Origin of the sequence: Actinoplanes sp. NPDC051343, from assembly GCF_044455125.1 — a bacterium.
Lineage (GTDB): Bacteria > Actinomycetota > Actinomycetes > Mycobacteriales > Micromonosporaceae > Actinoplanes.
The window spans coordinates 230202-285306 of record NZ_JBITEL010000003.1; the positions used below are offsets into that span (position 1 = coordinate 230202).

The following is a 55105-nucleotide window of genomic DNA, read 5'->3' on the forward strand; positions in this document are numbered from 1 at the left end:
CGCCGGCTGATCGCCTGCGGATCGAGGCCGTGCGCCGCGCGCAGATAGTCCTGGTCCCCGACGAGCGAGAAGGTCCGGTTCGGCAGACCGATGCGCACCAGCGGCACCCGCTCCGGCCACTCGGCCAGGGTCTCGGCGATGGTGCTGCCCAGACCACCGACGATCGAGTGTTCCTCGATCGTCACGATCGCCTCGTAGCGCTGGGCGGCGTCCTTCACCGCGCACACGTCGAGCGGGTTGAGCCAGGGGAACGACCGCACGTCGACCGGCAGTCCCTCGGCCTCGAGCAGGTCGGCGGCCTGGACGGCGACGTCGAGGATGCCGCCGGTCGAGAACAGCACGACCGGCCCGCCGCGGTCGCGGACGAGCACCGACTCACCGCGTACGAGGGAAAGCGGTGCCGGATGCACCTGCCGTTCGCCCGCCTTGCCCAGGCGAAGGTAGGCCGGGCCTCCGTTGTTCAGCAGGTCGGCCATGACCGCGCCGGTCTCGACCGGGTCGCCGGGCGCGGCGACCGCGATGTTCGGCACCGCGCGCATGATCGCCAGGTCCTCGGTCGCGTGATGCGACATGCCCAGAGCCCCGTACGCCATTCCGCCCCCGACCGCCACCACGGTCACGTCGGCGTGGTGGTACGCGATGTCGTTGCGGATCTGCTCCAGGCACCGCAGCGTCGGGAAGTTCGCGATCGAGTAGGTGAACACCCGCGCCCCGCCGAGCGCGATCCCGGCCGCGATCCCGGCCATGTTCTGCTCGGCCACCCCGACGTTGAGGAACTGTTTCGGGCAGGCCTCGATGAACGGCTCGACCGCCCGGAAGCCGATGTCCGCCGTGATCAGCACGATGTCCGGGTCGCGCCGGGCCGCCGCGGTGAGGTCCTCGAAGAACCGGTTCCTCATCGCGCCGCCACCTCCTCGAGAGCGCTCCGCAGCTCGTCGGGCGACGCGTGCTGGTAGTGCCAGGCGATGTCGTTCTCCATGAACGAGACGCCCTTGCCCTTGACCGTGTGGGCGAGCACGCAGCGGGGGTTGGTCGGCGACAGGATCGCCAGGGCGGCCGTGAGCTGGTCGTGGTCGTGCCCGTCGACCTCGATGGTGTCCCAGCCGAAGGCCCGCCACTTGTCGGCGAACGGCTCCAGCTTGGCCGTGTCCTCGGTCGGGCCCATCGCCTGCAGCTTGTTGTAGTCGACGACCGCGACCAGGTTGTGCAGGTCGTGGGTGTGCGCGAACATCGCCGCCTCCCAGACGCTGCCCTCGTCGCACTCGCCGTCGCCGAGCAGGACGTACGTACGCCACTGCTCGCCGTGCTGCCTCGCCCGCCAGGCCAGGCCGGCCCCGACCGACAGCCCGTGCCCGAGCGACCCGGTCGACAACTCGACCCCGGGAACCCCGACGTGGCTGACGTGCCCGGAGAAGAACGACCCGTTCTGGTAGTGCTGGTCGAGCAACTCGGTCGGGAAGAAGCCGCGCTGGGCCAGGGTCGCGTAGAGGGCCGCGCCGGCATGGCCCTTGCTCATGATGAAGCGATCGCGTTCGGACCAGTCCGGGTTCTTCTCATCGATCCGGAGAACCAGGTCGTAGAGGACGGTGAGGATGTCGGCGCACGAGAGGGCGGACCCGACGTGCGAGCTGCGGCCGCCGCTGGTCATGCGGAGCACGTGTTCTCGCACCGCGCGGGCAGTCTCGGTCGACGTCATCTCAGATCACCGCGTAACCGATGTAGGGATCGAACTCGAACCGCCGCAGCTCCAGCCGGTTGAGACCCAGTTCGTCGAGCGCCGCGCTGGTCTCGCCCGGCCAGAGCGGGTTGTCCAGCTCGTCGAAGGCCAGCACCGCACCCTTCGGCATGCGGGGAACCAGGTTCTTTATCGCGACCCGGGTCGGCTCGTACAGGTCGAGATCGAGGAACAGCAGGCTGACCACCAGATGCGGGTTATCGGCGACGAAGGCCGGGATCGTCTCGGTGACGTCGCCCCGGATCAGCCGGGCCTTGGGCAGGTGCCCGATGAACCGGTCGTCGTCATAGATCTCGAGCAGCCGGTTCAGCTCGTCGTAGCTGTCGGCGGCCAGGTCGCCGGCCGTCGCACCGGTGCTGCCGGGCCGGTCGGCCGCCGACACCGACGGGAAGCCGCCGAACGAGTCGAAGCCGTACAACCGGCGGGTCAGGTTGGTCGGCTCCAGGGCGGCGCTGAGCTGCGCGAACGTCATGAAGCTGGCACCCCGGTAGACGCCGCACTCGACGATCGAACCCTTCACCGGCAGCACCAGCTTGAACAGCTCGTAGAGGGCGGCGAACCGGGTCACCTGGGCCCGCCGGGCGTAGCGGGCCATGCTGGCCAGCCGGGTCGGCAGGTCGTCCGGGCTGCTCTCGAACACCTCGGCGATCCGGCCCGGTACCTGCCGCTCGGCCTCGGTCTGCCGGCCGCCCGGGGCGCTGGTCGGGGTGGGCGTCACGGGGTCCTCCTTCAGTGGGATCGGGCGCTGGGGATCTTCGGGTTTTCCTCGGCGGCCGTCGCGGTTTCATAGGCGGGGAACGTCTCGTGGCCCTTGGCCGGCACCATGTTGAGGACGCCGCCGAGGATCCGGGCGTTGACCGCGTGCAGGGCCCGCACGGCCCCGGTCACCTGGGCACTCTTGGTGCGCCGGGCCCGGGCCACGAACAGGGCGCCGTCCGACCGGGCGGCGATCACGGCCGCATCGGTCACCGGCAGCAGCGGCGGACAGTCGAAGATCACGACGTCGAACCGGCCGCGCAACTCCTCGACCAGGTCGGTCATCCGGCTCGAGCTGAGCAGCTCGCTCGGGTTGGGCGGGGTCTGCCCGCTCGACAGCAGCCACAGCCCGGCCCCCCACGGCTGGAGCACCTCGTCGAGCGCGACCGCCCCGGTGAGCACCGTGCTGAGGCCGGCCGCGTTCTCCCGGCCGAGGAACGCCGCCAGCCGCGGATGGCGCAGTTCGGCGTCGACGATCAGCACCCGGCCGCCCGACTCGGCGAACAGCAGCGCCAGGCTGCACGCCGTGGCCGAACGCCCCTCGGCGGGAACCGCGCTGGTCACGGCCACGACCTGCACCGGTCGGTCGGCATCGGCGTACTGGAGGTTGGTGCGCAACCGGCGTAGCGCCTCGGCCCGGGGCGACTGGGGATCGGAGACGAACGGACCCGACCGGCTCGGTGCGCTGGTGTCGATCGGCACCTGGGCCAGCACCGGCGCGCCGATCAGCGTCTGCAGCGCCTCGGCCGTCCGCAGGCTCGAATCGGAGACCTCGCGGGCCACGGCCAGGGCGGCGCCGACCATCAGGCCGGCCAGGCCGGCCAGCGAGAGGTTGTTCAAGATCTTGGGGGAGACCGGGTCCGGTTCCAGCTCCGGACCGGCGACGACCTCGACCCGGATGGTCGGCTTGCTCGCGTCGCCGGTGTTCTCCAGCGTGCCCACGACCTTCTCGAACAGCGGGGTGAGGGCCGTGACGGTTTGCAGCGCCTTTTGACGTGACCGGTCCTGCACACTGACCACGAGCATGACCGTGTCGGCGACGGTCTGCGAGGTGATCTGCTGGACGAGGTCGTCGCGGGAGACGCCGAGCCCGGGGGTGGCCGCCAGCGGCACGATGATGCGGTCGCTGGTGAGCAGCGCCGCATACGATTTCAGCCGCGCCTGCGAAAACATCGAGGCCGGATAAAGATCGGCCGCCTGCGCATTCGGCGTGGTGAAGAAAAAGGTGACGTCGGCGGCGTACGTCTTGGGCATCCGGAAAGTCACCACCAATGCGACGGTCAGGGCGAGGACAATGGAGGCCGCCACTATCCACCAGTGCCTCCTGGCGACACGGATGTAATCGCGTAGGCCCACGCCAGACCTCCCGGTGCCGTGGTTACGGCCAACATATGCCCAGGTCGCGTGGGGGATACCGGATTCGGGAAATTCGGTTTGCTATCGGCCCGACTGATAAAATACAAATGCCGCGATTGGTGCCCCTTGGGTCGGGAGTTGCTGATGTTTCTCAGGCGGTGGATTCCACTTGTCGCCGACGCCTCGGCCTGGATCGCCGGATTAGTTGCCGCCCGGCATTTTTCTCCCGCCGCGGCGGTCCTCGCCGTCGTTCTGCACGCCGGAATCGGGCACGCACACCACCTCTACCGGCGCCGGCACCCGATCGGCAGCTTCGAGGAGGTACGCGCGGTCACCAGTACCGTCGTCACCACCGCGGCGTTGCTGGTCGTGCTCTCGGTCTTCTCACACCGGACTCTGCCCCCGGACGAGCCCGCGCTGGGCGCCGCGGTGGCACTGGTGCTGATGCTGGCCGCGCGCTACGTGTGGCGGCTGAGAGTGGCCCGTTTCCAGCGGCCCGACGCGCGGGTCGCCGCCCCGGTCCTGCTCTTCGGGGCCGGGCGGGCGGCGACCGTGCTGGTCCGGTCGATGCTGCACGACCCGGACGGGCGTTACCTGCCGGTCGGGCTGCTCGACGACGACCCGGCCAAGCGCAACCTGCACGTGCACGGCGTGCCCGTGCTCGGCGGGCGCGACGACCTGGCCCGGGCCCTCGGCCGCACCCGGGCCGGCACGGTGATCCTCGCGGTGGCCAACGCCGAGGCCGACCTGGTGCGCGACATCCGCGACCGGGCCCTGGCGGCGGGCGTCCAGTTCAAGGTCGTACCGTCCGTGCCCGAGCTGATGGACCACCCGGTCGGCGTGCGCGACATCCGCGACGTGCAGATCGCCGACCTGCTCGGCCGGCACCAGATCGACACCGACCTCGACGCGATCGCCGGCTATCTGACCGGCAAACGGGTGCTGGTCACCGGGGCCGGCGGCTCGATCGGCTCCGAGCTGTGCCGGCAGATCCACCGGTTCGCCCCGGCCGAGCTGATGATGCTCGACCGCGACGAGTCGTCGCTGCTCGCGGTGCAGCTCTCGATCGACCCGGCGGCCCGCCTCGACGACCCGGCGGTCATCCTGGCCGACCTCCGCGACGCCGGGCGGATCCGAACCATCTTCCGCGAGCGCCGGCCGCAGGTGGTCTTCCATGCTGCCGCTCTCAAACACTTATCGTTGCTGCAGCGCTTCCCGGGTGAGGCAGTATTGACCAACATCCAGGGCACACTGAACGTGTTGTCGGCGGCCACGTCGGTCGAACGCTTTGTCAACATTTCTACGGATAAAGCGGCCAATCCGGTCAGCGTGCTCGGGGCGTCGAAAAGGATCACCGAGAGGCTGACCGCCGAGATGGCCCGCCGCCGGGCGGGCACGTTTCTGAGCGTACGGTTCGGCAACGTCCTCGGAAGCCGCGGCTCGGTGTTCACGACGTTCAGCGCGCAGATCGCCGCCGGAGGGCCGATCACCGTCACCGACCCCGAGGTCACCCGATACTTCATGACCATCCAGGAAGCCGTGCACCTGGTCATCCAGGCGGCGGCCATCGGGCGGGGCGGCGAGGCGCTGGTGCTCGAGATGGGCAAACCCGTGCGCATCGCCGAGGTCGCCGCCCAGATGGCGGCGATGGCACCGTCGCCGGTCGAGATCCGCTACATCGGGCTGCGGCCGGGCGAGAAGCTGGCCGAGGAACTGTTCGGCGAGGGCGAGGTGGACCGGCGCCCGATCCACCCGCTGATCTCGCACGTCTCGGTGCCGCCGCTGCCGATCGCCAGCCTCCGCACCCTCGACCCCACCGGCCCGGCGCCCGACCTGGCGGCCCGCCTCGACGCGCTCTGCCACGACGTCCCCGCCTTAGCGGCTTAGCCTTCCCCGCGCTCGCGCTCGCGCTCGCGCCCGCTCGCGGCAGCGTGAGCGCCGGTTCAGCTTCGCCTGCGCTGCCCGCGCCTGCGCTGCCCGCGCCCGGCGGCGGGCCGGGCCGGTCGTCGGTCAGCCGGGCCGGTAGACGGCGTCGCGGACCGGTGGGACGGGGTCGCGGCCCGGCACCGGTAGGGCCACCGCCTGTTCGACCGCTCGGCGGAGGCGTTCCTGTTCGGCCGTGCGCTCGGTGTGCCAGGCGGTCGACCAGACGCGGTGCAGATGCCAGCCCAGCCCCCGCAGCACCTGGTCGCGCAGGCGGTCGCGGTCGCGGGCCGCCGGGTGCGCCACGTAGCCTGCGCCGTCGCACTGGATGCCGATCGCGTAGCCGCCGCCCGGGTGGGGCACCGCCAGGTCGACGCCGACGCCGAGCCGCACCGGGAAGCCCCACGACTCCAGCGCCTCGCGTACCGACTCCTCGAACGGGCGCTCGGCGGCCGGCCGCACCGGGTGCGGCACGGGTGCGCCCCGCTCGGCGTAGTCCAGGTAGCCGGCGAGCATGCGTACGCCCTCGTTGTCGCTGTCCGGGATGTCGCGGGCCCGGATCGACGTGACGATCTCGATGCGGGAGCGGGCCCGGGTGATCGCCACGTTGAGCCGGCGCCGGCCGTTCGGTTTGTTGATCGGCCCGAAGTTGGCGCTGATCTTCCCGGCGTCGTCGAAGCCGTAGCCGATCGAGAAGATCATGACGTCGCGTTCGTCGCCCTGGACCGATTCGAGGCTCTTCACGAAGAAGCCGCGCAGCCGGTCGCCGCCGTGCAGGTCGCCGAGGCCGGCCACGTCGACCGCCCGTTCGATCGCCTCGGCCTGGGCGACCGAGAACGTCACCACGCCCAGCGACTGGTCGGGCCGGGTCGCGAAGTGGTGCGCGACCCGCTCGGCGACCTTCTCCGCCTCGACCGGGTTGTCGCGGCCGTTGCTGCGCCGATAGGTGCCGTTGACGCCGAAGACCTCGATGCCGTCGGTGCCGGTCGCGCTCGGGAACGTGATGAGGCGGCCGCGGTAGAACTCACGGTTCGAGTAGCCGATCAAAGACTCGTGCCGGCTGCGGTAGTGCCAGGTCAACGGCAGCCCGCGGAACGATCCGCACGCCTTGGCGAGCTCCAGGATCGACGGGAAGTCGGTCACGTCGGTACCGGCCGGCTCGTCGTCGACGGCCAGGGCGTGGTCGAAGAACGACGTCGGCGGCAGCTGCTTGTCGTCGCCGGCCACGATCAGCGCGTCGGCCCGGTAGATCGCGGCGATCGCGTCGGCCGGCGTCACCTGGGACGCCTCGTCGATGATGACGACGTCGAAACGGAGATCGGGCGGCAGGTACTGGCTGACCGAGAGCGGCGAGACCAGGAAACACGGTTTGAGGGCGAGCACCGTGGCCCGGGTTCGCGCGAGCAGTTCGCGTACGCCCACATGGCCGGTCGTCTTCATGGCCTCGCGCCGGATCAGCGAGGCCGATTCGGCCGGCACGGCCGTGAGGCCGGCGTCGAGCCGTTCGATGATCTCGGCCGGCGCCGTCGCCACCCGGCGGCTGTCGAGGCGGCGGAACTCGGCCACCAGCTGGTCGCGCTCGGCCGCGTGGAGCGGGCGCAGGCGGTCGTCGGAGCGGATGACCGTGTCGGCCCAGGCCTTGCGCAGCACGCCCGGGATGGCCGCGGGGTCGAGGTCCTGGTCGACGAAGAGGCCCAGCTGTTCGAGTTCCGCGCGGGCGGCGAGGTGTGCGAACCAGTCCTCGGGGCCGGTCGGGTCGGCTCGCAGGTCGCGCAGCGCCCGCCCGGCCCGGTCGTAGTCGTCCCAGTCAGCGTTCCGCTCCGCGCCGAACGCTTCCCGCAGCCGCGCCCGGGCCTCCTCCCACGACTTGGCCGCCCGGGGCAGGGCGTCGTCGGGGCGGGCCGCGGCGAGGGCGGCGGCCTGCTCCCCGCTCAGCGCCCCGCCGTTGAGTTTGCGCACCGCATCCGCCCAGGCCAGGGCGTCGTCGAGGGAATCGGCCCGGCCGAGGAGCGGCATCAACCGGGCGGTGTCGTCGGTCAGCGCGTCGCGGGCCTCGACGACCTGCCGGCGCAGCGCGGCCAGCCGGTCCACCTCGGCCAGATCCAGGTCGCGGCCCAGCGCGGCGCCGAAGGCCCGGATCGTGCGGGCGGCCTCGCGGAGCGGCTCCACCTGGGCGCGCAGCCGGGAAATCGACTCCGCGATGCCGTCGGCCGGGGGCCGCGTGGCCTTCAGCTCCTCGCGCGCCTTCGCGGCCAGCCGCTGCAGTTCGGGATCGGGGTCGGCGGTGCAGACGTACCGCGCGATTGCGGGGCGGATCGACGGCGGGGAGAGGCGCAACGCCTCGGCGGCGGTCCGGGTGGCCTCGTCGAGCGCCCGGAAGTCGGTCGCCACGCCGTGCCAGAAGTGGCCCAGCACCATGGCGTAGGCCTGCTCGGCGGCGGTCAGGTCGCGGCGGGCGCGCTGCCAGGCGACCGCGGCGCCCAGGCGGGCCACTGCCTCCTTGGGGTCGGCGGCCGGGAGGACGAAGGCGGTGATGGCCTTCCTGTCACGCCGATAGGCGCTTCCCCATTTGCTGAGGCGTTTGCGGTGCTGGGCGAAACGGGCCGCGAGTTGTTCCAACGGCTGGCCGAGGATCGACTCCGCGAAGAAGGGGCGGGCGCGCATCTCCACCGCCACCAAGGCTTCCAGGCAGCGCCGCAGGGCGACAGTTCCGGTCTGTACACCCGCGAGTACGCCGTCGGTGAACCAGAATTGCTCGGGCCGGTTCTTCTTCCCGCCGAGCGCGGCCAACTGGGCTATGCGGTCGAGGTCGGCGAAGGTTTCCACCGGCGGGATGCCGATCGCCGCGGTGATGCGGTCGAATTCGGCCTTGTGGCGTTCCCAGCGGTCGGCGTCCTCCGCGCAGCGGCGGGCCAGATTGTCGGCGGCGTCGGCGGTCAGGGTGTCGTCCACCGCCGGTAGGTCGTCGGTCTCGGGCAGATCGGTCCACGCCACTCCGGTCCGGGTGCGGAGGGAATCGCGGGCCCTTTCGAAGGCGGCCTGGGCGCGCGCCATTTCCTGGGCCGCTTCCTGGACCGGCTGCAGGCTCGGCGCGGTGAGCCATTCGTCGCGGACGCCGGGCGGGCGGCGCGCGGCGTGGGCAATCAATGCGGCCAGGGACGCGGCTTTGTCGGTCGTGTCGGCCCGGAAAGCGGCGGCCAGCGCGGCGTTTCGTTTGATCGCGACGGTCAGGAGGCCCAGGGCGTGCTGGGCGCCGGCGAGCGTCTCGTGGATTTTCCCGGTCCGGACTCCACGCCAGGCGAAGCCGGGGCTCGTGACCCGCCACGTCTCCTGCAGTCGTTCGGCGGCAGATGCTGCTTTCTGCAGTTGCTCGGCGGTCAGCCCGCTCGGATCGGTTATCGGCACCGGGATATCGGTGGTGCAACCGAGAACGTCGTGCAGCCGCTCCCCGAGCGGCCGGCGGATTTCGTTGACTGCTACGGCGTACGCGGAAAGCTGTTGGCGCCGCCGGCGCAGGCGGTCGTCGGGCCGGCTGATTTCCGGTGCGCTGGGAATGCGGTCGCAGGCGGCGGCGAGTGCCGCCGCGACCTCCTTGCGCCCGGCCTGATGGCTGTGGAGTTCGAGCAGGTAAGGATCGAGTCCGGCGTCGGCGAGCCGATTACGGACGACATCGAGCGCGGCCGCTTTCTCGGAGACGAAGAGAACCTTCTTCCCGGCGTGCAGGAGGCAGGCGATCATGTTGGTGATGGTCTGCGATTTGCCGGTGCCGGGCGGCCCGTCCATGACGAAGCTGTGGCCGTCGGTGGCGGCCGCGATGCAGGCTCGCTGAGTGGCGTCGGCGTCGAGCACCAACGGTGTCGTCTCGGGAGGTGCCTTCTCGTCGATGTCGGCCGGAGAAATCGGCGTGAAGTCGAAAGTCGTCTCGGGCTCGGTGGTCGCCAGGGCGCGAATGATCGGATGGGTGAGGATCTCGTCCTCGTTGTCCGTCAGGTCGCGATAGAGCGCCTCTTTGTGAAAGGTGAAGCACGACAGGACAGACACGTTCTCGGCCTCGGACAGGCCCGGCATCGGCCGATGAAGCTCCCGCAGCCGCAACGCGAGCGCCGGATTCTCCACCGCCTCGTCGACCGCCGTGATCAGCCCGTTCTCCACCGCCACCGGAATGAGAACCAGAGGGCTGACATGCTCCGCGTTCTCCTCGTCCTGCCAATGCAGCAGCCCCGCCGCCAGATGCAGAACCTGCACCCCCCGATCGAGGTAGTCCTGCTTCGCCCTTTTGACCAGCTGCCGCAGAGCCGGGCTGTCCTCCACCGGCCGGCTCTCGCCGTTCTTGAGCCGCTCGACCAGTTCGGCGGCCGGCGGATCGGCAATTTCCACCGACCCGGCCCGGGCCGGCTGAAAATGCAGGAGACGGCTGGTGCAGCTGAGGTCAACGAGGCATTCCCGCCACGCCTGCAACGCCGCTCGCACCTGCGCGTCGTCCCCCATAACCCGATTGCAGCACGCTAGCTGCCGCATTGGCCGCTTAATCCGGTACGGCGTTCCCAGCACCCAGACGAAGCGGCGCCCGCGCCGCTTCGTCTGTCCGGCCGCTCCCGGCAACTCAAGGCCGCAGCCGACCCGCCGGCTCATGCGCCGGGTCGTTGTTGTGCCGCGGGCTCATGCGCCGGGTCGCTGCTGTGCCCCGGCTCGTGCGTCGGGTCGCTGCTGTGCCGCCGGCTCGTGTGCCGATTCAGGAGCGCACGCGACTCGCCCATTCGACCAGCGCGGGATCCGCCAGCGAGCCGAACACCGCGTCGACGTCGAGCGCAATTCCGGCCAGCGACGGCACCCCGACCACGAACATCCCGGCCGCCCGCGCCGACGCGACTCCGGTGCGGGAGTCCTCGAACGCCACGCATCTCTCCGGCGGGACGCCGAGCCGCGCGGACGCTGCCCGGTAAAGGTCGGGTGCCGGCTTGGGCCGCGCAACGTCCTCGGCGGCGAGCACCTCACCGAACTCCAGCCCCGCCGAGGCCAGCGCCGCATCCACGAACTCGCGCGGGCTGTTGCTGGCCACCGCGACCGGCACCCTTTCCCGCACCGCCGCGACCAGTTCGCGGGCGCCCGGCAGGGCATCCGCGCCCGCGGCCAACTCCCGCGCCACCAGCTCGTGCAGCCGGCCCGCGATCGCCGCCGCGTCGTCCGGCCGCCCGAAATAGGCGGCCATGGCGGCCGCCCCGTCCTCGAGCGTCTTCCCGATCAGCAGCGCCTTCTGCTCGGCCCCGAAACCGAACCCATGCTCGGCGAAGATCGCCGACTCGGCCCGGCTCCACCCGCTCTCGGTGTCGACGAGCAGCCCGTCGCAGTCGAAAACAACCGCCCCAGCAACCTCCGGCAACCCCATCGCCCGCCCGCTCATCGGTCGTCGCCGCTGCCGCCGAGCACGCCGCGACTCTGGCGGGCGGCCAGTTTGGCCAGGTTGGTGGCCGCGATGTCGTCAAGCGACAGGTCGAGATAGTCGGCGAGCACCGCCACGTACCAGAGCACGTCGCCGAGTTCCTTCGCGATGTCGCCCCGGTCGATCAGTGCCTCGTCGCTGCCGAGGTCCCGCACCCACTTCTTGAACTTCTCGGCGATCTCGCCGGACTCGCCGACCAGCCCGAGCACAAGGTGCAGCAGCTCGTTCTTGGTTTCCCGCGATGCCGCAGTCCGGAGGGCACCCCGCTGATATGCGTCCAGTTCCACAGCGGACCATTATGGCCGCTGGGCTAGGGTCTCGCCCATGACGAGCCGCATCGGCGACATGGTTATCGACTGCCGGGATCCGGAGGTGATGGCCGCCTTCTGGAGCAGCGTCCTCGGTTACCGCATTTTCGCCCGCGACCAGACCGGGGTGGCGATCCGCGGGGCGACGGTCAGCCCGGACATCCTGTTTATCCGGGTGCCCGAGCCGAAGGCGGGCAAGAACCGGCTGCATTTCGACGTGTGCCCGACCGACCGCAGCCAGGAAGAGGAGCTGGAACGACTGTTCAGCCTCGGCGCCACCCGGTCGAGCATCGTCGGCAGCGGTTCGTGGGTGGTGCTGGAAGACCCGGAGGGCCACGAGTTCTGCCTGATGTCCAAGCGGATCGCGCCCGAGCCCGCGGCGTATCACGACGCGTAGGACCGGCCCGAGCCGATCAGGTCGGAAGCCCATCGCCGCCAGGCGGGTCAGAAGGAGCGCCGCCTGGAAGGCCGCTTGACTTCGGCCTCGCCCGCCCGCCACTCGATGACCGCCGGCGCGGTCCGCTCGTCGGCCGCCGCCAGATCCACACCAAGTGTCAGCACCGGCTCATGAGATCAGGTCAGGGTTCCCGGTGGCGACTTCAGCAGGGTGGCCGCCTCGTCCAGGTAGCCGCCGCGACCGTTCCGCAGGGCGTCGGCGGCGAACCGGACCAGGTCGATGTTGACGCCCGCGGCCCCGCTCGGATCGTGGACCTTGAGGTGCACGTCGAGGCTCACCGCGGTGCCGCCCCAACCTTGGGCCTCGATGTTGAGGTGGGCGACCTTCTCCGATTTCAGCTGGGGCAGGAAGCCGAGCGGCGCCATCTGCACCTTGTCGGAACCGACCGCGTTCAGCTTGGATCGGTGCTTGGTGTTCGGGTTCTCGACCAGGTTGCGGAAGTCCTCGGTGCCACCCAGGTTCACCTGGTAGGAGCTGACGAGTGTGAGGCCGCGCTCCTCGACCAGCCGCAGCAGCGCCCTGTGCACCACCGAACTGCCGAACTGGCTGGCCAGGTCGTCCCCGATCAGCGGCAGTCCGGCCTCCTCGAACCGGGCCCGCAAGGTTTCGTCCCGTGCGACCGGATCGGATGTGGTGTTGACGAAGGCGGCCCCCGCCCGCAGGGCCACCTCGGCGTAGGCACGGGCCGTGTCCGGCCGCCCGCTGGGCGCCGAATAGAGCACCACTTCGGCCTCGTTGAGCGCTTGCGCGACCCGTTCGACGTCTGCCGCATCGACCAGGCCGCGCTCGACGGTCACCCCCGACGGGGGCAGCTCCCGGCCGATCCGCGGAAAGTTGTTGGGCGCCACGAAGATCGCCTCGTGCAGGTCACGGCCCACCTTGTCGCCGGAGATCGCGAACGCGGCCACCACCGTGACGTCGGTGACGCCGATCCCGCCGACCTCGGGCCGCCGGACGCCGACGAGGCTGTTGCCGTCGGAATAGAACGCTATCCCTTGAACGAGCGCCGACGTGTTGTTCCCGACCCCGACCACCGCCACCTTGATCACGTCCGAGACGGTACAAACCGCGGGCCACAGAACCCACGGTAGGGTCGCCCGGTGGACGCTGAGGATGTGACGAGGGCCGTGATGCTGGCCCGGGACGCGCTGGCCGGCGCGGCCGGGCTCGACTGGAGCGTGTCCGCCGGGTCGCTGCAGTGGACCTGCTGGGAAACGGTCGAGCACATGAGCGACGACCTCCTCTCGTACGCCGCTCAGCTGAGCGCCGCACCGGCGGCCCGCACCACCTATGTGCCGTTCGGCTGGAAATATCACCGTGCGGGCGGGCCGCCGCTGGCGATCTACGGCGACCCGTCCGAGGGGCCGTCCGGGCTGCTCACCGTTTTCGAGTCGTCCGGGTCGTTGCTGGCGGCGATGGTCGCGACCACCCCGGCCGACCGGATGTCATTCCACAATTACGGCCCGTCCGATCCGAGCGGCTTCGCGGCGATGGGCGTGGTCGAGGTGTTGGCCCACATGCATGACGTCGCGGGCGGCCTCGGCTTCGCCTGGGAGCCGCCGGCCGACCTGTGCGCGGGCGCACTGCGCCGGCTCTTCCCGGCGGCATCGGCGGACGGCGACGCGTGGCAGACGTTGCTCGATGTCACCGGCCGCGGCCCCGTACCGCGGGAAAGCTGGAGGTGGGACGGGGCGCCCCGATGATTCCGTCCCCGGAGCAGATCCGGTCGCTGCACAAGGAAATCGCGCCGAGCGCGGAGGCCTTCGACCTCGTGTACACGCATTGCGAGATCGTGTGGGCTATCGCCGCGCAGCTGATCGAGGCGCGAAATCTGAGCGTGGACGCCGAACTCGTGCGCGCCGGCTGCCTGCTGCACGACATCGGGGTGCACCTGCTCGACGGCTCCGAGTACATCCGTCACGGCATCCTCGGCGAGGACCTGTTGCTTCGGCGCGGCTTCCCGCCGGTGCTGGCCCGCTTCTGCGCCCACCACACGGGCGCCGGCATCACCCGCGACGACGTGCTGCGCCAGCACCTGCCGCTTCCGGTCACCGATTATCTCGCCGATTCCGGCGAGGAACGTCTGCTGATGTACGCCGACAAGTTCCACACCAAGAGCACCCCGCCGGTCTTCGTGACCGCCACGACGTACGCCGGCCGGGTGAGCCGTTTCGGCGCCGCGCACGCCGCCCGGTTCTCGGCCCTCGTCACCGAGTACAGCGAGCCGGACCTGGCCCCGCTGGCCCGCGAGTTCGGTCACGCGGTGGAGTAGCCGGGCCCGGGCTCGACGCGTACGGTAACCGCGCCCAACCGGGCCGCCAGCGCGTCCCGGACGATCGGCTCGGGTGGCAGTTCGCCGCCCGTGTTTTCCGCCAGGCGGCGGAGGGATGTCATCTCGACGCCGTCGAGGCGGCAGGCGGTGAAGCGGTCGTAGACCGTGAGGTCGGGGTCGATGTTGAGGGCGAAGCCGTGGCTGGTGATGCCGCCGCGGATGCGCATGCCGATCGAGACGAGTTTGGCGTGGGCCGGGGTCCAGACGCCGACCAGACTGTTTCCTCCTTTCGGGGTGTCGCGGCGGACGGCGGGGAAGCCGAGGTCGGCCAGCCCGGCGATCAGGGAGTTCTCGAGCCAGCGGACCACGTCGGCCGGGCCCCGGTCCCGCAAGTTCATGATCAGGTAGCCGACGAGCTGGCCCGGGCCGTGATAGGTGGCATGGCCGCCGCGGTCGACGGGCACCACGGGGAGCCAGTCGCTGTCCGCGGGGAGGTCGGTCGGGGGAGTGTGCTTGCCGTAGGTGATGACCGGCGGGTGGTTGAGGAGGAACAGGCGGTCGGGGGCGCGGCCCTCGCGGCGTTCGTCCACCCACTGCGACATGGAGGCCAGGGCCTCGGAATAGGGGACCTCGCCCAGGTCGACCCGATGCATCGGCATGATTCGAGCCTAGGCTGTCGAAATTCGCGGACGCCCGTTCGTCGGGTGGGTGTGCGGATCCTCACCGACGGATCCGAATAGCCGGAAGGTCGGGAAAATGGCCAAGTATCTGCTGCTCATTCACGGGGTCGACGAAGAGTGGGAGGCGATGACGGAAGAGCAGTTGAGGGAGCACGACGCCGCCCACGTGCGGTTCCGGGAGGCGGCCGGCAAGCGGGTGGTGGGCGGGGAAGAGCTCGCGGCGGCGTCCACCGCGACGACCCTGCGCACCGACGGCGCCGGCGGACTGATCACGACCGACGGGCCGTTCCTCGAGACCAAGGAGGTGCTCGGCGGCTTCTACGTGCTCGAGGCGGCCGACCTCGACGAGGTCACCGGGCTCGTGGCGCTGCTGCCCGAGGTGCGGGCCGGGCACAGCGGTGTCGAGATCCGACCGGTCGTCGACCACGGATGACGTCGTCCGACGTGGTCGCGGCGGTGGCGCAGGCCCACCGCCGCGACTGGGCGCAGGTACTCGCGACCACCGCGCGCCTGACGCGGAACCTCGACCTGGCCGAGGAATGCGCTCAGGAGGCGTTCGCCCAGGCACTTGCGACGTGGCCGGGCACCGGGATCCCCGGCAACCCGGGCGGATGGCTGACCCACGTCGCGCGCAACAAGGCCCACGACGCGTTGCGCCGGGAGGCGGCGCTGAAACAGAGACTCCCGCTCCTGGTGACCGGGGAGGAGGACGATCCGGGCGACGAGCGGCTCATGCTGATCTTCACCTGCTGCCACCCGGCGCTCGCCCGCGAGACCCAGGTCGCACTCACCCTCAAGCTGGTCTGCGGGCTTTCCACGGTCGAGGTCGCGCGGGCCTTCCTGGTCTCCGAACCCACGATGGCCGCCCGTCTCACCCGGGCCAAGAAAAAGATCGCCGCGGCCCGCATCCCCTACCGCGTGCCCACCCCGGAACAGTTGGGCGAGCGCCTCGGTGCCGTCCTCGACGTCGTCCACCTGATCTTCACCACGGGCCACGCCCCGCCGGCCGGCGATCAGGTCGTCCGTCGCGATCTGGTCGACGGCGCCATCGCCCTCGCCCGGCTCCTGCACCTGCTCATGCCGGCCGAGGCCGAGGTCACGGCGTTGCTCGCGCTCCTGCTCTTCCATCACGCACGCTCGGCGTCGCGGCACTCCGGCGACGGCGCCTTGCGTCTCCTTCAAGACCAGGACCGTACGGCGTGGGACCGCACCCTGATCGACGAGGCTGCCAGTCTCCTGGCCGAGGCCCTGCGTCGGCGACCGCCCAGCCGATTTGCCGTGCAAGCCGCCCTCAGCGCGGTCCACGCGGAAGCGCCGTCCTTCTCCGACACCGACTGGTCGGAGATCGTGGCCCTCTACGACGTGTTGCGCCGCCTCTGGCCCGGCTCGAGCGTCGTCGACCTCAATCGCGCCGTCGCCGTCGGCATGCGCGACGGCCCGCAGGCCGGGCTGGACGCGCTCGACCCGCTGCTCGCCGAGCCGTCGCTGGCGACGTACGGCTACCTGAGCGCGGCCCGCGCCGACTTCCTGCGCCGTCTCGGCCGAACGACCGAGGCGGCCGACGCCTACCGCGAGGCGCTGGCGCTGACCGCCAACGAAGCCGAGCGCGCGTTCCTCAGCGGACGCCTCGGGTCGCTGTGAGCCCGGCTCGCGTGGTCACGCCGAGCTTCTGGAAGACGTGGGTCAGGTGGGTCTCGACCGTACGCCGGGTCACGAACAGCTGCTGGGCGATCTCCCGGTTGCCGCAGCCGTTCGCGGCGAGGGTCGCGACGCGGAGCTCGGCCGGGGTGAGGGCGTCCCACCCGGACGAGGCGGTCCGGCGGGGACGCGCGCCGGCCGCCAGCAGCTCGGTCCGGGCCCGGTCGGCGAGCGCGCGCATGCCCCCACGGGTGGCCAGGTCGAGGGCGCGGATCAGCGGTTCGCGGGCGCTCGCGCGCTGACCGGCCCGGCGCCGGGCCGCCCCGAGGTCGACCAGAACCCGGACCAGTTCCAGCCGGAACGGGCTGCCTTCCAGGACGTGGACCGCTTCGGTGAGTCGTTCGATCGGCGTACCGGTGCGGGCGGCCGCGCGGAGACCGGCGCCGTGCTGTCCGGTGGCATGCGTCCGCCTCGCCAGCTCGATGTGCTCGTCCGCGAGAGCCCGGGCGGCCGGCATCTCGCCCAGTTCGGCCAGCGCCAGGCAGTCGTCCACCCGCCAGGTGGCCAGCGCCGGATTTACCATGCCCAGCCCGCGCCACTCGTCGGCCGCACGGAGCAGCGCCTCATGCGCCTCAGCCGGCCGGTGCCGGGCGAGCAGCAGACGCCCCCGCCGCTCGGCGAGCATCGGCGCCGTCAACGACCCAGCAATCACCGCCGCCCGGTCCAGCAGGCGCGCGGCCTCGTCCAGCTCGTCCTGCTCGATCAGCACGTCGGCCAGCGGCAGCAGCGACCAGATCAGGGCGATCGGCGGGCTGCTGTGCTTCTTGAACTCGTACGCCATCCGAGCGTCCTCGCCCGCCTCGTCGATCCGCCCGGCCGGCACCTCGGCCATCGCCCGCAGGAACCCGCCGTGCGCCAGCGCGATCAGCCACCCCTTCGGCCGGGCCGTGTCGATCAGGGCACCGCACCGCTCGCGCGCCCCGTCCAGGTCCCCGCAGGCGATCATCGCGATCGTGGCCGTGGTGCCGAGGATCGAGTCCGCGTCCTCCTCGTCGTCGGTCGCCCCGCGCAGCAGCGCGCGGATCTCCTCGGCCGGCCGCCCGTCGTAGAGCGCGATCCACGCCTCGTTGACCCGCCCGACCGGAACCGTCCGCCCGCCCACCGGCGAGGCGAGCCGGGCTCGGGCGTCGTCCCGCCAGCCCGCCCAGATGCCGGCGTTCCCGATCAGCTCGGCCTCGATGCGGGCGAGCAGCCTGGGCGAGACCCCGTCCGTGCATTCCAGACCGCGCCGGCACAACCGCAGCGCATCGTGGAAATATCCGGCGAGTCCGAGCGCGCGCGCACCGGCCAGCGCCAGCCGGGCCCGCCGCTCGGGTTCGGTCGCGAGGTCGAGCGCCTCGCCGAGCAGCCCGGCCGCCTCCGGTCCGGCCTGGGTGGCGAGCAGCAGCGCCAGTTCGGCCCGCACCTCGGCCTCGTCCCCGGCTTCGCCGGGCGGCTCGTGGAGGGCCCGCCGCAGGAACGCCTCGGCGCTTTCGAGCGCACCCCGCCGCCCGGCTCGGCGGGCGGCCACGCGCAGCGCTTGCACGGTCGCCGGGTCCCGCGACGGCTCGGTCCGCATCAGGTGCAGGGCAACGACTTCCGGGTCGGCCCGCTCGGCCGCCAGGACGCCGGCCGCGCGCCCGTGCCACAACGCCCGCTCCCCGGGCGAAATCCCCTCGTGGAGGGCGGCCGCCACCAGCGGGTGCACCAGCGCGTAGGTTCCCTCGGCCGTCGCCCCGCGCAGCAGCCCGGCCTCGCCGAGCCGGTCGGCCGTCCGCGCGGCGCCCGCCGGGTCCAGACCGGCCAGAACGGCCGCCTGGCGAAGCGGCGCCGCCGGCCCGAGCACCGCGAACGCCCGCGCGAGGTCGCCCACCCCCGACGGCAGCCGGGCCAGCTGGCGGTCGAGCACGCGCGCCACCTGCTCGGGCCCGAACGTGCCGAGCCGCGCCCCCACCTCGTCGGTCGGCTCGACGCCCTCCGCGACCAGGTGCGCCAGCAGGGCCCCGAGCAGGAACGGATTGCCCGCGGTCACCGCGTGGCAGGCCAGCGCGAACGACGGCCCGGCGCCTGGCAACCGATGGCCGACCAGGGCGGTCACCGCGTCCGGGCCGAGCGGGACCGGCCGGATCGGTGGCGTGGACGCGGCCGCCAGCAGCTCGGCGAGCAGGCCCGGCGAGGCGGGTGGGTCGCCGGAGCGTACGGCGCCGAGCACCCCCAGCGGACGGTCGCCGAGCCGGCGGCTCAGCTGGACCAGCCAGCGCAGCGACGGCGCGTCGGCCCAGTGCACGTCGTCGACCACCAGCAGGGTCGGCACGCGGTCGGCCAGGCCGCAGGCGAGCATGGTCAGCCCATAGGCGGCCGCGTGCATGGCGTCACCGGCCAGGGCCGGCTCGGAGAAGTCGGCATCGAGGGCCCGGCGGGCCGGGCCGGTCCACGAAGAACTGTCCCGCAGCGGCGCGAACAGCTGGCGGGCGATGCCCCAGCCGGCGTCCTGTTCGAGCGGGCTGCCACTGGCCCGCAGCACTCGCAACCCGGACGCGTCGGCGGCCGCGGCGAGCAGGCTCGACTTGCCGATGCCGGCCGGCCCGCAGACGATGATCACCTGGCCCGCGCCCTGGCGCACGCCGCTCAGATGGCGACCGAGGGCCGCCATCTCGGCGTCACGCTGCATCAGAACGCGGGGCATGGGCCGAAGGTACGTCCGGTCGGCGACAGCCGAAACCTCGTGGTCGCCTCCACGACGCAACAATGAGCCGTCCGGCCGAGCATCGACACCATGACCACTTACTCGTTGCTGCGTGAATCCGCCGAATACGACCGCCTGCGGGCCCAGGCCCGCGTCTGGGAGACCGCGACCGCCCGCCTGCTCGACCGGATCGCCCTGCCGGTCGGCGCCCGCTGCCTCGACGTCGGCTGCGGCCCGGGAGAGACCGTGCGCCTGCTCGCGCACCGCGTCGGCCCGTCGGGTCACGTGACCGGGCTCGACTCGGACGCCGCCCTGGTCGGCGTGGTCAGCCAGCAGATGCCCGGCAACTGCGACATCCTCGTCGGCGACGTCACCCGGGACCCCATCGAGGGCACCTACGACCTCGTCTTCGCCCGCCTGCTCCTGTTCCACCTGCCGGAACGGGTCGAGGTGGTGCGCCGGCTCTGGGATGCGGTCGCCCCGGACGGTCACCTCGTCATCCAGGACTACGACCTCACCTCGGCCTGCTGCGTGCCCGCCGCGCCGGGCGTCGAGGACGTCGCCCGCCTGGTCATCGAGTCGTTCACGGCCGCCGGCTGCGACGTCCGGGCCGGCCTCAAGCTGCCCACCTTCCTGAAGGAGGCGGGCGTCGGAACGGCCGACGGCACCGACGTCTCCGGACTTCTGTTGCCGCTGAGCCAGGGCGCCCAGATGCTCGGGCACGTCCTCCGCAGCCTGCTCCCGTCCGCGATCGCGAACGGCGTCACGACCGGGGACAAGGCCGAGGCGGCCCTCACCCGGCTGAACGACGACGCGGCCGGCGACCCCGACCGTCCCATGCTCTGGCCGCTGATGGCCGGCATCTGGAAGACCCGGCCATGACCGGCCTGGACGTGAACCGGATCCGCGCCCACTTCGACTTCCCGGGCACCGGCCGGGTCGTGACCGACAACGCGGCCGGCACCCAGCCGCCGCGCGAGCTGGTCGAGCTCTTCCGGGAACTCACCCGGTCACGGCGTCGGACATCAGGCGATCCGCCTCACGGCGCGGAGGCCACCGCGTCGACCGCGCGGTCGACGTCCTCCTCGTTGTTGTAGACCGCGAAGCTCAGCCGGCGGGTCGAGCCGCAGCGCGTGGTGGGCCAGCGTGGCGCAGTGGCAGCCCGCCCGCGCCTCGACGCCGCGCTGGTCGAGGCGCTTGACCACGGTGAAGGGGTCGGTCCCGGCCCGGTTGAAGGCGATCAGCGAGGCCCGCTCCCGCGGCCCGTAGACGGGTCCTCCCGGGCGACGCCGCTCGCATGAGCCGGGACGAGCCCTGGGCGCCGGGTAGGCTGCGGCCATGATCCGGATCGGCTTCATGTTCGACCGCGACCGGCCTCCGGCGGAGCTCACCGGCTACGCGGCGCTTCTCGAGTCGCTCGGCGCCGACGACCTGTGGGTCGTCGAGGACCTCGGCTGGGCCGGGTCGATCGCGTCGACCGCGTTCGCGCTGGCCGCCACCGAACGGCTGCGGGTCGGCATCGGCATCGCACCGGTCGCTCTGCGCAACGCGGCGCTGCTGGCGATGGAACTGGCGATGCTGGAGCGCTCGGCGCCGGGCCGCCTGGTCGCCGGCGTCGGACACGGGGTGCCCGAGTGGATGGCCCGGGTCGGCGCGTCGACGCCGCGCAAGCTCGCGCTGCTGGAGGAGACGATCGTCGCCGTACGCGGCCTGCTCGCGGGGGAGACCGTCGAGCTGCACGGCCGCGAGGTGACGGTCGACGGCGTCAAACTCGTGCATCCGCCGCTCGCGGTCCCGCCGATCGTCACCGGGGTCGTCCAGCCGCGGTCGCTGGAGCTGTCCGGGCGGGTCGCCGACGGCACGATCATCGCCGAGGGGCACGGCCCGTCGTCGATCGCCGACGCCCGCGGCCACATCGCCCGCGGGGCGGCGTCCGGCGACCGGCCCGCTCACGAGCTGATCGTCTTCGCTTTCCTGCGCGTCGACGACGATCCGTCGCATGCCACCTCGGTGACCCGGGAGGCGATCGAGGGCCAGGCGGCCTGGCTCGGCGTGCCGCCGGCCGACGTCTACACCCTGACCGGCCCCGCCTCGTCGTTGCCGGCCCGGATCGCCGAGCTGGAGGCGGCCGGGGCGTCCACGGTCATTCTCCGGCCGCTCGGGCCGGACCCGGACGCCCAGACCCGGGCGGCGCTGGCCGCGATGAAGCCGCGCTAGGCCGCCCTAGTGCAGGTGCCGCGGCCGGCGCCGGTCGGCCCCGGCGAGGCGCGCCTCACGCGCCTTCTCGGCCAGCGGGTACTCCGCCCTCGGATCGGTGTACGACTTCGTCTCCCGCGCCACGGCGGCAAGAATGGCGACCGCCTCCGCGGTGGTCGGCTTGCGGTTTCTTCGCATGGCCACCAGCCCCCGACATTCCGGCGAAAACATGCTCCTCACACGCTGAGAACCATCGATCAGGTTCACCCTCCGAGCCAACCGATTTCCCACCCGCCGACGGCACCGCGCCGGCCGCATCGACAGGCCCTCTGGCCAGCGCCGACATGCCGCAGAAACCGCCCGGCCGGGCCCGACCGGCTCGATTGTCGCCATGCCGACACGCCGGTCGGTCGGCCCGGCTACCAGTACGACTTCATGACCTCGTGGACCCAGGCCGGCTCGCGGATCTCGGCGGCCGGCGGGTTCATCTCGGTCAGGTAGGGCTTGATGTCGAGGACCGGGGTGCCGTCGATCGCGTCCAGGCCCTGGACATGCAGGTGGAGGCCCTTGATGACCGACGTGACCGGGCCCAGTGGTCGTCCTCAGGGGTGGTGCGGGCCGTGCGGACGGTTCCGATCGGGGTCAGCGAGGGGTGTCTGAGAGCACGCCGTCATCCTGCCACCACGCTGGGACAAAACAGGCAACCGCTGACTGGGCCGGGCCTCGGCCAGCGCGGCGATCGGGGCGTCTTGCCGGAGCCCATAGCCGGCTTCCTCTTGACGAGCAACTTGGCGAACTTCGTGCGGCGTTGTCCTGTGATGATGTGTTGACCGAGGTGCTCACGCCGGCTGCGACGTTGGACCTTCACGGCTGGTATGTGACGGCTGGGTGCGTGTTCCAGACCGTGTGGAATGTGGTGACGGGCAGGCCGCCGACCAATGGCATCAGGGACTACGACGTCTTCTACTTCGACGCCAGTGATCTGCCGTGATGGACCGCATGGACTGTCGGACGTGTTCAATCTCGGCTGGTGCGCGCACGTCGAGGCGGCCCTGGCGGAGCCGCCTCGACGCTTTTACCAACCGGGGGACGGGAAGACTATTTGTTGGGGAAGACCGGGACGTTGGTGGTCCTGCCGCCGTTCGGGGCCACCGCGAACCACTTGCCGTTGACGCCCTGGCCGTTGATGTCGCCCGGCTTGGCGTCGGCGATGAAGTAGTAGACCGGGTGGCCGTTCACGGTGACCTGGCAGTGGCCGTCGGCCCGCTCGACGTAGCCGACGATCTTCGGGTCGACGCCCTTGGGGTAGATCTTGCCGGGTGATTTGATCAGCAGGGGTGGCCAGGCCTTGGCGCAGTCGCCGTTGCAGTTCGACTTCGGGGGCCGGGCGGTGTCGTTGTCGAAGACGTAGAGGGTGCGGCCGGCGCCGTCGGCCAGGTAGGTGCCGATCTGCGGGTTTTCGGTGGCGTCCAGTTCGACGGTGTGGCTGCCCGTGGTCCTCGACTTCGGCGGCGTGATGTTCGTCTTCGACTGGCCGCTGTAGATCTTGACCCACTTCTGCGTCTTCGCGACCGTCGGCGACGGCACCGGGTCGGCGGCCGCCGGGGAGTCGGCAGCGGAAGGGCCGGAAGCGGAAGGGCCGGAAGCGGAAGGGCCGGCGCCGGCCAGTACGGGCGGCTCGCCGGGACCCTGCGCGGGCGGTGGTGCGGCGGCGGTCGCGGCCACCGGAACGGTGATCTCGGCCGTCTGGTGCGAGGCTGCGGCCGGATGCGAGCAGGCGGCCAGTCCGGCGCCCAACCCGACCAGCGCCACCGTCAGAGTGATGCGCCTGTTCATGACTGCCCTCCTCGAAGAGACCTGCCACCCACACGACGCCTTGCGCCCGGATGGTTCAGTGCCGAGCTGTGCCAATTCGCGGGCGGTTTTGATCCGACCGGAGCCACGGGGACGTATCCACGGAAGCCACCGGCCCGTCCCCTGTCGCCTTCGGACGGACCGTGCCGCATGCTGACCATGGCGGCGCGTCCGGTGCCGCGGAGGGTGGAAGGCGATGCCGTCAACGAGCCGGGAGGTGGCCGATGAGGCTCTGGTCAGATCACTGTTCACCGAACACGGACGCGCCATGCTGGCGTATGCGACACAGCTGACGCGAGATCGCGCCGCGGCCGAGGACGTGGTGCAGGAGGCCCTGGTGCGCGCCTGGCGTCACCCGGACAGCCTGGCCAACGGCAAGGGCTCGGTGCGCGGCTGGCTGCTCACCGTGGTCCGCAATATCGTGGTCGACCAGGTGCGGGCCCGCGCCCGCCGGGCCCCCGAGGTGGGCGAGAGCCCACCCGACGCCGCGGTGGAGGGCGACCATGCCGATCGCATCGTCACCTCGATGGTTGTGGTCGATGCGTTGAACCGGTTGTCCCCCGAGCACCGTGAAGTGCTCGAGCAGGTTTACCTGAAGGGCAACACCGTGGCCGAGGCGGCCAAGGAACTCGGCATTCCGCCCGGGACGGTCAAATCCCGGTCGTTCTACGCGCTCCGCGCCCTGCGCGAAGCCGAACCTCAGATTGTTAGGGCAGCGTCATGAATCCGCCGACCAACGAACACGTGGACATCGCCGGCTACCTGATGGAGATGTTGACTCCGGAAGAGAAGCAGCAGGCGGACGAGCACCTGAGCCGCTGCGCCGAGTGCCGGGCCGAGGTCGACTCGATGCAGTCGTGGGCGGACGCCCTGCGTGAGGTGCCCGAGGAGATGCTCCTCGACGGGCCACCCGACGGTGCCGACCTGCTCCTGCAGCGGACCCTCCGGCAGGTGCGGCAGGAGTCCGGGGCCAAGCGCTTTCGGCGTACGGCGATGCTGGTCTCCGCCGCGGCCGCAGTGATCGTGGTCGCGATCGGGGGCGGCGTCATTGTCGGCCGTTCGACCGCACCCTCCGGCCCGGTCGCCGAGCCGACCGCCTCGGTGGTCGCGGGCACCCGCAACGGCGCCGCGGAAGACCCGACGACCGGCGCCCGCATGTCGGTGACCGTCACGCCGGCGGCCGGCTGGGTGCGGGTCGACGCCACCGTCGTCGGCATCAAGCCGGGCGAGAAGTGCCGGGTCGAGGTCGTGGCGAGGGACGGCACGAAGGTGCTGGCGGGCAGCTGGCTCGCCTCGGCGACCGCCGAGACCAAGCCGGTCACGCTCAACGGCAGCGCACTCATCGACCCGGCGCAGGTGCAGGCCGTCCGCGTGGTCAACACGGCCGGCCAGCAATATGTGCAGGTCAACGTCTGAAGGCGGTCACCAGTCGAACGCCGGCCCTCGAGCAATGCCACCGGGCAGGATCGAGCGGCCGGTGTACGTCCAGGTCTCGGCCACCAGGTAACGGTGCCCGTGCGGCGCCTGCAGGTCGACCGGGCCGCAGTTGTGCTTCATCTCGAAGTCGGTGAACAGCAGGCCCTTGCACGTGAAGGGTCCGGCCACGACCGCGTCGCTCGACGCGTCGCGCACCGAGAGCGTGAAGTCGGCCTGGATGCCCGGCATCGCCTCGGTCATGCCCATCACCCGGATCGCGTCGCCGAGCGAGTTGCACGGCTTGGCCAGCACCGGGTGCCCGAGGTCCCAGGTGTAGTCGTCGCCGCAGCGCCACGGCCCGAATTCGACCGACCCGCCGGCCGTGCCCGGCCCCACGGTCACCGCGGCGTGCGCCGGTCCCGCCGTCACCGCACCGGAGGCCGCGGGAGCCTCGAACGCGCCCGCCGGCGGTAGCCCCTCGGTCGGGGTGCCGGCGACCAGCACCGGCGGCGCGGCGGCCGAGGAGGGTCCCGGGGAGGCGGACGCGCCCGGCGAGGCCAGGCGCTCCTGCGCCGGGAGGTGGATCATCGGCCCGGTGGACTGGACGGCTCCGCGGGCCGGGGTGCTGTCGAGCACCCGCCACAGCTTGACCCCGCCCACTCCGGAGACCGCCATCAGGCCCGCGATCAGCGCGACCATCATTCCCGGCCGGCGCCAGACCCAGGACCGCGGTCCGTTACGCGGGCGTCGGCGGGCGGGCTCACGGCGTACGGAAGGATGCGCAGGCGCCTTCGCGCTCAGCGCCGTCATCCTCTCGGCGACCGGCAGGGCCGGCTCGCCGGCCGTCTGCCGCGAGAGATCGCGCAGAGCGATGGCGAGCTCGCCGGCCGATGGCCGGCGCCGGGGGTCCTTGTCCAGGCACCAGGCGATCATGTCCCAGACCGCGTCCGGCATGCCGGACGGACGCTCCGGCTCACTCTCGACGTGGCGCCGCAGGACGGCGAGCGGCTCCCCGGAGTACGGCGTGTGCCCGCTGACCAGCTCGTAGAGCACCACCCCGACCGCGTAGACGTCGGCCGCCGGATCGACCACCCCGGTCGCCGCCTCGGGCGCCATGTAGTGCGGCGTGCCCATGATCGCGTGGGGCGTGGTGAGCCCGGCCGTGTCGAGGACCCGGGCGATGCCGAAGTCGGTCAGCTTGACCTGGCCGGCGCCGTCGGCCTGCGTTTCGAGCAGGATGTTGTCCGGCTTGACGTCGCGGTGCACCACGCCCAGCTCGTGGGCCTGGGTGAGCGCCGCCGCGACCTGGGCGAGCAGCTGCGCGGCCTCGGACGGGGGCACCGTGCCGGAGGCGATCAGGCGGTCGCGGAGGGTGCCGCCGGCGACGAAGTCCATGACCAGAGCCAGCGACTCGCCCACGCTGAAGAGATCGCGGACGCCGACGATGTTGTCGTGACGCATCATCATCAGGATCGTGCGCTCGCGGACGAACCGGGTGACCAGTTTGGGCTGCCGCAGCAGCGAGTCGTGCAGGAGCTTCACCGCGACGTAGACGCCCGAGCTGCGCTCGATCGCCCGCCACACGGTGCCGGTCGCGCCCTGCCCGACCGGCGCGATGAGGATGTACGAGTTGCCCACGCACCGGCCACTGAGGTCGGCGGTGGCGGCTTCGGCCGAGGTGCTGCCGGGCCGCGAGGGGGATGACTGCACGTGTCGTCGGATCCTTCCGCGCATCGGTGGTCCAAATGCGAGGAAGAGCGTCTCGTTCTCACTTGTCGTCCGGCAACCCGTTACCGCCCGATCTGGCATGCACAGTCAGTCACAGCCCGGACCCGTCACTTTACGGACGGTGACTCGTTGCCGGAGTTGTCGCTTAAATGATCCTTAACTCCGAGGATCGACCGGAGTCGCGCGATGTCCGGATAGCGGGCCGTCTCGAGCAGGCCGAGTGCTGCCGCCCGGGCCCGCTGGGCGTTCTGGTCGTCGGCGAGCGCCCGATGACACGTGTAGAGGCCGATCAGCGGCTCGATGCGCAGGCCGGGCACGTCACCGTACAGCTCGAGGGCCTCCTCGAAGGCCGCCACCGCCTCGTCGATCCGCCCGCTGACCTGCAGCATCCGGGCCAGCTGCATCCACGAGCTGGCGGCGCCGTGCAGATGGGACAGGCGCAGGTTGATCTCGACGCTCTCCCGGAAGTGGCGCAGCGCCTTCTCCCGCCCGCCCGGCTGATAGTAGTGATACCAGCCGATCGGATGCAGCGTGTTCGCCTCCTCGACCCGCCCCAGCGGCTGGGCCATCGCCCGGTAGAGCTCGCGGGCCTCGGTCGCGTACGGGAACGCCGCCTCGGCCTGCTGCCGCGACGGCACCTCGTGCACGCCGGTGATGCAGAGCGCCACGCTGAGCAGCCCGTGGGCCAGGCGCAGCGGGTCGCCGGTCTGCCGCCCGACCTCGATCGCCCGCTCCAGGTCGGCGCGCGCCTCGGCCCGCCGGTTGAGCCGCAGGTGGCCGCGGCCGATCAGGTAGTGCAGGAACCCGACCCACCACGGGTCGTCGTCCTCCCGCGCCACCTCGAGAGCGCGGCGGGCCAGGTCGATCGAGTCGTCCAGGAAGTACCGCAGGTCCTGCTGGTAGGACGCGAGCGCCCAGGCGAACCGGCCCAGATGCTTCGGGCAGACCTCGGTCAGGGCGAGCAGGTTGCCGTATTCGGCGTCCATCCAGGCGAAGGCGGCGGCCCGGTCGGCGAACGCCACCGCGGCGGCCTCGGCCGGACCGGGGCCGAGGCGGTCCGGACTCCGATAGGGGTAGAGCACGGCGCTGGCGTTCCCGGCCGAGTACAGGTGGTGCTCGACCAGGCGCAGAACCACCCGGCGCCGGTCCTGTTCGGTGTCCCTGCTTGCGGTGAGCTCCCGGGCGTACGCCCGAAGGAGGTCATGGAAGCGGAACCGGCCCGCCTGGCTCTCGATGAGAAGGTGGGCGTCGCGTAAGCGACGCAGCAGGGCCCGCGTGCCGGGCCGGCCGAGGGCGGTGACCGCGTCGACCGCCGGCACCGTGAGATCGGGCCCGGGGTGCAGCGCGAGAAGGCGGAAGAGGTCGGCCTCGTCGGGCGCCAGATGGCGATAGGACCAGGAGAACACCGCGCGAAGGTCGGGCAGGGACTCGAGGCCCTCCTCCTCGGCCAGTTCGGCGGCCACCGCGGGCAGTGGGAAGGTCGCCGCGCGGGCGGCGACCAGGGCCAGGGCGAGGGGCAGGCCGCCGCAGCGCGCGACGATCGCGTCGCGGGCTTCCGGGTACGCGTCGACCGCCGCACCCAGCCGCACGCGCAGATAGTCACGGGCCTCCTCGTCACCGAACGCATCCAGCGGCACGGGTAATGCACCGTCCGCGACGACCAGGCCCTGTAACGCGCCACGGCCGGTCACGACGACCGCGCATCCTCCGGAGCCCGGCAGCAGCGGACGCACCTGGTCGGCGTCGCGGGCGTTGTCGAGCACCAGCAGCATCCGCCGCCCCGCCAGCACGCTGCGGAACAACGCGACCCGCTCGGTGCGGCCCGGCGGCACCCGGTGATCGGGCACGCCGAGCGCGAGCAGGAACGAGAACAGCACGTCACCCGGGTCGGCCGGTGCGTCCTCGGGACCGAAACCGCGCAGGTCGGCGTAGAGCTGGCCGTCCTCGTAGCGTTCGGCGGCCCGATGCGCCCAGCGCAGCGCGAGCGTCGTCTTGCCGACCCCGCCCGGCCCGGTGATCACCGACAGCGTGCTGGTGTCGAGTGCCGTCAGCTGTGCCTGCCGGCCCTCGAAGACGGTTCCCGAGCGCGGCAGCTGAGCCGGCCGCACCGCTTGTCGCATCGCTTCGGCCAGCACGTCCAGGCGCTGCTCCCGGATCGCCTGCTCCAGTTCGGACAGCACCGGCTCGGCGTCCAGCCCAAGCTCATCGGCCATCCGGAGGCGATGCCGCCGGAGCACGTCGAGCGCGTCCGACGAGCGGTGCGCCGCCCAGAGACTCAGCGCGAGCAGCCGGAACGCCTCGCCCCGCAGCGGCTCGGCCTCGGTCAGGGCGGTCGCCGCGGGCACCGCGTCGGCGGTGCGGCCCACCCGCAGCATCGCCTCGACCTCGCGCTCCTGGGCCGTCCGGCGTAGCTCCGCGAGCCGATTGATCTCGCCCTGCGCCCACGGCTCGTCCGCGAACTGCTCGTAGGGCGAGCCCCGCCACCACGCCAGACCGTTCTGCAGCGTCTCGAGCGCCTCCGGCGGTGGCAGATCGGGCGCCCGCAGCACGGCACGCTCGAAATTCCAGGCGTCGACCGCGTCACCGGGCAGGCGTAGCGCATAGCCGGCCGCTTCGCTGACCAGCACGCTGGGTGCGGCTCGGGGTGGGCGGTCCGGTTCCAGCAGGCGGCGCAGCCTCGAGACGTACGCCTGGAGACTCACCGTGGCGCTCGGCGGCGGTGCCCCGTTCCACAGCTGGTCGGCCAGCCGGTCGGCGGGCACGACGCGTCCGCGCGCCGCGACCAGCATGGCCAGTACGGCCTGCCGGCGGTCGCTCCCTGTCATGGTGACCGCTCCGGCGCGCACTTCGACCGGGCCGAGCACGCGTACCTCGATCATCGGCTGCCGATATTAATAGGTTCAACCAAATGCGCTGTGGTACTGGTGATCTATGCAGCGATCATCGGTCAAGATCGGCGCGCTCGTTCCGCTCAGCCGGCCCGGGTGGGTGGAGGCCGGGCGGCACCTGCTCGCCGGGCTCTCGCTGGCCGCCCGGGAGCTCGAGATCGACGGACGGCCGATCGAGCTGACGGTGCGGGACAGCACCGACCCCACGGCGGTGGACGAGCTGGCCGGCCTGGGCGCGGCCGCGCTGGCCGGCGAATACCACAGCGTGACCGCCCGGGCGACCGCCGCCCGGGCCGACGCACTCGGCCTGCCGTTCCTGTGTTCGTCCGCGGTGCTCGACGCGCTCACCGACCAACCCACCGACCGGGTCGCGCGCCTCGCCCCGGCCCAGTCGCACGGCTGGTCGGTCTACGCCGGGTTCCTCCGGGACGCGGGTCACCGGCGGATCGCGGTGGCCGCCCAGCCGAGCGTCTACTGGGAGGCGGGCACCCGCATCCTGCGGAACCATCTCGACGTCGTCGAGGTCGACCCGGCCGCGGTGTGCGAGGAGCTTGTCGACAGCGGAGCGACCGCCCTGCTCGTCCTGACCGGTTACCCGGAACCGGCCGCGTCGATCGTCGGTGCGGTCCGCGGCGACCCGCGGCTCGCCGAGGTGCTGATCGGAGCGCCCGCCGGGCAGCCGGAATTCGCCGACTGGGCGGGCGTCCCGTTCCTGCGCTACCTGCCGTCGCGTCTGGGCCCGCTCGGCACCCGCGTCTCGGCGGCGCTGGGGTCCCCGTCGTTCGTCGCCTTCGAGGGTTACGACACGGTGCTCGTCCTCGCCGAGATGTTGCGCTCGCCCGGCGCGTCCTGGGCCGACGTCTCCTGGGCCGGCGTCGACGTCGAAGGCACCCGCGGTCGCATCCGGTTCTCCCGGGTGCCCGGCATCAGCGTCTGGCAGTGGGCGTGGCCGCCGGTCCAGGTGGTCGACCGGGACCCGGCCGATCCGAGTCGCTTCCGGATCCTGCGCACCTGATATTCGATCGTTCGCGGGGATCGGGCCGGGCAGGATGCACGGCATGCTCGCCGAACTGTGGCCGCTCTACGGCCTGACCGTTGCCACCCCGAGGCTGGAGCTGCGCCTGCCGCGGGAGCAGGAGCTGGCCGCCCTGGCCGATCTGGCCGGGCGGGGCGTGCACCCGCCCGGCGAGCGGCCCTTCCTCACGCCGTGGACCGAGGGCAGCTACGCCGACCGGGCGCAGTTCGTGCTCCGGGGTCACTGGCACCAGCTCGCGACGTGGGAGGTGGCCGACTGGGGGCTCGGCCTGGGAGTGTTCCTCGACCGGCGTCCGATCGGGATGGTCAATCTGCGGGCGCGCCACTTCCCGGTGGTCCGGGAGGTCACGACGGCCTCCTGGCTCGGCCTGGCGCACCACCGTCAGGGTTTCGGCACCGAGGCCCGCACCGGGTTGCTCGGCCTGGCCTTCGACCATCTCGGCGCGGCCGCCGGGCTCACCGAGGTGTTCCAGGACAATCACGCGTCCCAGGGCGTCTCCCGCAAGCTCGGCTATCGGCCCGACGGGATCTCGGTCGACGCCCGCGACGGGGAGGCCGTCGTCTCCGACCGCCTCCGCCTGAGCGCCGAAGGGTGGCGTGCGCGGGAGCATGCCGCCGTGACGGTGACCGGTCTGCAAGCCTGCCGGGCCTCGTTCGCCGTTCAGTCTCCCGGGCAACCCCCGGAGTAGATCCTTCCCGTGGGCGAAAACTCAGCGCAGGGCCAGCCGGGCGCCCGGGTCGGGTTCGCCGCGGGCGACGCGGTCGCCCAGGTCCTGAACCTCCGGGCTGGGGCCGATGCCGAGCTCACTGTCGAGAATCCGACAGAGTCGTCGATAGTGGTCCAGGGCCTCCGGGCGGCGGCCGGCCCGATAGAGGGCGGTGATCAGCAGGGCGTGGCCGCGTTCGGTCAGGGGATCGTCGGCCAGCAGCGTCCGCAGACGGGGTACGGCCTCCAGGGGATGGCCCAGCTCCACGGTCACCGCGGCCAGGTCGAGCGCCGCGTCGCGGCACATTTCGGAAAGGCGTACGGCGTGCGCGTCCAGGAAGGCACTGCCGGTCGTGCCGGCGAGGGGTTGACCGTGGTGGAGCGCGACGGCGCCCCGCAGCTCGAAGGCGGCGCCCTCCAGGTCGTCCCGGCGCAACGCGTCAGCGGCCCGCAGCGTGTGCTGCTGGAACCGGGTCACGTCGAGCGAGTAGGCCGGGGCCAGGAAGACGTAACCCCCGTCGCGCCAGTCGATGCGGACCCGGGGCTGGCCGGGCGGGGCGTCGAGGACGCGGCGGAGACGCGAGAGGTACGTCCGGACGGCCGCGACCGCCGTCTCCGGCGGCCGTTCCCACAGGGCCTCGACCAGCTCGTCGATGGTCACCAGGCGGCCGGCGCGCAGCAGCAGGACGGCCAGCGTGCTGCGCTGCTGGGGCGTGCCCAGCCGGAGCTCACGGCCGTCCCGGTGGGCCCGCACCGGGCCGAGCAGAGCGAACGTGATCGTCATTGGAGGCAGTCGTCGAGCGGTCCGTGCTGCTCGTGCCGGCAGCCTTCGTCAGGGCGGGGCGTCGTGGTGGCGGGCACGGCGGAACTCCTCGAAACGTTTCACTGAGTGGTCGCCCGGAGTCTGACGCAGCCCACTTGCGGCCGACTTGCAATCGACTTTTCGGCCGCACCGCCCAAGACCGTGACACGACCGGGAAACGTCGCGCATCACCCTTTCGGTGCGGATTCGGGCGCCGGACGATTTCCGAAAACATCGACGATCGTCGGCGGCGCACCCGGCCTTCAGTCCCTAGACTGTCCCCGACACTCGCGAGAGGTTCCGCCAAGCTTCATGCAACGAGCGTCTTCGACGATCGGGCCCCCGGTCGTCGATCTCTGCGGACGACGGAGGTTGCGGCGTGGGCGTGTCGAACGGACCGAGCCAGCGACTCAGCGCGGAGCGGTTGCGATCGGCTCGGCGCCGACCCAACGAATCGCAGGGCGGCCTCTACGTCTCGCGGACCGCGTCGACCATGTCCAAGCAGTCCGGCGACCATCTGCCCCGCACGGCCGTCGACGCGTCGGTGCGGCACCTGCACGACCTGGCCCACCAGGGCAAACTCGCCGAGGCGGCAGCCGCCGCGCAGGGCGAGGAGCGCATCGAGCTGACCGGCGCGGCCTACGCGGTGGTGTGGCCGATCGTCTACACCCGCCTCACCCGGCGCTTCGAGCAGTTGCGCGGGCACGCGGCCTGCGCGGCCGGTGTGTCCAACCTGGCCGACGAGTGTCTCGACCGGTTCCACGACGACGTCGAGTTCGTGGTCGAAGACCTGCTCGCGCACGCCCGGCAGCCGATCCACCACCTCGAGGCGTGGATCGCCGCCCGGCTCACCGCGGCGACGGTCGACGGGCACCGCCGGTTGCGGGGCCGGCGAGGCGCGCTGCAGCGGCCCCGGCTGCCCAACTGGGTCGCCGACGGGCTCGGCCACGACCCCTGGCTGACCGCGCTGGCGACCGAGATCCTGGTCTGGGTCGGGGTGACCAGCACGGCCGGCACCGAGGTGTGGCCGCTCGAGGCGTGGGCTCAAGAGCGCGGCCAGCGCACCGGTGACTGGGCGGGCAGTGAGCCCGGCGTGGTCGCCCGCGAGGTCGAGACCGTGCTGACCGTGATGCGCCGCCGCGCCAATTGGTACGAGTCCTATGTCGAGCGTCCGCTCGGCGCCAAGCAGGCCCCGGTCGCCACGTCCCCGGTCGGCGAGGCGACCGGCGAGGTGGCGAAGCCGCTGTCCCTGGTCGAGCCGGCCGCCCAGGTCGACTCCGAACTCCTGCGGCTGGCCGCCGAGGCGGTGCGCGCGATCGACGCCCGCATCGCGACCGGCGAGCAGGCCGAGCGGGTCGTGGTCGACGTGATCCGCGCGGTCTTCGGCGGCTCGTTCACGGCCACCCTCGACCGCGCGCCGCACGCGGTGGCCGATCCGCTGGGCGGCGTGTCGGGCGCGCTGTCCAACGTCGGCACGGTCAACCGCATCGTCGCCACCGTCCTGTCGATCATCGGCGAGCGCCGCGGCGACCAGCGCTCGGCCTGACCGGTCTGCGTTCGGCTTGACCGGGCTGCGTTCGGCCTGACTGAAACGCGCTCGGCCTGCCGGTCTGCGTTCGGCCTGGCCGGGCTGCGCTCGGCTTGGCTGGTCAGCGGTGCCAGGCCACGCCGTAGCCGTGGCCCTGGCGGAGGCCGCGGAAGCTGACGCCGACCTCGCCGGCCGCGTCCGGGCCGAGGCGGTCCGGGCCCGGCACGGTGGTGGCCTGGTCCATCTGCCGGGGCGTGACCGCCGCCAGCCGCCACACCTCGGCCGGCGGGTCGGACGGGTCGAAGCGCACCCGGATGCGGCCCTGGTCGCAGGGGTCGAGCGGGACGATCGCGCAGTGGTCGCGGATCGGCTGGCCCGGCGGCACCCGGTAGTGCAGGCAGAACTCGAGTTGTTCGGCCGGCTTCAGGGTGCGGGGGAGTGCGACCGCGAGCCGGTAGTTGCGGCCGTCGGGGCCGCTGTCCACCTCGGTCAGCGTCACCCCGTAGAGGGCGTCGATCACCAGCGGCCGGGCCGGGCCTTCGGCGTCGGGGCGCGGGGGCAGATCGAGGCGGATCGTCAGGCAGTCCAGCGGGCGGTCGGCCTGCACCGTGCGGGTCTCGTACAGCTCCGGGGTCGCCGTGTCGAGCCGGAGCAGGCCGGTGAACTCGCGGACCCGCCAGCCCGAGCCCGGGTCGGCGTCGTCGCGTTCCGGGCCGGGATGGTTCAGTGCGGCCCGGGCGAGCAGGTGCGCGGCCTCGTCCATCCGCCGGCGGGCGGTGCGCCCACTGCAGCGCAGCTCGCGGGCCAGTGTCTCGGCGCGCTGGGTGAGCCGCGAGGCGGGACGGTCGTCGAGAGCCAGCGACCGCTCGGCGGCGACCCGCAGGTCGTCGGGCAGGTCGGCGGCCAGTTCGCCGAGCACCGCCTCGACCCGCCGGCGGGCCACGCCGTCCGGGTCGGCGGGTGTCACTCCGCACAGCCGGCGCAGTTGGGGGCCGAGGCGTTCGGCCGGCCGGGGCTCCCGCAGGCCGCGGCCGCGGCGCAGGCGGACCAGTTCCTGGTACAGATCGTCCTCGAAGGGCATGGGGGGCTCCCGTCGGCCGGCTGTCCTCGAACCACGGTCGCACAGGGACACGGAAGCTTCGGCGGTGTGTGACGAAATCGGTGCCGGGCCGTGCTGTCGGCTTATCGACACCGGTCGGAGGCTTGCGGCCCCGGCCATGACCGCGCGCCAAGATCTTCGGCCGGGAGCCCGCGCTCCTCAATGCCGTCGCCTCGGGTCGAGGCGGGCATCATCGCGGCGGTCTCCGCGGTGCTCGGCATGGTTGTCACCTTCAGCACCGAGGACGGCGCCGAGCGTACGACTGTGGCCGCGAGCTAGCCGAGGATGCGGCGGACGGTCTTCTCGCCGACCGGTTCGGCCTGGATGCGTACGGCCCGGCGCCGCTCGTCGAGCATGTCGGCGAGATCGGTCGGGCCGGCACCGTCGTCGGCGGCGGTGCGCCAGGCGTCGGAGAGTTCGGCGGCGAGCAGGCGGTGCAGGTCGTCGCGCTGCTCCGGGCTGAGGCTCATGAACCCGGTCTGTCTTCGATGATCATCAGCACATTGTGCACGGCGAACCGCATTCCGGCCTCCACCTCGTGGTTTCCGTACTCTGACGGACCGCGAAGGTCATTCCTGCTCGATCAGGTGTGATTCCACGCCGAAAGTCCCCCTGGTTCACTCGTCCCCCGGTACAAACCAGACAAACGGGAGAAAGTTACGCCCGCTGGGGGTGACCTGTCCGTCAGAGGAACCGCAACGGACAGCTGACGGAGGGGGTGCCGTCCGATGGGTGAGCAGGACGAGGTCGCGACACTGCACGCGGCGATCGACGACACCGCCGGTTTGCAGGAACACTTCTGGCGTGCGCTGGCCCGGCCGACCCTCGCCGACGCGGGCGAAGCCGCGCGGGCGGCCGCGGCGGACGCCGACGAACTGGCCCGCGAGCGGCTCGCCCATGGCGACACCGAGGCCGCACTGCGCCTGTTGGAATCGGCGCGCGGGCTCGCCCTCTACGCCGCCACCGAGATCCGGCCCGCCACCCACTACCTGGCCGAGGCCGGCAAGCTCGACCTGGCCCGGCAGTGGCAGGCCGCGGCCGTCGTGCCCGACCCGCACCACCTCCCGGCCTCCCTGCGCCGGGGCGTCCTCGCCACCCTGCTCACCAGCAGCCCGGCCGCCGGGCTGCTGGGCCCGGCCACGGTCGCCGAGATCCAGTCCGCGCTGGCCGCCACCGACGCCGACGCGCTGGTCCACCTGATCCCCGGCCACGCGATCGTCGTCCCGGCCGCCGCCCGGGTCACCCACCTGCCACTGCCCACGCTCACCCCGGCGTCCGACCACATCGAACGGTTCCTGGCCACGCTGGCCCTGCACAACGCGATCGCGTCGGCCCCCGGACGCCCGCGGGCCGAACTGCCCGACGTAGACCTGACCGCCGCGCTGCAAGGGCTGTGCCGCTGGGCGTGGGATGCGGTCGTCGGCCCACTCCTCGATCACCTGTCGGCGTTCCGTTTCCCCGGCGCGGCGCCCCTGCCCCTGCCGGCCCTCGGCGGCAGCCCGGCGCGGCGGCACGTGCCGCGCGTCGTCCTGGTCGCGTCCGGCGACCTTGCCCGGGTGCCCTGGGCAGCGGCCCGGCGCGGCGACGGCGCGTACGCGACCCAGCTGATGGCGATCTCCCAGGCGGTGTCGGCCCGCATGCTGTGCCACAACGCCGCCCTGCCGTCGATGCCTCCGGCATCGACCGGCCTCATCGTCGCCGACCCCGACACCGACGGTCAGGCGCGCGAACTGCCTTCGGCGCGGCTCGAGGCGTACGCGGTCAGCCAGGCCCTGTTCCCCGAAGCCCGCCTCACCGGCCGGCGCCCGGACGGGACCGCCAGCCCGTCCGGCGCCGGCACCCTCGACCAGGTCCGGGCGTGGCTGGCCACCAGCAGCCCGGACGCCGGCACCCTGCTCCACCTGGCGTGCAGCGGCTTCGCGCGGCCGGGCGCCGACGCGTACGCGCTGCTGGCCGGCGGCGAACGTCTGACCGCAACCGAGGTCCTGGCTCTGCGCGGGCACCCGCAGCGACGCCCGATCGACCTGGTGGTGCTGGCGGCCGGGCGCACCGGCCTGTCGGTGACGGGCTACGACGAGGCGTTCGCGCTGGGCGCGGCGTTCCTGGCCGGAGGCGTGCGCTCGGTGCTGTCGACCCGCTGGACCGTCCCGGACGCGGCGGCGCCGGCGCTGCTCTTCATGACCCACCTGCTCCGCCTGCCCGGCCGGCCGGTGTGGTCGGCGCTGCGGGCGGCCCAGCTCTGGATGCTCGACCCCCACCGCGAAATACCGCAATCGATGCCCGCCGACCTGGCCGACGCGGTCCGCCGCACCGATCCGGCGAAGGCGATCGCCTGGGCCGCGGTCACCCACTGGGGCGCTTAGCCTCGCTAGGCGAGGGTGGCCATTGCCTCCGCGAGGGCGTCGGTGGCGTGGAAGACGTCGACCTCGGCGAGCTGGAGGGGGCCGCCGGTCTCGGTCAGGCGGGCGGATTCGGCGCCGCCGGCGTAGACCGGGGCGAAGCCCAGGTCGCGGATGAGCCGGGAGGCGGCCACGCGGGCGTCGCGCAGGTCGGTGCAGACGAATTCGGCGAGCAGCGGGTCGTGGCCTCGGCGGCGGTCGAGGACCCGGGTGGGGAGGGTGTTGAAGGCCTTCACCCAGTGGGCCTCGGGCTCCCAGTGGATCAGGGCCTCCAGGGCGCTCGACTCGCCGGAAGGGAGGCCGCCCAGCGGGTTGGTCGCGTCGATGACGACCTTGCCGGCCAGGTTGCCGCCGGTCAGGTCGATGGCCTCGTGGGCCGACTCCCAGGCCGGGGCGAACACCACGACGTCGGCGAATGCGGCCGCCTCGGCGACCGGCAGCGCCGCACCGTGGCCGCCCAGGCGGTCGACGACCGCACCGAGCCGGTCCGGGTGCCGCGAGGTGACCGCCACGTCGTGTCCGCTGTCCGCGCACCAGCCCGCGAGGGTCGCGCCGAGCTGGCCTGCTCCGATCACGCCGATGTGCATATCGTCAGCGTGCCTGGCCGGGCTCGGCGCGACTGTCGAAATCGCCAAACTCAGTGGCTTCCGCCGAGCAGCGAGACCAGTGCGGGCACGGCCCAGGCCGGTTCGACGTGGGTGCGGGCGGTCGGCGTCCAGCCGGCGTCCGGGATCAGGTCGGGGTCGTGGGCGGCGTTGTACGCGGCCACCAGGTCGACTGGTTTCGCCGGTTCGACCAGCGTTCCGGTCGCGGTGATCGCGGTGCCCTTCCAGTAGTGGATCACGTTGCCCGCGGGGGTCTGTCCCAGCTTGAAGTAGTTGTTCTGCGCGTAGATCGCCGACTGCACGCCCACACCGAGTGAGTACTGATAGTCGGGGCTCGTCGCGATGTAGTAGTTGTCGTAGACGTCCACCTGGCCGAACCGCACCCGCGGCGCCCGCTGCAGCACATTGTCGAACTTGTTGTGGTGCACGGTGACCCGTAGCTTGCCGAGGTCGACGCCGACCGTGTCGGTCGAGCCGATCAGCATCGTCTTGTCGTGGTTCGAGTACGCGTTCCACGACACCGTGACCAGGTCGGACGCCTTGATGATGTCGCTCGCCCCGTCGTGCACCTGATAGGGCCGGCCGAAGAGGAGCGGCTGGTCCGAGTCCGGGTTGTCGCCGTCGTTGAACGTGTTGTGGTCGATCCACACGTTTGTCGCCCCGGTCAGCGACACCAGGTCGTAGAGCGAGTTCCAGTTGCCGGTGTCGCCGTCGGTCGGGTCCCAGGCCGGGAAGCAGTCGGCGGCGTCCGAGAACTGGATGTTGCGCACGATGACGTTGCTGACGCCGGCAAGCAGCAGGCTGCCGTGCGACAGGTGAGCGTGGTTGATGCCGACGATGGTGGTGTTGCTGCCGACGTTGACCTTGACGGTGAGGCCCTGGTTGGCGGCCGACCGCGCGCGGGCGTCCTCGAGCGGGCCGCTCGGCTTGGCGGTGCGACCCCAGACGGCCGGATCGTAGGCGGCCAGGAAGTCGTCGAGGCGGTAGGCCGGGTCGGCGTAGGAGGCGCAGTCGCGGTGGTGGTTGTCCGCGTCGACGCTGAGGTCGATGGCACCGCTCACGAAGACGATCTTCGGGGTGTCGCCGGCGACGGCCGCGACCAGTTCGGCCCGGTTGTGGGCGACGGTGACGTGCGCGGCGTCGGCTTTCGAGCCGCCGGTCGTGCCGGCGCCGGTCGAGGCCCAGCCGTCGTTCGCCGGTACGGCTTGGCGGGCATATCTGAGGTCCGCCGGTGAAAAGGCCGGGTGCGCGGCACCGGCAAGACCGGCGAGGGTCAGGGTCGCCGCGGCGGCGACGGCCAGGGAGCGTACGGGCATGAGCGGACTCCTCCGAGGAAAGCGCTTGCCTGGCGACCGTCGCACGCGCCGGGCAGACAGTCAATGACTTCGATGAAGCAGGAAATTTGCAGTCCGGCACGTCAAAGGCGCGGCATCGTCCGACCGGCGGCGGCCCGGCGGTGGTCGTTTGCCGAATAAGTGCCCGAACGAGTTACCGCTGTCTTATCGCGAATGCGGAATGGGGATTAATAGCGCATCTTTCCGTCGCTCATGATCGTTGAGCGGGCTGGACGATTCAGCATGATTGTCGTCGAATCATCGAGTGAGAAGAGTTTCAGTATGTCGTCAACGTTGTTCAAGACTGTCTTCGCCGGTGCCGTCGCGGCCGGTGCGCTGCTCCTGCCGGTTTCCGCTGCCCAGGCCGCGGATAAGCACCACCCGTGCGACGGGCCCGGCTTCGGTGGCCACGGCCTTTTCTCCGACGACTTCGGTTTCCGCAATGACGGAATCGGTTTCTGGAACGACGGTTTCAGTCCCTGGGACCGCGGTATCGGCTTCCGCCACCACCCCCGGCACCACGACACCACGGTCATCGTCGTGACCGTCCCCCAGAAGCACCAGAAGCACCACCACAAGCCCTCCACCCCGGCCGCTCCCACCGGTAACGCGGCCGGCGCGGGCTACACGAAGCCCGGGGCGGCGGCCGCCGGTAACGGCGGTTACCGCAAGGGCGCCTGACAACGGCTGGTGGCTGGGCGCCCCGAGGTCTCAGGGCGTCCAGTCACCCAGGAATGCGGCCGGGACGTAGGAACGGGCCTGGTCCGGTGTCAACTGTGGCCGGTCCGGTGTGATCAGCGCGCCCGGCCCGTAGTTCCGGTATTCGAAGAACCGGGCGTCCTCCCACGGCCAGTCCCCGAAGTCGCTCCACGCGACCGGACCGATGTGGGCGCCGATCGCGGACTCGCGGATGACGGTCTGGCCGACGGCGTTCGGATCGTTGCCCGGGTGCCAGGGCCGGCCCAGGAAGACGCTTCCGGGCGGTGCGTCGGTGGTGAAAGCGCACCGGGTGAACAGGAAGCCGTGCGGATTGCTGAGGTCGGTGCTGGGTGCCGTCACGTACCCGGCGGGGGTCGACGCCCGGTCGAGTGAGTGAATCCGGCAGCGGTCGAAGACCGCCGTGCCTCTTCCGAAAATGAAATCGACGTCGCCTTCGACATAGCAATCCCGGAAGTAGGACCGCGCGATCACCGCGGCGGCACTGCTGTTGACGTAAAGCGTGTCCTGATTGCCCAGGAAACGCACTCGGCGGAACGAAACTCGATCGGCCCTGGTCAATACGGCCACCGCCTGCCGAGACGGGATCTCCGGGTGGGCGGCCTCGTCGAAAAGATTAGCGAACGTCAGATTGGACACCGCGAAGCCCGGTCCGTCGATGGTCACCGAAGCGCTCCCGGTGGTGCCCCAGGTGCCGGAACCGTCCGGCTTCTCAGTTCCGTTGGCCCGGTCGTCGGCGATCACCACGTCGGCCGGGCGGCGGCCCAGCCCGATCAGCCGTACGCCGGATTTCGCCGCCGGCACGATGACCTGACCTCGGTAGACACCCGGCCGCACCACGATGGTCCCGCCGGGCGGCACCGCGTCGATCGCCGCCTGCACGGTCGGAAAGTCGCCGTTCGCCGCGACGACGAGCGGGCGCCGGGGGTACGCGACGGCGATGCCCGCCCCGGCGGCGAGTCCCAGGAAGCGACGGCGGTGCATGGCGACTCCTCGAGGGCAGGAAAGGCCTTTCCTGCCGGACGGTAAGCCGGTCGTCGACCCGCGTCAAGTCACGGAGCGTAGCCGCCGCGCGAACCTCCTGCGTAGACCCTTGATCTGCAAATATCCGCAGTGGAAAACGCATTCCTAGGACACCAAGACACTTGCGTTCATCGATGTCTTAGCTATGCTCGCCCCTCAACGGCTCCACTATGGGTAACCGAAGGGTGGAAGGCATGCGAAGAATTCGGCGGATCTCGATCGCCGCGGCGGTCGTCACCGCGGTCGGCGCGGCGACCCTGCTGCTCGGCCAGAGCGCGAACGCCACGACCGTACCGGGCAACACCGGCTCGATCGCGCTCGGCGCGACCCAGGTCGTCTCGGGCACGTTCGACGGCGGCATGAAGCGCTACTACGGCACCGGCAACCTCGGCAGCGGCGGGCAGGACGAGGGTCAGGACCCGCTGTTCGACCTGCCCAACGGCGGCACCCTCAAGAACGTCATCCTGGGCAGCCCGGCCGCCGACGGCGTCCACTGCGAGGCCACCTGCACACTGCAGAACGTCTGGTGGGAGGACGTCGGCGAGGACGCGGCGACCTTCAAGCCGAAGTCGGCCTCGGCCACGATGACGGTCAGCGGCGGCGGCGCGCTGCACGCCAGCGACAAGGTGTTCCAGCACAACGGCGTCGGCGGCACGTTCGTCATCGACGGCTTCCAGGTGCAGGACTTCGGCAAGCTCTACCGGTCGTGCGGCAACTGCTCGACCCAGGGCAAGCGCAACGTGGTGATCCGCAACGTGACCGCGACCTACAAGGGCAGCGCGCTCGCCGGCATCAACACCAACTACGGCGACACCGCGACGTTCAGCAACGTCACGATCATCGGCGACAGCAGCAAGAAGATCACGGTCTGCCAGAAGTACATCGGCAACAGCACCGGGGCCGAGCCACCGAAGAACGGCTCAGGTGCTGACGGTACGTACTGCAAGTACAGCAGCTCCGACATCCACTATCAGTGATCCAGAGGCCAGGTGCTCTCTCGCTGGATGAGCTCGGCGTCGACCCTCTCCGTCCTCGGGTCGGCGCCGGGTTCGCCGAGTGCGAGCTCCATGGCCCGTGAGCCCATCTCGGTCAGCGGCAGCCGGACCGAGGTGAGGGATGGCGTCACATCGCGGGCGATCGGCATGTCGTCGAAGCCGACGACGGCCACCTTCCGGCCGGACGACCGCAGTGTCGCGAGCGCGCCGACCGCCATCGAGTCGTTGAGCGCGATGATGGCGGTCAGCGGGGGATGCGCGGCGATCAGGTCGGAGGCGGCCGCGAAACCGCCGTCCCGGGTGAAGTCGGCGTGCACGACGCGCTGCTTCGGCAGCTTGCGCTTGTGGTGCCGGGTGGCCCGCCGCAACCCGTCGAGCCGGTCGGCGGTCGTGGTCAGCCCGGCCGGCCCGGCGATCACGCCGATCTCGGTGTGGCCCAGCGAGTAGAGGTGGTCGGCGGCGAGAAAGCCGCCCTGCTCGTTGTCCGGAAGCACCGCGTCGCCGGTGCGGCCGTGCCGGCCGACCACCGCGATGCGTCCGCCGGCCGCCTCGTAGGCCCGCATGCGGGCGTCGAGCCGGCCGGACGCGTCCTCGTCGAGGTAGCCCGAGCCGGCCACCACGATGGCGGCGACCTGGTGGGCGTGGAGCAGTTCGAGGTATTCGAGCTCGCGCTCGGGCTCGCGGAAGCTGTTGCAGATGATCACGAGCCGGCCGTTGGCGCTGGCCACCCGCTGCAGGCCACGGGTGATCTCGGCGAAGTAGGGGTCGGAGACGTCGTGCACGATCACGCCGACCGCGCTGCGGTGCGAGCGCGCCAGCATCTGGGCGTGGGCGTTCGGCACGTACTGCAGTTCGGCGACCGCCGCGAGCACGCGTTCGCGCAGGGTGTCGGCGACCGGTTTGCTGCTGCCGTTGATGATCCGGGATGCGGTCGCGGTGGAGACGCCGGCTCGGCGCGCGACGTCCGCCAGGGTGGCCATGCCCCGCAGGATACCGGCGCGGGTCTTGTGCGCCGGACGACACGCCTCTAGGTTCTAGGAAAGCGCTTACCTCACGGTTTGTGGGGATCGGTCTCGTGGGGACCGAGGTCAGGGAGGAACACAGATGAGCCGGACGACGATCGGGATCGTGCTCAACGGCGTCACCGGGCGGATGGGCTTGCGCCAGCATCTGATCCGCTCGGTGCTCGCCATCCGGCAGGCCGGCGGCCTGCCGCTCGCCGACGGCTCGACCCTCTGGCCCGAGCCGGTGCTGGTCGGCCGCAGCGAGGCCAAGCTGCGGACCATCGCCGAGGAACACGGCCTCACCGACTTCACGACCGACCTGCCGGCCGCGCTGGCCCGGCCGGACGTGCAGATCTACTTCGACGCCCAGGTCACGTCGGCCCGCGACAAGGCGCTGCGGATGGCGATCGATGCGGGTAAACACATCTATACCGAGAAGCCGGTCGCCGAGACCCTGGACAACGCGGTCGAGCTGGCCCGCCTGGCCGACGCGGCCGGCATCAAACACGGTGTGGTGCAGGACAAGCTCTATCTGCCCGGGCTCCGCAAGCTCGCCCGGCTGGTCCGGGGCGGCTTTTTCGGCCGCATTCTTTCGGTGCGCGGTGAGTTCGGTTACTGGGTCTTCGAGGGAGACTGGCAGTCGGCGCAACGACCCTCGTGGAACTATCGGGCGGCCGACGGCGGCGGCATCACGCTCGACATGTTCCCGCACTGGCACTACGTGCTCGAGCAGATCTTCGGGCCGGTGCGCGCGGTGACCGCGCTCTCGACCACCCACATCGACAAGCGGTGGGACGAGGACGGGCAGCCCTACGACGCGACCGCCGACGACGCGGCGTACGGGTTGTTCGAGCTCGACGGCGGCGTCGTCGCCCAGATCAACTCGTCCTGGGCGGTCCGGGTCAACCGCGACGAACTGGTCGAGTTCCAGGTCGACGGCACGCTCGGCAGCGCGGTCGCGGGCCTGCACCACTGCCGCCTCCAGCCGCGCGCTGCCACCCCCAAGCCGGTGTGGAACCCGGACGAGCCCACCACCCAGCGGTTCCGCGAGCAGTGGCAGGAGGTGCCCGACAACGAGGTGTTCATCAACGGATTCCGGGCCCAGTGGGAGCAGTTCCTGCGCTACGTGGCCGAGGACGCGCCCTACACCGGTGACCTCTGGGCCGGTGCTCGCGGCGTACAGGTCGCGGAGCTGGGGCTGCAGTCCTCGCGCGAGGGCCGCCGCCTGGAGATCCCGGAGCTGACTCGATGAGCTTCACGTCGCGCATCGCGTACGCGGCCGTGCCGGTGACCGCCGACCCGCGGGCGGAAAACGTGCCCGGCGCCCCGGCCGCCCTCGACTGGGAGGCGACCCTGGCCTTCCGGCGGCATCTGTGGTCGCTCGGGTTCGGGGTCGCCGAGGCGATGGACACCGCCCAGCGCGGCGCCGGCCTCGACTATGCGGCCACCCGTGAGCTGATCCGGCGCAGCGCGGCCGAGGCCCGGTCGGCCGGCGGGCAGATCGTGGCCGGCGTCGGCACCGACCAGCTGCCGCCCGGGCCGGCGTCGCTCGGCGACATCCGGAAGGCGTACGCCGAGCAGCTGGAAGATGTGCAGCAGGCCGGCGCCGCGCCGGTTCTGATGTGCAGCCGCCATCTGGCGGCGGCCGCGCGCGGCCCCGAGGACTACCGGCAGGTCTACGGCGAGCTGATCGAACGGGCCGACGGCAAGGTGCTCCTGCACTGGCTGGGTGAGGCGTTCGACCCCGCGCTGGCCGGTTATTGGGGCACCGACGAGACGGTCGAGGAGATCATCGCCGCGCATGCCGACCGCATCGACGGCATCAAGATGTCGCTGCTCGACGACGCCCGGGAGGTCGCTCTGCGGCGCCGCCTGCCCGCCGGCGTGCGGATGTACACCGGTGACGACTTCAACTATCCGTCGCTCATCAAGGGCGATGGATCCGGGCATTCGGATGCCCTGCTCGGCGTGCTGGCGACGATCGCTCAGCCGGCCTCGCTCGCCCTGCGCGCGCTCGACCGGGGCGATGTGGACGAATACGACCGCATTCTCGCCCCGACCGTCCCCTTGGCGAGACATCTCTTTTCCGCCCCCACCTATTACTACAAGACCGGCATCGTCTTCCTGAACTGGCTGGCCGGGCACCAGGACCATTTCGTGATGGTCGGCGGCCTGCAGTCCGGGCGTTCCCCGGCCCATCTGGCCGAGCTCATCGATCTGGCTCGCGCGGCCGGCGTGCTGGGCGAAACCGATCGGACGGCGGCCCGCATCCAAGCCTGGAAAACGACCGTGGGATGGAACCGATGAAATTTTCCCTCAACCAGGCCACGACGAAATACTGGCCGATGGAAGATCTGGCGCGCGGGCTCCTCGACGCCGGAGTCGGCGCGGTCGGGTTGTGGCGCGAGGATGTCACCGCGTACGGCCTGGAGCGCACCGCATCGCTGATGCGGGAGTCCGGTCTGGTGGTCTCGTCGCTCTGCCGCGGCGGGTTCTTCCATCGACCGGATTGGCTCGACGACAACCGGCGGGCGATCGACGAGGCGGCCGCACTCGGCACCGACACGCTGGTGCTGGTCAGCGGCGGCCTGCCGGACGGGAGCCGCGATATCGACGGTGCCCGGCGGCACGTCGGTGAGGCGATCGGGCAACTGGTCGACCACGCGCTGGGTTCCGGGGTGCGACTGGCCATCGAACCGCTGCACCCGATGTTCTGCAGTGACCGCTGCGTCGTCGCCACGCTGGGTCAGGCGCTCGCGCTGGCCGCTGCCTACCCCGCGTCGGCGGTCGGCGTCTGCGTCGACACCTACCACCTGTGGTGGGACGACACGGTCTGGCAGCAGTTGCGGGCTCACCCGGACCGGATCGCCGCATTCCAGCTGGCCGACTGGATCACGCCGCTGCCGGCGGGGGTGCTCACCGGCCGTGGGCTCCCCGGGACCGGCTGCGTCGACCTCGCCCGCTTCGCGCGCGCGGTCACCGACGCCGGTTACACCGGGTGGACCGAGGTCGAGGTCTTCAACGACGAGGTGTGGGCCCGGCCGGGCGCCGAGGTCCTCGCCGACGTGATCAAGGGGTTGCCCTCGTGAGAACGCTGCGGGTAGGGGACGTGCAGGTGGCGACCTATGTGACCGATCCGCCGCTCGACATCCGGCTCGCGCCCCGGCCCTATCTGCATCCGGTCCGCACGCTGGGCGGCCGGGTCGTGACCGATGCGCTCTGCTTCGACCATCCGTGGCATCTCGGGGCGTCACTGACAATGTCCGACGTCAATGGCTACAACCTCTGGGGCGGGCGCACCTTCGTGCGCGACCAGGGCTACGTCTGGCTGTCCGATCACGGGCGCATCCGGCACCATTGCTGGCTGCCGTCACTGAACGGCATTGCCGAGTCGCTCAGCTGGTGCGACGCGGAGGGCAAGGACCTGCTGCGCGAGCAGCGGACGATCACGGCCACTGCCGCGCCGCACGGTTGGTCGCTCGGATTTTCGTACGCGCTCGCGACGCCCCGGGAAACTACTGTCGCTCTTGGCTCCCCGGCGACTCACGGCCGCACCGGGGGAGCGGGATACGGCGGTTTCTTCTGGCGGTTCCCGGCCGGTCGCGCCACGGCCTTCACCGCCTCCTCCGGCGATCCCAACGGCAGCGCCGAACCGTGGGTCGCTATGACGGTCGACGATGCCTACACGCTGGTATTCCAGGGATTGCGGGACGCCGACCGGTGGTTTGTCCGCACTTCCGAGTACGCCGGGGTGTGCGCGGCGCTCGCCTATTCGCAGCCGTTGATCGTCGAACCCGATGCTCCGATCAATCGCGACATAACGGTCCTGGTCGCGGACGGTGTGCTCTCGCCCGACCAGGTCAATAGCATGATGCGGTGACTCGGAGGATTCTCGCCCTGCTGGCCGTCGTCGTCGCGTTGCTCGTTGTCGGCGCCGCGCCCGCCCTGGCCGACTTCCACCTCGTGAACAGCGTGCCGGCGGCCGGCTCGACCGTGCTCGAGACCCCCGGCGAAGTGAAGATCATCTTTGATCAACCGGTCAACGACGTGGCCAGTTCGGTGCAGGTCACATCGTCCGGCAGCGTCTACAACGACGGCGTCGTGACGGTCGAGGGCGGGAATACGCTGGTGCAGCCGGTCCGGCGGCTGTCGTCCGGCAACTACTCGGTCAGCTGGACCGCGGCGTCCGGCCCCGGCGCCCCGTCGACCTCGGGGAAGTTCGGCTTCACCGTCTCGGCACCGGCCGATCGCTCGGCCGGCACCGGCCAGTGGATCGTCGTCGGCGTGCTGGCGGTGATCGTCGCCGCCCTCGGCTCCACCCTGATCCGGCGACGGCTCGACCGGCGCAACGCCGCCACCCCTCGTAAATAGGTTGCGGCCGTTCTGCCGGAGCTGATCTCCTGTGCCCTTCCGACTCGGTGAAAGGAGGACCGCGATGTCTGCCATGCTGACCGCGCCCGTGTCCTCCTCCGATTTCGAGGCACGGCGCACTCTCTCCTAGGAGAAGCTGTGACCCTTGTCGTTCGCCCGATCAGCGGGCCCGACGAGATCGACCTGTTCAACCGCCTGCCCTACGTTCTCAACGACCAGGTGGCCGCCGACCTGGCCGCCGGCCGACGCCGTACGTCCTGGTTGTGGGTCGCCCTCCGCGGTGACCGGCCGGTGGCCCGCGCCGGCTGGTGGGCCCGTGCCGGCGACGAGCACCCGCTCCTGATGGACATCTTCGACGTCGACGGCTCACCGTCCGACGGTCTCGCCCTGCTCGCCGAAGCGTTGCCCGCGATGACCGGCCCGGGCGCGCTCGCGCCGCCGGAGTTCCTCCGTTTCGTTCCCGCCGAGGGCCCGTTCACCGGCCCGTGGCGGACCGTTCTCCAGGAGTCCGGCGCCCGCCTCCTGGTCGAGCGGCGCCGCCTCCAGTGGCACCCGGGTACGCCGGTGCCGGCACCCACCGGCCGCCTCGAGTTCCGTCCCGCAACCAGCTCGGAGGAGCTCATCGACCTGATGACGCTCGTCCTCGACGGCACCCTCGACGCGCACAGCCAGGCCGACCTCCGGCGGCTGAGCCCGCGCGCGACGGCGGAAGAGCAATATCGCGACGAGCTGGTCCGCTACCCGAGCCCGCGCGAGTGGTGGCGGATCGCCGGTCTGCCGTCCGGTGAACCGGTCGGCTTCGTGATTCCGGCCCGCAACGACTACAACGCCGTCATCGCCTACATCGGCGTCGTTCCGGCCCACCGCGGCCACGGCTACATCGACGACATCCTGGCCGAGGGCACCCGCATTCTGGCCGCCGAGGGTGTCCCGCGCATCCGTGCCAACACCGACGTCGGCAACTTCCCGATGGAGGCCGCCTTCGCGCGCGCCGGCTACGAGACCTACCAGCGCCAGATCGACCTGACCTGGCCGGCCGCTACGGCGTAACGATCTCGATGAGCAGCTGAGCCAGCTCGCGCGGCCGGGAAAACATCGGCCAGTGGCCGGTCTCGAGCTCGGCCAGGCGCCACCTGTCACCGGTGAGCAGTTCGGCGACGTCGTCACCGGGTTCGGGGTCACCGAGCACACATTTGACGTACGTCGCCGGAAGCTCGCCGAGCGGCCGGGCCAGCGCGGCGGGCTCGGTGAGCGACGCGCCCGGGTGGGGCGTCGAGCCGTCGACCAGGCGGGCGATCTGCTCGTCGGTGAGACCGTGGCCATCGAAATGGGCCGCTCCCACGAGCGGCCAGAACCCGCCGTTCTCGGCGATCGACGCCGTCACCTCGGCCCCGCCGTCGGGCCACATCGAGGCGAACGACTCGCCGTCGGCCGGAACGGCGGAGTCGAGGAACACCACCCGGGTCAGCCGGTCGCCGATCCGCTCGGCGGCCTGACCGACCGGGATGCCCGCGTAGCTGTGCCCGACCAGCACGACGTCGCGCAGATCGCGGCGCTCGACCTCGGTGACGATGTCCTGCACGTGGGTCTGCTGCCCGGCCGGCACGCCACGCTTGTCGGCCAGACCGGACAGGGTCAGCGGGTAGGCGCCGTGGCCGGCGGCCCGCAGGTGCGGCACCACGTCGTCCCACGCCCACGCCCCGAGCCGGGCCCCGGCGACCAGCACGAATTCCGCCATCGTCATACCGTAACGTCGCCCGGATGGCAGACCTCACCGAGGACGGCACTTCGTTGTCATCTCCGCGCGGCGGCGGCGAGCCACCGACCCGGACATCCCGCCGGAGGCCGCGGCGGAGCTCCGCCGGGCGCTGATGGCCGCCCGCCGGGACGTCGGGGCCGCGCTGCGGGCGGGCGACGACACGGCGGCCGCCCGCGCCCGGGTGCAGGCGGCGAAGGTTGCGGTCGGTGAGCGGGGCACTCCCTGGTGGGAGCAGACGCCTCAGGAGCGCCGCGAGCGCTGGGAAAAGGGCCTAGAGGATCGGCGAGGGGACTGACGGCTGGGTGCTGGCCGGCGGGGCCGCGGGCGTGGTTTGCGAGGTCTTCCGGGAGATCCGCCACGGGCTAACGCCGAGGCGGCCGGTGCTGCCCAGGTCGACCGGGCCGTCCGGGGTCAGGATCACCGACGGCCGGCCGGCGGCCGGCGCCATCTTCAGGTAGGGCGCATTGACCGGCGGATGACGGATGTCGTCGTAGGTGCTGCGCCAGACCACCACACATTCCGCCTGCTGGCCCGGCTTGAGCGTGACCGGGTGGGGCGGCCCGCTCCAGTCCGGGATCGACCCCGTGATGTCCGTGACGCCGTGCAGCACCTTGACGGTCACCGGACGGTGGTCCTTGCCGAGCGCTTGGACGGCCGGGTAGCCGTTCACCCGGTAGGTCTCATGACCGCAGTTGACCAGGGTGACGCCGAGCGCTCGCAGGCCCATCGCCCCGTCGGTCCCGCCGGACTGCAGCAGCACGCCCTCGGGCGGGCAGGTGGGCGGCGGCGTCTGTGCCGGGGTGGTCGGCGGCTCGGCCGGGTGGGCGGACGGAAACGTCGGCAGCGGTGGCAGCCCGCCGCCGCTGTAGCCGTCCGATCCGGGGGAGGCGCAACCGGCGATCAGGGCCACAGCCAGCGCGGCGGCAACTAGACGTCTCACCGGCACGATCATGCCGCAGCGGCGCAAAACGGTTCGACCCGGCGAAGCGCCGATGTCACGATGGCGCCATGACGACCGTTCGCATGATGCACCCCGACCCGGGGTTCTGACGCGACCATGCCCCGCTGACCGCGGGGCATTCCCTCTCCGCGGGGCGGGCGGAGGAGGGAACATGTCCGGCTTCTATGTCACGACCGCCATTCCGTACGTCAATGCCCCGCCCCATCTCGGCCATGCACTCGAGTTGGTGCAGGCCGACGTGCTGGCGCGGCATCGCCGCCGGCGCGGCGGCGCCGTGCGGTTCCTGACCGGCACCGACGACAACGCGTTCAAGAACGTCACCGCAGCCCGGGCGGTCGGCGTGCCGACCGAGGACTTCGTGGCCGCCAACGCGGCCCGCTTCGCGGCTCTGCGCGGGCCGCTCGGTCTGTCGTTCGACGACTTCCTCTCCACCAGCACCGATCCGCGGCACGCCGCGGGGGTCCGTCGTCTGTGGCGGGAGTGCGCGCACGACTTCTACCGCCGTCGCTACGACGGTCTCTACTGCAACGGCTGCGAGCGGTTCCTGGACGGCGATTCCTGCCCCGAACACCCGGAGCCGCCCACGCCGGTCGCCGAGGACAACTGGTTCTTCCGCCTCTCCCACTACCGGGACCGCCTGCTGGAAGCGCTCGAATCCGGCGAGCTCGACATCGTGCCCGCCGCCCGTCGCAACGAGGTGCTCGCGTTCGTGCGGGCCGGGCTGGACGACATCAGCGTGTCGCGCCCGGCCACCCGCGCCGGCGGCTGGGGCATCCCGGTGCCGGGCGACGAGTCCCAGGTCGTCTACGTCTGGTGGGACGCGCTGGCCAACTACGTGACCGCTCTCGGCTTCGGCCCGGACTACCGGCGCTGGTGGGCCGGGGCGGAGCGGGTCCACGTGATCGGCAAGGGCATCGTCCGCTTCCACGCCGTCCACTGGCCGGCCCTGCTGCTGTCCGCGGGCCGTCCCCTGCCCACCCGGCTCGTCGTCCACGACTACCTGACCGTCGACGGCGCCAAGATCTCGAAGTCGGCCGGTACGGCCGTCGACCCGGCGGATCTCGTCGCCCGCTTCGGCACCGACGCCGTCCGCTGGTGGCTCCTGCGCGAACCGGCGGCGACCACCACCACCGACTTCACCGTCGACCGGCTCCGGCGCCGGGCCGACCAGGACCTGGCCAACGGCCTCGGCAACCTGGTCCACCGGATCGTCCGGCTCCGCGCCGATCCGGCCGCCGAGGCCGGCACAGATCTGGCCGCCGACCTGCCCGGCCGCATCGACGACGCGCTGTCCGCGTTCGACTTCCGCGGCGCCACCGAGGCAGTCATCGAGGTCGTCGACCGGGTCAACCGGTTCATCGAGGCGGAACGGCCCTGGAAACTGGCCCGCACCGACCCGGTACTGGCCACCCTGCTCGGCACCGCCCGAACCGTCGCCGCCGAACTCGAGCCGTTCCTCCCGGACGGTTCCGCCCGCCTGCGGGAACAACTTAGCGACGGCGCCACGCCCGCACCGGCGTTCCCCCGCCTCGAGTGACGGTTTGCGGCGCTCTGGCATCGTGTGGCGGTGCTCGAGACCATCGCGGAACTGCTCGCCCGTCATGCCGCCGAGCGGCCGGACCACATCGCGTACACCTGCGGTGATCGCACGATCACGTTCGCCGGGCTGGACGCGCGGACGCGGCGGTTCGCGGCCGGCCTGGCCGCCCTCGGCCTGCAACGGGGCGAGCGGGTCCTGATCTGCCTGCCCGCCGGCATCGATGCGGTCGTCGCCGTGCTCGGCACCGTGCGGGCGGCCGGCGTCGGCGTCCCCGTCGACCCGCGCTCGTCGACCGCCGAACTGGCCGGGCTCGTCGACGACTGCGCGCCGCGACTGATGGTGGCCGACCTACCCCGGCGCGACGGCGGCCGCACGCCGGACGAGGTCCTCGCCGCGGCCGGTGACGGGGTCGCCCGCGACGACCTCGGGCCGGACGAGGAGGCGTGGATCCACTACACCTCCGGCAGCACCGGCCGGCCCAAGGGCGTGATCTCGACCCAGGGCGCCTGGCTGGGCATGGCGCGCGCGGCTCTGGTCGAACACCTCGGGTTCACGGCGGACGACCGGCTGCTGTGGCCGCTGCCGCTCTTCCACGCGCTGGGGCACGCCCGGTGCGTGCTGGCCGTCCCGCTCACCGGGGCCAGCGCGACGATCCTCGACCACCCCTCCGACGACGAGCTGATCGCCGCCCTTCAGACGACCCGGCCGACCGTCTTCACCGGGGTGCCGGCCGTCTACCACCGCCTGCTGAGCGCGCTCGGCGGCCGCCGCCTGCACGGACCGGACCTGCGGATGTGTGTCACCGGCGGCGCGCCCTGCCCGCAGCGGCTGCGCGAGGCGGTGCGCAGCCTGCTCGGCGCGCCGCTGGTCAACAGCTACGGCAGCACCGAGACCTGCGGCGCGATCGCGATGGAACATCCGGCGGCCGAGCCGGTCGCGGACGGCTCGGTCGGGCGGGTGATCCGCGATCTCCGCATCGTCGACCCGGCCACCGGCGACCCGCTGCCGCCGGGCGGCGAGGGCGAGGTCGTGGTCGACGGCCCCTGGCTCATGAACGGATATCTGGGCCACCCCGAGCGGACCGGGCCCTATCGGACCGGCGACCTCGGCCGGCTCGAGGGCGACCAGCTGGTGCTGACCGGCCGTGTCCGTGACCTGATCATCCGCGGCGGCGCCAACGTGCACCCGGCCGAGATCGAGAAGGTGCTGCTGGAGCTGCCCGAGGTCGCCGACGCCGCGGTCGCGGGGCGGCCGCATCACCGGCTCGGCCAGGTCGCGGTCGCCTACGTGGTGCCGGCCCGGCCCGGGGCGGACGCCGCCACCCTGCTGGCCGCGGTCCGGCGGCGGATGTCCGCGGCGAAGGCGCCCGACGACCTCGTGCTGGTCGACGCGCTTCCGCGTACGCCGTCCGGCAAGGTGAAACGCGACGAGCTGGCGGCGGTCCGCGAGCCGGACGACCCGGTGGTCATCGTCGCGATGGCCTGCCGCTACCCGGGCGGCGTCGCCTCGCCCGAAGACCTGTGGTCGCTGGTCACCGACGAGGTCGACGCGATCACCCCGCTCCCGCAGGACCGGGGCTGGAAACCGGACCTCTACGACCCCGACCCGGACCGGGCCGGCCACTCCTACGTCCGCGACGGCGGCTTCCTCGACGACGTGACCGGCTTCGACCCGGCTCCGTTCGGCATCGGGCCGGCCGAGGCCGTGGCGATGGACCCGCAGCAGCGGCTGCTCCTGGAAACGTCGTGGGAGCTGTGGGAACGCGCCGGCATCGACCCGGGCACGCTGCGCGGCAGCGACACCGGCACGTACGTCGGCCTGATGTACCGCGATTACGCCGGTCAGGCGGAGAACCCGTCGGCCGAGCTGGAGAGCCACCTCGGCCTCGGCTCGGCGGGCAGCGTCGCCTCCGGCCGGATCGCCTACACGTACGGGCTCACCGGTCCCGCCGTCACGGTCGACACCGCCTGCTCCTCGTCGCTGGTCGCGATGCACTGGGCCGCGCGGGCGCTGCGGACCGGCGAATGTGGTCTCGCCATCGCCGGCGGCGTCACGGTGATGTCGGCGCCGGGGCCGTTCGTCGCCTTCAGCCGCCTGCGCGGGCTGGCCCCGGACGGCCGGGTCAAGGCGTTCTCGAACGATGCCGACGGCACCAGCTGGGCCGAGGGCGCCGGACTCCTCCTGCTCGAGCGTCTGTCCGACGCCCGCCGCAACGGCCACCCGGTGCTGGCCGTGCTGCGGGGTTCCGCGGTCGGCTCGGACGGCGCCTCGAACGGCCTGGCCGCCCCGCACGGGCCGGCCCAGCAGCGCGTGATCCGGGCCGCGCTGGCCGATGCCGGCCTGAGCCCGTCCGATGTGGACGCGGTCGAGGCACATGGCACCGGCACACCGCTGGGTGACCCGATCGAGGCGCAGGCGCTGCTGGCGACCTACGGACGGGACCGGCCGGCCGGGCAGCCGCTGTGGCTGGGCACGGTCAAGTCCAACATCGGGCACACGCAGGCCGCGGCGGGCGCCGCCGGTGTCATCAAGATGGTCGAGGCGTTGCGGCACGGCCGGTTGCCGCGCACGCTGCACGTCGCGCAGACCAACGCGTACGTCGACTGGACCGCGGGCGACGTCCGCGTCCTGACCGAGGGCCGGCCGTGGCCGGAAACCGGGCGCCCCGCGCGCGTGGGCATCTCGTCGTTCGGCATCTCGGGCACCAACGCGCACGTCATCCTCGAGCAGGCGCCGCCTCTCGAGCCGTCTGCACCGCCGGAACACGCCGGACTGCTGCTGCTGTCGGCGGCCGACGAGAGCGCCCTGCGCAACCGGGCCGCGCAGCTCCTGGGCCACGGGGCCGCGGAGGCGATCAGCGTCAGCCGGGCCGCGCAACGACACCGGGCCGCGGTGGCGGGTGGGCCGGACGCCCTGGCCGCGCTGGCCGCCGGCCGCGCCCATCCCGCAGTGATGACCGGTGACGGCCGCCCGGCGGGCCCGGTCGCCTTCCTCTTCCCGGGGCAGGGCGCCCAGCGCGCGGACATGCGCGATCGGCTGCCGCACGACACCTTCCGCCGGGCGTACGACGAGGTGATGGCCGCCCTCGGCGATCCGGTGCCGGTGGGCGCCGACATCAACCGCACCGAGTACGCCCAGCCGCTCCTGTTCGCGTACGGCGTGGCGGCCGCCCGGCTGCTGGAATCGTGGGGGATCCGGCCGGACGTGCTGGCCGGGCACTCGATCGGCGAGTTGGCGGCCGCGCACGTCGCCGGCATCCTCACGCTGCAGGACGCCGCCAAGCTGGTGACCGCCCGGGCCCGCCTGATGGGGTCGCTGCCGCCCGGCGGCGTCATGGCGTCGGTCGACGCGACCGAACAGGAGCTGCGCCCGCTGCTGCGTCCGGGCGTCGAGATCGCCGCGGTCAACGGTCCGCGCTCGGTGGTCCTCTCCGGCGACCGGGACGCCGTCGCCGCGCTCGCCGGGCGCTACCGCCACACGATGCTGCGGGTCAGCCACGCCTTCCACTCGGCGCACATGGACCCGATCCGGGCGGATTTCGAGAAGGTGGCGGCCGAGGTCACCTATCACCCTTCCGCTGTCGCGGTGGTCAGCACCCGTACGGGACGACCGGCGGCCGGCGACGACCTGCGCTCGGCTTCCTACTGGGTCGATCAGTTGCGCTTCGAGGTGCGCTTTGCTGACGCCGTACGGGAACTGCCGCCGCTCGTCGTCGAGCTCGGACCCGTACCGACGCTGGCACCGCAGGTGCCGCAAGGCGCCGTCCTCGCGTCGGCGGAGGGTGCCGCCGCGCTCTGGGCCCGCGGCGTGGACGTCGACCGCGTCGCGCTGCTCGGCCGCCCCGATCCGCGGGTC

The 55105-nt window shown here is 72.0% G+C and carries 52 protein-coding genes (2 of these 52 only partly in view); 27 read left to right on the plus strand and 25 right to left on the minus strand.

Going from position 1 to position 55105, the window contains the following annotated elements; all coding sequences use genetic code 11:
• The 4 genes in view from ACIA5C_RS11680 to ACIA5C_RS11695 are tightly spaced (at most 11 nt apart) and all read right to left on the minus strand, a layout consistent with a single transcriptional unit that may run on beyond the window.
• Window positions 1-899 carry the 5' portion of a transketolase family protein gene (locus ACIA5C_RS11680; protein ID WP_396053413.1) on the minus strand. The gene continues 52 nt to the left of window position 1, outside the view, so 899 of the gene's 951 nt are visible here — the first part of the coding sequence; the start codon lies at window positions 897-899; its stop codon lies beyond the left edge, outside the window.
• The gene (locus ACIA5C_RS11685) at window positions 896-1696 is read right to left on the minus strand and encodes a transketolase (protein ID WP_396053415.1); all 801 of its coding nucleotides are present in this window, start codon (window positions 1694-1696) and stop codon (window positions 896-898) included. The genes ACIA5C_RS11680 and ACIA5C_RS11685 overlap by 4 nt, the downstream gene beginning before the upstream one ends.
• A gap of 1 nt (window position 1697) precedes the next feature.
• Window positions 1698-2453 (minus strand): TylF/MycF/NovP-related O-methyltransferase, encoded by a 756-nt coding sequence (locus ACIA5C_RS11690; RefSeq protein ID WP_396053418.1) that lies wholly within the window; start codon window positions 2451-2453, stop codon window positions 1698-1700.
• An 11-nt stretch (window positions 2454-2464) separates the two neighbouring features.
• Window positions 2465-3847: a polysaccharide biosynthesis tyrosine autokinase gene (locus ACIA5C_RS11695; protein ID WP_396053420.1), complete on the minus strand. Its 1383-nt coding sequence runs from the start codon at window positions 3845-3847 to the stop codon at window positions 2465-2467.
• A gap of 144 nt (window positions 3848-3991) precedes the next feature.
• Between ACIA5C_RS11695 and ACIA5C_RS11700 the strand changes: the two genes are divergently transcribed.
• Window positions 3992-5734 (plus strand): polysaccharide biosynthesis protein, encoded by a 1743-nt coding sequence (locus tag ACIA5C_RS11700; protein ID WP_396053422.1) that lies wholly within the window; start codon window positions 3992-3994, stop codon window positions 5732-5734.
• A 123-nt stretch (window positions 5735-5857) separates the two neighbouring features.
• Here ACIA5C_RS11700 and ACIA5C_RS11705 read toward each other — a convergent pair whose 3' ends face one another.
• The 3 genes from ACIA5C_RS11705 to ACIA5C_RS11715 all read right to left on the minus strand — a co-directional run bounded on the left by ACIA5C_RS11705 (window position 5858) and on the right by ACIA5C_RS11715 (window position 11497).
• Window positions 5858-10258, minus strand: coding sequence for an AAA domain-containing protein (locus ACIA5C_RS11705; protein ID WP_396053424.1), 4401 nt, complete (start codon window positions 10256-10258; stop codon window positions 5858-5860).
• A gap of 244 nt (window positions 10259-10502) precedes the next feature.
• Window positions 10503-11156 (minus strand): HAD family hydrolase, encoded by a 654-nt coding sequence (locus ACIA5C_RS11710; protein WP_396053426.1) that lies wholly within the window; start codon window positions 11154-11156, stop codon window positions 10503-10505.
• A gap of 11 nt (window positions 11157-11167) precedes the next feature.
• Entirely contained in the window at window positions 11168-11497 is a 330-nt protein-coding gene (locus ACIA5C_RS11715) for a nucleoside triphosphate pyrophosphohydrolase family protein (RefSeq protein ID WP_396053428.1), read from the minus strand.
• Between the two features lie 37 nt (window positions 11498-11534).
• On the opposite strand from ACIA5C_RS11715, the gene ACIA5C_RS11720 reads away from it, so the two are divergent.
• Entirely contained in the window at window positions 11535-11915 is a 381-nt protein-coding gene (locus tag ACIA5C_RS11720) for a VOC family protein (protein ID WP_396053430.1), read from the plus strand.
• 176 nt (window positions 11916-12091) lie between these two features.
• On the opposite strand, the gene ACIA5C_RS11725 is transcribed toward ACIA5C_RS11720, so the two are convergent.
• Entirely contained in the window at window positions 12092-13024 is a 933-nt protein-coding gene (locus tag ACIA5C_RS11725) for an inositol-3-phosphate synthase (RefSeq protein WP_396053432.1), read from the minus strand.
• 51 nt (window positions 13025-13075) lie between these two features.
• Between ACIA5C_RS11725 and ACIA5C_RS11730 the strand changes: the two genes are divergently transcribed.
• Complete coding sequence (locus ACIA5C_RS11730; protein ID WP_396053434.1) at window positions 13076-13678, plus strand: hypothetical protein; 603 nt, start codon at window positions 13076-13078, stop codon at window positions 13676-13678.
• On the plus strand, window positions 13675-14247 hold the full coding sequence (locus ACIA5C_RS11735) for an HD domain-containing protein (RefSeq protein ID WP_396053436.1): 573 nt from the start codon (window positions 13675-13677) through the stop codon (window positions 14245-14247). The genes ACIA5C_RS11730 and ACIA5C_RS11735 overlap by 4 nt, the downstream gene beginning before the upstream one ends.
• Here ACIA5C_RS11735 and lipB read toward each other — a convergent pair.
• Complete coding sequence (gene lipB / locus ACIA5C_RS11740; RefSeq protein ID WP_396053438.1) at window positions 14232-14906, minus strand: lipoyl(octanoyl) transferase LipB; 675 nt, start codon at window positions 14904-14906, stop codon at window positions 14232-14234. The two genes, ACIA5C_RS11735 and lipB, sit on opposite strands and share 16 nt — an antisense overlap.
• A 97-nt stretch (window positions 14907-15003) precedes the next feature.
• Between lipB and ACIA5C_RS11745 the strand changes: the two genes are divergently transcribed.
• Both ACIA5C_RS11745 and ACIA5C_RS11750 read left to right on the plus strand, forming a co-directional pair.
• The gene (locus tag ACIA5C_RS11745; protein ID WP_396053440.1) at window positions 15004-15360 is read left to right on the plus strand and encodes a YciI family protein; all 357 of its coding nucleotides are present in this window, start codon (window positions 15004-15006) and stop codon (window positions 15358-15360) included.
• Window positions 15357-16568, plus strand: coding sequence for an RNA polymerase sigma factor (locus ACIA5C_RS11750; protein ID WP_396053442.1), 1212 nt, complete (start codon window positions 15357-15359; stop codon window positions 16566-16568). Before ACIA5C_RS11745 ends, ACIA5C_RS11750 begins: the two co-directional genes overlap by 4 nt.
• Here the strand turns inward: ACIA5C_RS11750 and ACIA5C_RS11755 are convergent.
• Window positions 16543-19290, minus strand: coding sequence for an AAA family ATPase (locus ACIA5C_RS11755; protein ID WP_396053445.1), 2748 nt, complete (start codon window positions 19288-19290; stop codon window positions 16543-16545). The genes ACIA5C_RS11750 and ACIA5C_RS11755 overlap by 26 nt on opposite strands.
• A 90-nt stretch (window positions 19291-19380) precedes the next feature.
• Here ACIA5C_RS11755 and ACIA5C_RS11760 point away from each other — a divergent pair, with 90 nt between their 5' ends.
• Together ACIA5C_RS11760 and ACIA5C_RS11765 are read left to right on the plus strand one after the other, a co-directional pair.
• Window positions 19381-20172, plus strand: a complete 792-nt coding sequence (locus ACIA5C_RS11760) for a class I SAM-dependent methyltransferase (protein ID WP_396053447.1) — start codon at window positions 19381-19383, stop codon at window positions 20170-20172.
• A complete protein-coding gene (locus ACIA5C_RS11765; RefSeq protein ID WP_396054363.1) occupies window positions 20169-20387 on the plus strand; it encodes a hypothetical protein in 219 nt (72 codons plus the stop codon). The genes ACIA5C_RS11760 and ACIA5C_RS11765 overlap by 4 nt, the downstream gene beginning before the upstream one ends.
• Here ACIA5C_RS11765 and ACIA5C_RS11770 read toward each other — a convergent pair.
• Window positions 20316-20648 carry an aminotransferase class V-fold PLP-dependent enzyme gene (locus ACIA5C_RS11770; RefSeq protein ID WP_396053449.1) on the minus strand — a complete coding sequence of 111 codons (333 nt, stop codon included), beginning with the start codon at window positions 20646-20648 and terminating at the stop codon, window positions 20316-20318. The genes ACIA5C_RS11765 and ACIA5C_RS11770 overlap by 72 nt on opposite strands.
• Here ACIA5C_RS11770 and ACIA5C_RS11775 point away from each other — a divergent pair.
• A complete protein-coding gene (locus ACIA5C_RS11775) occupies window positions 20629-21507 on the plus strand; it encodes an LLM class flavin-dependent oxidoreductase (protein ID WP_396053451.1) in 879 nt (292 codons plus the stop codon). The genes ACIA5C_RS11770 and ACIA5C_RS11775 overlap by 20 nt on opposite strands.
• Before the next feature lie 6 nt (window positions 21508-21513).
• Here the strand turns inward: ACIA5C_RS11775 and ACIA5C_RS11780 are convergent, their stop codons facing one another.
• Together ACIA5C_RS11780 and ACIA5C_RS11785 are read right to left on the minus strand one after the other, a co-directional pair.
• Entirely contained in the window at window positions 21514-21684 is a 171-nt protein-coding gene (locus ACIA5C_RS11780) for a hypothetical protein (protein WP_396053453.1), read from the minus strand.
• A gap of 221 nt (window positions 21685-21905) precedes the next feature.
• Window positions 21906-22079, minus strand: coding sequence for a TrmO family methyltransferase (locus tag ACIA5C_RS11785; RefSeq protein ID WP_396054315.1), 174 nt, complete (start codon window positions 22077-22079; stop codon window positions 21906-21908).
• A gap of 242 nt (window positions 22080-22321) precedes the next feature.
• Between ACIA5C_RS11785 and ACIA5C_RS11790 the strand changes: the two genes are divergently transcribed.
• Window positions 22322-22477, plus strand: coding sequence for a nucleotidyltransferase family protein (locus tag ACIA5C_RS11790; RefSeq protein WP_396054317.1), 156 nt, complete (start codon window positions 22322-22324; stop codon window positions 22475-22477).
• Window positions 22478-22584: 107 nt separating this feature from the next.
• On the opposite strand, the gene ACIA5C_RS11795 is transcribed toward ACIA5C_RS11790, so the two are convergent.
• Window positions 22585-23322 (minus strand): hypothetical protein, encoded by a 738-nt coding sequence (locus ACIA5C_RS11795; protein WP_396053455.1) that lies wholly within the window; start codon window positions 23320-23322, stop codon window positions 22585-22587.
• Between the two features lie 214 nt (window positions 23323-23536).
• On the opposite strand from ACIA5C_RS11795, the gene ACIA5C_RS11800 reads away from it, so the two are divergent.
• Both ACIA5C_RS11800 and ACIA5C_RS11805 read left to right on the plus strand, forming a co-directional pair.
• Window positions 23537-24064 (plus strand): sigma-70 family RNA polymerase sigma factor, encoded by a 528-nt coding sequence (locus ACIA5C_RS11800; RefSeq protein WP_396053457.1) that lies wholly within the window; start codon window positions 23537-23539, stop codon window positions 24062-24064.
• Window positions 24061-24756, plus strand: a complete 696-nt coding sequence (locus ACIA5C_RS11805; protein ID WP_396053460.1) for an anti-sigma factor family protein — start codon at window positions 24061-24063, stop codon at window positions 24754-24756. The genes ACIA5C_RS11800 and ACIA5C_RS11805 overlap by 4 nt, the downstream gene beginning before the upstream one ends.
• 6 nt (window positions 24757-24762) lie before the next feature.
• Here the strand turns inward: ACIA5C_RS11805 and ACIA5C_RS11810 are convergent, their stop codons facing one another.
• Complete coding sequence (locus ACIA5C_RS11810) at window positions 24763-26466, minus strand: protein kinase (protein ID WP_396053462.1); 1704 nt, start codon at window positions 26464-26466, stop codon at window positions 24763-24765.
• A gap of 125 nt (window positions 26467-26591) precedes the next feature.
• Entirely contained in the window at window positions 26592-29363 is a 2772-nt protein-coding gene (locus ACIA5C_RS11815) for a BTAD domain-containing putative transcriptional regulator (RefSeq protein ID WP_396053464.1), read from the minus strand.
• 52 nt (window positions 29364-29415) lie between these two features.
• On the opposite strand from ACIA5C_RS11815, the gene ACIA5C_RS11820 reads away from it, so the two are divergent.
• Together ACIA5C_RS11820 and ACIA5C_RS11825 are read left to right on the plus strand one after the other, a co-directional pair.
• Window positions 29416-30387, plus strand: coding sequence for an ABC transporter substrate-binding protein (locus tag ACIA5C_RS11820; RefSeq protein ID WP_396053466.1), 972 nt, complete (start codon window positions 29416-29418; stop codon window positions 30385-30387).
• Window positions 30388-30430: 43 nt separating this feature from the next.
• Entirely contained in the window at window positions 30431-31096 is a 666-nt protein-coding gene (locus ACIA5C_RS11825; protein WP_396053468.1) for a GNAT family N-acetyltransferase, read from the plus strand.
• 21 nt (window positions 31097-31117) lie between these two features.
• Here the strand turns inward: ACIA5C_RS11825 and ACIA5C_RS11830 are convergent, their stop codons facing one another.
• Window positions 31118-31897 carry a BTAD domain-containing putative transcriptional regulator gene (locus ACIA5C_RS11830; RefSeq protein WP_396053470.1) on the minus strand — a complete coding sequence of 260 codons (780 nt, stop codon included), beginning with the start codon at window positions 31895-31897 and terminating at the stop codon, window positions 31118-31120.
• 403 nt (window positions 31898-32300) lie between these two features.
• Between ACIA5C_RS11830 and ACIA5C_RS11835 the strand changes: the two genes are divergently transcribed.
• Window positions 32301-33461, plus strand: a complete 1161-nt coding sequence (locus ACIA5C_RS11835) for a hypothetical protein (RefSeq protein ID WP_396053472.1) — start codon at window positions 32301-32303, stop codon at window positions 33459-33461.
• Between the two features lie 103 nt (window positions 33462-33564).
• Here ACIA5C_RS11835 and ACIA5C_RS11840 read toward each other — a convergent pair whose 3' ends face one another.
• The gene (locus tag ACIA5C_RS11840; RefSeq protein ID WP_396053474.1) at window positions 33565-34524 is read right to left on the minus strand and encodes a hypothetical protein; all 960 of its coding nucleotides are present in this window, start codon (window positions 34522-34524) and stop codon (window positions 33565-33567) included.
• Window positions 34525-34817: 293 nt separating this feature from the next.
• Entirely contained in the window at window positions 34818-35012 is a 195-nt protein-coding gene (locus ACIA5C_RS11845) for a hypothetical protein (RefSeq protein ID WP_396053476.1), read from the minus strand.
• A 258-nt stretch (window positions 35013-35270) separates the two neighbouring features.
• On the opposite strand from ACIA5C_RS11845, the gene ACIA5C_RS11850 reads away from it, so the two are divergent.
• A complete protein-coding gene (locus tag ACIA5C_RS11850) occupies window positions 35271-36905 on the plus strand; it encodes a CHAT domain-containing protein (RefSeq protein ID WP_396053478.1) in 1635 nt (544 codons plus the stop codon).
• Between the two features lie 5 nt (window positions 36906-36910).
• Here ACIA5C_RS11850 and ACIA5C_RS11855 read toward each other — a convergent pair whose 3' ends face one another.
• Window positions 36911-37528, minus strand: coding sequence for an NADPH-dependent F420 reductase (locus ACIA5C_RS11855; protein WP_396053480.1), 618 nt, complete (start codon window positions 37526-37528; stop codon window positions 36911-36913).
• Window positions 37529-37578: 50 nt separating this feature from the next.
• Window positions 37579-38862, minus strand: a complete 1284-nt coding sequence (locus tag ACIA5C_RS11860; RefSeq protein ID WP_396053483.1) for a polysaccharide lyase family 1 protein — start codon at window positions 38860-38862, stop codon at window positions 37579-37581.
• A gap of 300 nt (window positions 38863-39162) precedes the next feature.
• Here ACIA5C_RS11860 and ACIA5C_RS11865 point away from each other — a divergent pair, with 300 nt between their 5' ends.
• A complete protein-coding gene (locus tag ACIA5C_RS11865; RefSeq protein WP_396053485.1) occupies window positions 39163-39561 on the plus strand; it encodes a hypothetical protein in 399 nt (132 codons plus the stop codon).
• Between the two features lie 30 nt (window positions 39562-39591).
• On the opposite strand, the gene ACIA5C_RS11870 is transcribed toward ACIA5C_RS11865, so the two are convergent.
• Window positions 39592-40581 (minus strand): pectinesterase family protein, encoded by a 990-nt coding sequence (locus tag ACIA5C_RS11870; RefSeq protein WP_396053487.1) that lies wholly within the window; start codon window positions 40579-40581, stop codon window positions 39592-39594.
• A 233-nt stretch (window positions 40582-40814) separates the two neighbouring features.
• On the opposite strand from ACIA5C_RS11870, the gene ACIA5C_RS11875 reads away from it, so the two are divergent.
• Window positions 40815-41597 (plus strand): pectate lyase, encoded by a 783-nt coding sequence (locus ACIA5C_RS11875; protein WP_396053488.1) that lies wholly within the window; start codon window positions 40815-40817, stop codon window positions 41595-41597.
• On the opposite strand, the gene ACIA5C_RS11880 is transcribed toward ACIA5C_RS11875, so the two are convergent.
• Window positions 41591-42595, minus strand: a complete 1005-nt coding sequence (locus ACIA5C_RS11880; protein WP_396053490.1) for a LacI family DNA-binding transcriptional regulator — start codon at window positions 42593-42595, stop codon at window positions 41591-41593. The genes ACIA5C_RS11875 and ACIA5C_RS11880 overlap by 7 nt on opposite strands.
• A gap of 124 nt (window positions 42596-42719) precedes the next feature.
• Between ACIA5C_RS11880 and ACIA5C_RS11885 the strand changes: the two genes are divergently transcribed.
• The 6 genes from ACIA5C_RS11885 to ACIA5C_RS11910 all read left to right on the plus strand — a co-directional run bounded on the left by ACIA5C_RS11885 (window position 42720) and on the right by ACIA5C_RS11910 (window position 48040).
• Window positions 42720-43871, plus strand: coding sequence for a Gfo/Idh/MocA family protein (locus ACIA5C_RS11885; protein WP_396053493.1), 1152 nt, complete (start codon window positions 42720-42722; stop codon window positions 43869-43871).
• Window positions 43868-44926 carry a dihydrodipicolinate synthase family protein gene (locus tag ACIA5C_RS11890; RefSeq protein ID WP_396053495.1) on the plus strand — a complete coding sequence of 353 codons (1059 nt, stop codon included), beginning with the start codon at window positions 43868-43870 and terminating at the stop codon, window positions 44924-44926. Before ACIA5C_RS11885 ends, ACIA5C_RS11890 begins: the two co-directional genes overlap by 4 nt.
• The gene (locus tag ACIA5C_RS11895; RefSeq protein ID WP_396053497.1) at window positions 44923-45708 is read left to right on the plus strand and encodes a sugar phosphate isomerase/epimerase family protein; all 786 of its coding nucleotides are present in this window, start codon (window positions 44923-44925) and stop codon (window positions 45706-45708) included. The genes ACIA5C_RS11890 and ACIA5C_RS11895 overlap by 4 nt, the downstream gene beginning before the upstream one ends.
• Window positions 45705-46499: a PmoA family protein gene (locus tag ACIA5C_RS11900; RefSeq protein WP_396053499.1), complete on the plus strand. Its 795-nt coding sequence runs from the start codon at window positions 45705-45707 to the stop codon at window positions 46497-46499. Before ACIA5C_RS11895 ends, ACIA5C_RS11900 begins: the two co-directional genes overlap by 4 nt.
• Entirely contained in the window at window positions 46496-46990 is a 495-nt protein-coding gene (locus tag ACIA5C_RS11905) for a copper resistance protein CopC (protein WP_396053501.1), read from the plus strand. The genes ACIA5C_RS11900 and ACIA5C_RS11905 overlap by 4 nt, the downstream gene beginning before the upstream one ends.
• A 138-nt stretch (window positions 46991-47128) precedes the next feature.
• Window positions 47129-48040, plus strand: a complete 912-nt coding sequence (locus ACIA5C_RS11910; protein WP_396053503.1) for a GNAT family N-acetyltransferase — start codon at window positions 47129-47131, stop codon at window positions 48038-48040.
• Here ACIA5C_RS11910 and ACIA5C_RS11915 read toward each other — a convergent pair.
• On the minus strand, window positions 48030-48728 hold the full coding sequence (locus ACIA5C_RS11915) for an alpha/beta fold hydrolase (protein WP_396053505.1): 699 nt from the start codon (window positions 48726-48728) through the stop codon (window positions 48030-48032). The genes ACIA5C_RS11910 and ACIA5C_RS11915 overlap by 11 nt on opposite strands.
• A 133-nt stretch (window positions 48729-48861) precedes the next feature.
• Between ACIA5C_RS11915 and ACIA5C_RS11920 the strand changes: the two genes are divergently transcribed.
• Window positions 48862-49044, plus strand: a complete 183-nt coding sequence (locus ACIA5C_RS11920) for a hypothetical protein (RefSeq protein ID WP_396053507.1) — start codon at window positions 48862-48864, stop codon at window positions 49042-49044.
• Here ACIA5C_RS11920 and ACIA5C_RS11925 read toward each other — a convergent pair.
• The gene (locus ACIA5C_RS11925; RefSeq protein WP_396053509.1) at window positions 49021-49689 is read right to left on the minus strand and encodes a DUF4232 domain-containing protein; all 669 of its coding nucleotides are present in this window, start codon (window positions 49687-49689) and stop codon (window positions 49021-49023) included. The two genes, ACIA5C_RS11920 and ACIA5C_RS11925, sit on opposite strands and share 24 nt — an antisense overlap.
• Before the next feature lie 172 nt (window positions 49690-49861).
• Here ACIA5C_RS11925 and ACIA5C_RS11930 point away from each other — a divergent pair, with 172 nt between their 5' ends.
• Entirely contained in the window at window positions 49862-51247 is a 1386-nt protein-coding gene (locus ACIA5C_RS11930) for a methionine--tRNA ligase (protein ID WP_396053511.1), read from the plus strand.
• A 30-nt stretch (window positions 51248-51277) separates the two neighbouring features.
• Window positions 51278-55105 carry the 5' portion of an SDR family NAD(P)-dependent oxidoreductase gene (locus ACIA5C_RS11935; protein ID WP_396053513.1) on the plus strand. The gene runs 3045 nt beyond the window's last position, so 3828 of the gene's 6873 nt are visible here — the first part of the coding sequence; its start codon is at window positions 51278-51280; the stop codon falls past the right edge of the window.

Bases quoted from the DNA above. Each gene is read 5' to 3' on its own strand.
- ACIA5C_RS11795 (WP_396053455.1), bottom strand. From the start codon at position 23,322: ATGAACAGGCGCATCACTCTGACGGTGGCGCTGGTCGGGTTGGGCGCC.
- ACIA5C_RS11825 (WP_396053468.1), top strand. From the start codon at position 30,431: ATGCTCGCCGAACTGTGGCCGCTCTACGGCCTGACCGTTGCCACCCCG.
- ACIA5C_RS11875 (WP_396053488.1), top strand. From the start codon at position 40,815: ATGCGAAGAATTCGGCGGATCTCGATCGCCGCGGCGGTCGTCACCGCG.
- ACIA5C_RS11815 (WP_396053464.1), bottom strand. From the start codon at position 29,363: ATGATCGAGGTACGCGTGCTCGGCCCGGTCGAAGTGCGCGCCGGAGCG.
- ACIA5C_RS11890 (WP_396053495.1), top strand. From the start codon at position 43,868: ATGAGCTTCACGTCGCGCATCGCGTACGCGGCCGTGCCGGTGACCGCC.
- ACIA5C_RS11805 (WP_396053460.1), top strand. From the start codon at position 24,061: ATGAATCCGCCGACCAACGAACACGTGGACATCGCCGGCTACCTGATG.
- ACIA5C_RS11765 (WP_396054363.1), top strand. From the start codon at position 20,169: ATGACCGGCCTGGACGTGAACCGGATCCGCGCCCACTTCGACTTCCCG.
- ACIA5C_RS11845 (WP_396053476.1), bottom strand. From the start codon at position 35,012: ATGAGCCTCAGCCCGGAGCAGCGCGACGACCTGCACCGCCTGCTCGCC.
- ACIA5C_RS11770 (WP_396053449.1), bottom strand. From the start codon at position 20,648: ATGAAGCCGATCCGGATCATGGCCGCAGCCTACCCGGCGCCCAGGGCT.
- ACIA5C_RS11865 (WP_396053485.1), top strand. From the start codon at position 39,163: ATGTCGTCAACGTTGTTCAAGACTGTCTTCGCCGGTGCCGTCGCGGCC.
- ACIA5C_RS11685 (WP_396053415.1), bottom strand. From the start codon at position 1,696: ATGACGTCGACCGAGACTGCCCGCGCGGTGCGAGAACACGTGCTCCGC.
- ACIA5C_RS11745 (WP_396053440.1), top strand. From the start codon at position 15,004: ATGGCCAAGTATCTGCTGCTCATTCACGGGGTCGACGAAGAGTGGGAG.
- ACIA5C_RS11830 (WP_396053470.1), bottom strand. From the start codon at position 31,897: ATGACGATCACGTTCGCTCTGCTCGGCCCGGTGCGGGCCCACCGGGAC.
- ACIA5C_RS11800 (WP_396053457.1), top strand. From the start codon at position 23,537: ATGCCGTCAACGAGCCGGGAGGTGGCCGATGAGGCTCTGGTCAGATCA.
- ACIA5C_RS11860 (WP_396053483.1), bottom strand. From the start codon at position 38,862: ATGCCCGTACGCTCCCTGGCCGTCGCCGCCGCGGCGACCCTGACCCTC.
- ACIA5C_RS11735 (WP_396053436.1), top strand. From the start codon at position 13,675: ATGATTCCGTCCCCGGAGCAGATCCGGTCGCTGCACAAGGAAATCGCG.
- ACIA5C_RS11705 (WP_396053424.1), bottom strand. From the start codon at position 10,258: ATGGGGGACGACGCGCAGGTGCGAGCGGCGTTGCAGGCGTGGCGGGAA.
- ACIA5C_RS11930 (WP_396053511.1), top strand. From the start codon at position 49,862: ATGTCCGGCTTCTATGTCACGACCGCCATTCCGTACGTCAATGCCCCG.
- ACIA5C_RS11915 (WP_396053505.1), bottom strand. From the start codon at position 48,728: ATGGCGGAATTCGTGCTGGTCGCCGGGGCCCGGCTCGGGGCGTGGGCG.
- ACIA5C_RS11710 (WP_396053426.1), bottom strand. From the start codon at position 11,156: ATGGGGTTGCCGGAGGTTGCTGGGGCGGTTGTTTTCGACTGCGACGGG.
- ACIA5C_RS11760 (WP_396053447.1), top strand. From the start codon at position 19,381: ATGACCACTTACTCGTTGCTGCGTGAATCCGCCGAATACGACCGCCTG.
- ACIA5C_RS11750 (WP_396053442.1), top strand. From the start codon at position 15,357: ATGACGTCGTCCGACGTGGTCGCGGCGGTGGCGCAGGCCCACCGCCGC.
- ACIA5C_RS11855 (WP_396053480.1), bottom strand. From the start codon at position 37,528: ATGCACATCGGCGTGATCGGAGCAGGCCAGCTCGGCGCGACCCTCGCG.
- ACIA5C_RS11895 (WP_396053497.1), top strand. From the start codon at position 44,923: ATGAAATTTTCCCTCAACCAGGCCACGACGAAATACTGGCCGATGGAA.
- ACIA5C_RS11850 (WP_396053478.1), top strand. From the start codon at position 35,271: ATGGGTGAGCAGGACGAGGTCGCGACACTGCACGCGGCGATCGACGAC.
- lipB (WP_396053438.1), bottom strand. From the start codon at position 14,906: ATGCCGATGCATCGGGTCGACCTGGGCGAGGTCCCCTATTCCGAGGCC.
- ACIA5C_RS11840 (WP_396053474.1), bottom strand. From the start codon at position 34,524: ATGCCCTTCGAGGACGATCTGTACCAGGAACTGGTCCGCCTGCGCCGC.
- ACIA5C_RS11920 (WP_396053507.1), top strand. From the start codon at position 48,862: ATGGCCGCCCGCCGGGACGTCGGGGCCGCGCTGCGGGCGGGCGACGAC.
- ACIA5C_RS11700 (WP_396053422.1), top strand. From the start codon at position 3,992: ATGTTTCTCAGGCGGTGGATTCCACTTGTCGCCGACGCCTCGGCCTGG.
- ACIA5C_RS11780 (WP_396053453.1), bottom strand. From the start codon at position 21,684: ATGCGAAGAAACCGCAAGCCGACCACCGCGGAGGCGGTCGCCATTCTT.
- ACIA5C_RS11885 (WP_396053493.1), top strand. From the start codon at position 42,720: ATGAGCCGGACGACGATCGGGATCGTGCTCAACGGCGTCACCGGGCGG.
- ACIA5C_RS11775 (WP_396053451.1), top strand. From the start codon at position 20,629: ATGATCCGGATCGGCTTCATGTTCGACCGCGACCGGCCTCCGGCGGAG.
- ACIA5C_RS11870 (WP_396053487.1), bottom strand. From the start codon at position 40,581: ATGCACCGCCGTCGCTTCCTGGGACTCGCCGCCGGGGCGGGCATCGCC.
- ACIA5C_RS11820 (WP_396053466.1), top strand. From the start codon at position 29,416: ATGCAGCGATCATCGGTCAAGATCGGCGCGCTCGTTCCGCTCAGCCGG.
- ACIA5C_RS11880 (WP_396053490.1), bottom strand. From the start codon at position 42,595: ATGGCCACCCTGGCGGACGTCGCGCGCCGAGCCGGCGTCTCCACCGCG.
- ACIA5C_RS11720 (WP_396053430.1), top strand. From the start codon at position 11,535: ATGACGAGCCGCATCGGCGACATGGTTATCGACTGCCGGGATCCGGAG.
- ACIA5C_RS11755 (WP_396053445.1), bottom strand. From the start codon at position 19,290: ATGCCCCGCGTTCTGATGCAGCGTGACGCCGAGATGGCGGCCCTCGGT.